This window comes from Klebsiella sp. P1927 (genome assembly GCF_018204675.1).
GTDB classification, from domain to species: Bacteria; Pseudomonadota; Gammaproteobacteria; order Enterobacterales; family Enterobacteriaceae; genus Klebsiella; species Klebsiella pneumoniae.
Window position 1 is genome coordinate 172,212 of the sequence record NZ_CP073378.1, and the last position, 57,671, is coordinate 229,882.

The following is a 57,671-nucleotide window of genomic DNA, read 5'->3' on the forward strand; positions in this document are numbered from 1 at the left end:
CTCTATCCCGATATTGCTGAGGCGGACTGCAGGCTGGTGGTTATGCACTCAGCGCAGCGGGATGGCATCGCCACCCGCACCGGTCACCTTCGACCCGAAGACGCGCTCGACGAGATTGTGCGGTTCTTCGAGGCGCGGGTTTCCGCCTTGCGACGGAGCGGGGTCGCTGCCGACCGGCTCATCCTCGATCCGGGGATGGGATTTTTCTTGAGCCCCGCACCGGAAACATCGCTGCACGTGCTGTCGAACCTTCAAAAGCTGAAGTCGGCGTTGGGGCTTCCGCTATTGGTCTCGGTGTCGCGGAAATCCTTCTTGGGCGCCACCGTTGGCCTTCCTGTAAAGGATCTGGGTCCAGCGAGCCTTGCGGCGGAACTTCACGCGATCGGCAATGGCGCTGACTACGTCCGCACCCACGCGCCTGGAGATCTGCGAAGCGCAATCACCTTCTCGGAAACCCTCGCGAAATTTCGCAGTCGCGACGCCAGAGACCGAGGGTTAGATCATGCCTAGCATTCACCTTCCGGCCGCCCGCTAAATATCTCCTTTTGGGTTGTTAATAAAACATCCAATAAGTTGACTGTGCGTGAAAAAGAAAGTTTTGTGTGATGGCGTTGAAGATCGCACCGTTAAGCTCTTATGTGGGATGGTGCAGAGCTCGACGACTACCGATAAAACGCAACCGCCGCAAACAGACAAGAAAAAGCCCCAACTGATAACAGTTGGGGCTTCAGTATTGTGATTGGTGGAGCAATAGCACCCTGAACCCAAAACCTTCTCGCTCAACCGGTAGTGGCTGATAACAACTCGTGAGGGCTATTGCGGGTTAAGCATTTAGCGATGTCTAGGGCCAGACTGGACGTCTGAACGCAAGCCGCTGATACTGTACATAACCACAGTATCAGCGGAGGATACCCATGTCGCTGGCAAGGAACGCCACGGCGAGTCAATCGCCCACTCAAACAAACGGTTACGAACGCCACCAACCCGACCAGACGCTGCTCTACCAGCTGGTTGAGCAGCACTACCCAGCCTTCAAAGCCTCACTCGAAGCCCAAGGTCAACACCTGCCTCGCTACATCCAACAAGAATTCAACGACCTCCTCCAATGTGGCCGTCTGGAGTATGGTTTCATGCGGGTTCGCTGCGAGGATTGTCATCACGAGCGTCTGGTCGCCTTCAGCTGTAAACGACGCGGCTTTTGCCCTAGCTGCGGTGCCCGCCGGATGGCCGAGAGTGCGGCGCTGCTGATAGACGAAGTCTTCCCCAAGGAGCCCATTCGCCAGTGGGTGCTCAGCTTTCCTTTCCAGCTACGCTTTTTGCTGGCTCGCCATCCCCAGCTGATGGGCCAGGTCTTGAGTATCGTCTATCGTACACTCTCAACTCATCTGATCAAAAAAGCCGGTTACACCAAAGCCTCTGCACAAACTGGCTCAGTGACTCTTATCCAACGCTTTGGCTCCGCGCTAAATCTCAATGTCCACTACCACATGCTGTTTCTCGATGGTGTCTATGCCGAAGATGACTATGGCAAGCAACGCTTCCATCGTGTCAAGGCACCCACTTACGATGAGCTGAATACGCTCGCTCACACCCTCAGCCATCGCATCGCTCGCTGCATGGAAAAGCGTGGGATTTTGGAGCGTGATGCCGAGAATACGTGGTTGACACTGGAAGAGGGCGAAGACGATACGCTGACTCAATTACATGGTGCTTCGGTTACGTATCGCATTGCCGTCGGCCCCCAGCAAGGGCGCAAAGTCTTCACCCTGCAAACCTTGCCAGGGCGTGAGGATAAAGCCGACTCAAGCAGTCGAGTAGCCAACCATGCTGGTTTCTCGCTACACGCCGGTGTGATGGCCGAAGCGCATCAGCGGGATAAGCTTGAGCGCTTGTGTCGCTACATTAGTCGGCCAGCGGTTTCAGAAAAACGTCTGGCATTAACCGCCAATGGGCAGGTGCGTTACGAGCTCAAAACTCCGTACCGCAATGGCACCACCCATGTGATCTTCGAGCCGCTGGACTTCATCGCCAAACTCGCTGCGTTGGTACCTAAGCCGCGAGTCAACCTCACACGCTTCCACGGCGTCTTTGCACCGAACAGCAAACACCGAGTTCAAGTAACACCCGCCAAGCGGGGCAAGAAGCCCGACAAATCGGAAGGTCTCGATACTAACTGGCGTGACAAGAGTCCTGCAGAGCGCCACCGCGCCATGACCTGGATGCAACGCCTCAAGCGAGTCTTCAATATTGATATTGAAGTCTGCGAACACTGCGGCGGTCACGTCAAAGTGATTGCCAGCATCGAAGATCCGAAGGTCATTGAGCAGATTCTCAAGCATCTGAAACAGAAAACAGCCAAGGCGAATGCCGCCAAGCAGCGTGAGCTGCCACCAGAACGAGCGCCGCCACTGACTCCCAGCCTGTTCGATCCATCACAGAGTCGTCTCTTTGACTGACGACCCCAAATCCAACACTGCTCAACACTGCCAACTTTTAAACGGGGCGGTGGGGCAGTTTGTATCTCTCGAGCTATCAGGCTAGAGATTTTACCGCCAAATCGAACCTTATTAGAGCGGTTTAGGCTGGACCGGCAGTTAAAATTGGGGCTTGAGCGGTAAACGAGTGAGGGAATTTCAGGTAAGATACTTCGGATGAGGAGCAAAAAGGTGGTTTATACTTCCTATACCCCTGGATGGACGAACAAGCCATTAAGCAGTGGCATTGCCTGGTCCACCATGGCCGCCGAGGGAGAGGTTTCCACTACAGTGACACCGCCATTGAGACGGCCCTGATGCTAAAAGGCTTGTTCAAGTTGCCGCTGCGGGCGCTAGAAGGCTTCATTAACTCGTTGTTCCAACTGATGGCGGTGCCTTTGCAGTCGCCGGACTATAGCTGTATCAGCAAGCGCGCCAAGACCGTCGACATCAAGTACCGCCTCCCCAGCCAAGGCCCGGTGGCTCACTTGGTCATTGATGCCACCGGCCTCAAGGTCTATGGCGAAGGCGAATGGAAAATTCGCAAACACGGCAAGGAGAAGCGACGAGTGTGGCGCAAGCTCCACTTGGCGGTGGATGCCACAACCCATGCGGTCATCGCTGCCGAAGTCAGCCTGGAGACGGTGGCGGATAACGAGGTGTTACCGACGTTGCTCAACCCCTTACGACGCAAGATAAAACAGGTCAGCGCCGATGGTGCGTATGACACCAAGGCCTGTCATGCGCTACTGAAGAAAAAGGGGGCGAAAGCCACCATACCGCCGAGAAAAAATGCGGCACCGTGGGAGGAAGGCCATCCCCGCAACGAGGCGGTGACGGCGCTCAAGGCCGGTGAACTGAAGCAATGGAAGAAAGACTCCGGCTATCACCAGCGCTCGATAGCCGAGACCGCCATGTACCGGTTCAAGCAACTCATCGGGCCAACGCTGAGCCTGCGGAACTACAACGCCCAGGTGGGCGAAATCCTGGCTGGCGTGAAGGTGATGAACAAGCTGATAGGGCTTGGTATGCCTGTTCGCCAGCCAGTGAATTGAGTGGTATCAACGGGTTGGGGAACGGCCATCCAGCGACGGATTTGGTCAACAACGCCGATAACACCTCGAAATCGGAGTTTATATGGCTTCGTGGGGGAGTTATGTGTTTGAGCTTTGTCGCATTAACGCGAATCAGGGGTTGACGGCAGAAATGGACTGGAATTACACTTCTTAGAGTCGGCGTTGCCGGAAAATTCTGATTGGATTAGTTGTTCGGGGTGCGAAAACAGTCGTAGTTCGGGGGAAAAACCGAATTTTGACCCGAAACCGCAAAAAACCCGAAATGACAGTTCCTATCAAATACTTAACTTGTAGGTTCTTTCAAATGGATAAGAATGATGTTGTTAAGAAGATACTTGAATCAAAAAAGTACGAAAACCTTGATTCAGATATTGTTGAAAAGGTTGTTTCCATTTCTGAGAAGAAATATAAATTAAAGGAAGTTGAGAATTATTCTAAAAAGAAATTGCATCAAATATGGGGGTCTTACTATTCTGCCTATCCTAATTGGGATAAATTATTAAAAAAGTACAATCAGGGGCAGTTATCAATAGAAGATTTACTAAAGATTCATTCTTCGACGAATGAAAGAGTCGCAACATTAAATGACTTTTACACTTATGTATTTGGAAATATCAAACATGTCTCATCTATTTTAGATTTTGGTTGTGGCTTCAATCCATTAGCTTTATACCAATGGAATGAAAATGAAAAAATAATATATCATGCATACGATATTGATAGAGCTGAGATAGCTTTTTTGAGTAGCATTATTGGGAAGTTAAAGACGACGATAAAGTATAGGTTTTTGAATAAAGAGAGTGATGTCTACAAAGGTACTTATGATGTAGTATTCCTTTTAAAGATGCTTCCTGTGCTAAAACAGCAAGATGTAAATATCTTGGATTTCCTACAGCTTTTTCATACTCAAAACTTTGTAATATCTTTTCCAATAAAGTCTTTATCTGGAAAGGAGAAGGGAATGGAAGAGAATTACCAGCTATGGTTTGAATCTTTTACAAAAGGTTGGATAAAAATCCTTGATTCGAAGGTTATAGGGAATGAGTTAGTATATATTACTAGTGGATTTCAGAAATAACTCCGCCTCCAAGGCACTCATTTTCTTGGAAAAGTACTAAACTCTGTCCAACGGCTGGAGCCCATTGTGGTGCAGAAAATTCAAATATATATCCATTTTCATTCTGGGTTACTTTTACTGGTGTATCCTGACTTCTATAACGGATAGATGCTGTATAGTTATTATTAAGTAATGAAGTTTCGTTTATCAAGTGCAATTCTGAAACACTTACTATGTTTTTCCAAAGTTTTGGATTATCTTTTCCTTGGACAACATAGAGGATATTTTGAGGAAAAGATAGGTTTCAACTACAGTTTAGAAGGTTAAAAACAAATGCATGCATGGCTCAAAAGCAATCTAGGGAAGGTGCGAATAAGCGGGGAAATTCTTCTCGGCTGACTCAGTCATTTCATTTTTTCCTGTTTGAGCCGTTTTTTCTCCCGTAAATGCACTGTATACCGATATGGGCAGGGCGAAGCGCTAAAGTACAACAATCTTATTGTTAGCTATTGTCTTGGCGTTCCAGAAAATCTTTAAACTCAATAGTATAAAGCCGTAACAGCACCATGGTTAACGCAAAAATAATTGGCCCATAAATCAAACCAATTAAACCAAAGAGTTGCAAACCACCTGAGGTATCCCCAGAAATTCTGTAGTTAAAATAAAATGTTAGTTGATTGGGGAACATTCATGGCGGTTCCTGATCTGATCATTCGCCAAAACTCCCACACCGCGGATGCTCACCATGAATGTAAAAGCTATGCTCGCTGATTTCCTCACCTTTGTCACGCCAAAATCAATGCATAAAGCCCGATTTTCGGTTTTGCTAGATGCGGTAACCGCCCTGGCAAAGGATGCGTGTTGCACCGTTACTGCGATTGGCCGGGCGATGCCTGGCTCTTCAGATAAGGTCAGTATCAAACGGGCAGATCGTCTACTCAATAATCCTAACCTGCAACGAGAGCTGCCATTGATTTATGCTGCGCTGACGGCTTCTATTGTTGGCCATAAAACTAAGCCGATGATTTTGGTTGACTGGAGCAATGCCGATACTGCCAAGCGACACTTTATCCTGCGTGCCAGCATTGCCGCTGACGGTAGAGCGTTGACTCTGCTACAGAAGATTGCCGCCGCAGAAGATTATACCTGCCCACACCTACACGGGGCGTTTTTAAAGCAGCTTAAAGCCATGCTACCCAAGGACTGTAAGCCCGTAATTGTCACTGACGCGGGGTTTAAAGTTCCATGGCTGAAACAAGTGCGTAAGCTGGGATGGCATTATGTAGCTAGAGTTCGAGGCAATGTGAAGCTTAAATTGGCAGAGCAGGACAAGTTTATCAGTGTTAATCAGCTTTATCGGCAAGCGAAGAAGGATCCAAAAAGTGTAGGAAAAATCATGCTTGCCCAAACACAACACTATGAAACGCAGGCCGTCCTGGTTGGCAAAGGTTATAAGCTATTGAAACGCGATAAAAATAAGACGTATAAGGAACCATGGTTGTTGGTGTCATCCTTAGCTGACTGCCATGGGTATGCGGATAAAATTGCTAAGTGCTACAGTAGCCGAATGCAAATTGAAGAAAGCTTCCGTGATCAGAAAAGTCACCGCTATGGCCTGGGTAGCGATTTGCATGGTACCAAGAAGAAATCTCGCTTAGAGATACTGCTACTACTGGCCGCATTGGTTAATTGGTTTCATTACCTGCTAGGTAGCGCAGCGGAGAAAGCGGGTTTGCACCTGCGTTATCAAGCTAACACCGTTAAAAATAGGCGGGTATTGGCCCTGAATTTCCTTGGGATATTACTTTGCAAAGAACCCAAACAGCGAATACGCAGGCAATATTATCAGCAGGGACTTAAACAAATACTACAGTGGGTGGTTCAGTGGGACTGGGCAGTAATCAAACAGGCTGATAGCTGATTGTATGAATGGAAATTTTGTGGGGATCCCTCAGGTTGTCTAGACTTCTTTTAACAGTAAAGTTATCATAAAACTGAATTTTATTTTTTAGGTAAGTTTATGCATTCTATCCGCATTCGTTAAGACACAACTATTTGCATAGTGACACTATTTTATAATGGTGGGCTTTTGTTGTGTCTTTAAGAATATATGCGGATATATAAAGTAAAAGTATGCTTAATTTATAAGTATGCTTTTAGTGCATAGTTTCCAGTTATAACTTAATTGACTAGCTATTTGTCCACCCTGTGGATGAATAGCTTTTTTTTTGGGAGGACACTGTGATGCTAGCTTTTGTTTTCACCTAAATCCTGTTTGCTGCATAAAAAATTTCAAGAGCTAAACAGGAGTAAATAAAAATGAGTTTAATTATTAAAGCGAGAAACATACGCTTGGATTATGCTGGGCGTGATGTTTTGGATATTGATGAATTGGAAATTCACTCTTATGACCGTATTGGTCTTGTGGGTGATAACGGAGCAGGAAAGAGTAGTTTACTCAAAGTACTTAATGGCGAAATTGTTTTAGCCGAAGCGACATTACAGCGTTTTGGTGATTTTGCACATATCAGCCAACTGGGCGGAATCGAAATAGAAACGGTCGAAGACCGGGCAATGTTATCTCGCCTTGGTGTTTCCAATGTACAAAACGACACAATGAGTGGCGGAGAGGAAACTCGTGCAAAAATTGCTGCCGCATTTTCCCAACAAGTACATGGCATTCTAGCGGATGAACCAACCAGCCACCTTGATCTCAATGGAATAGATCTACTTATTGGTCAACTTAAAGCATTTGATGGAGCATTACTTGTTATCAGTCATGACCGATATTTTCTTGATATGGTTGTAGACAAGATATGGGAGTTAAAAGACGGTAAAATTACGGAATATTGGGGTGGTTACTCGGATTACTTGCGTCAAAAAGAAGAAGAGCGACAACACCAAGCCGTAGAATATGAGCTGATGATGAAGGAACGGGAGCGATTAGAATCTGCTGTGCAAGAAAAACGCCAGCAAGCTAATCGATTAGACAATAAGAAAAAAGGAGAAAAATCCAAAAACTCTACCGAAAGTGCTGGACGACTTGGGCATGCAAAAATGACTGGCACCAAGCAAAGAAAACTGTATCAGGCAGCTAAGAGTATGGAAAAGCGTTTGGCTGCATTAGAAGATATTCAAGCACCAGAGCATTTGCGTTCTATTCGTTTTCGTCAAAGTTCAGCCCTAGAACTGCACAATAAGTTCCCGATTACGGCAGATGGTCTGAGCTTAAAATTTGGTAGCCGTACTATCTTTGATGACGCTAACTTTATAATACCGCTTGGCGCTAAAGTCGCTATAACTGGATCGAATGGAACAGGGAAAACGTCCTTGTTAAAAATGATATCAGAACGTGCTGATGGATTAACCATATCTCCAAAAGCTGAAATTGGCTACTTTACACAAACAGGATATAAATTTAACACGCATAAATCTGTGCTCTCCTTTATGCAGGAAGAGTGCGAGTACACAGTTGCGGAAATTCGTGCAGTATTGGCTTCAATGGGGATCGGAGCGAATGATATTCAAAAAAACTTATCCGACTTATCGGGAGGTGAAATCATCAAACTGCTTTTATCCAAAATGCTTTTAGGAAAATATAATATTTTGCTTATGGATGAACCAGGAAACTATCTTGACCTAAAAAGTATTGCCGCATTAGAAACAATGATGAAGTCCTATGCAGGAACTATTATCTTCGTATCTCATGACAAGCAATTGGTCGATAATATTGCTGACATTATCTACGAGATCAAAGACCACAAAATCATCAAGACTTTTGAGAGAGATTGTTAATGATAGCCAATCTAATCCGAACATTAATTATTGAACTCTTTAAAGGAAATTAAAAATGACAATTCAAGATATTCAATCACTTGCTGAAGCACACGGCTTGTTGCTTACGGACAAAATGAATTTCAATGAAATGGGCATTGATTTTAAGGTCGTTTTTGCTCTTGATACAAAGGGGCAACAATGGTTGCTGCGTATTCCTCGTCGTGATGGCATGAGGGAACAAATCAAGAAAGAAAAACGCATTTTAGAATTGGTAAAAAAACATCTTTCTGTAGAGGTTCCTGATTGGAGAATTTCATCTACAGAATTAGTGGCTTATCCCATACTTAAAGATAATCCTGTTTTAAATTTGGATGCTGAAACCTATGAAATAATTTGGAATATGGACAAAGATAGCCCGAAATACATAACATCTTTGGCAAAAACCTTATTTGAAATCCATAGTATTCCTGAAAAAGAAGTTCGGGAAAATGATTTGAAAATTATGAAACCTTCAGATTTAAGACCTGAAATAGCAAACAATTTGCAGTTAGTAAAATCTGAAATTGGTATAAGTGAGCAATTGGAAACCCGCTACAGAAAATGGTTGGATAATGATGTTCTATGGGCAGATTTCACCCAATTTATACATGGCGATTTATATGCTGGGCATGTACTAGCTTCAAAGGATGGAGCTGTTTCAGGCGTTATTGATTGGTCAACAGCCCATATAGATGACCCAGCGATTGATTTTGCTGGGCATGTAACTTTGTTTGGAGAAGAAAGCCTCAAAACTCTAATCATCGAGTATGAAAAACTAGGGGGTAAAGTTTGGAATAAACTATATGAACAGACTTTAGAAAGAGCAGCGGCCTCTCCTTTGATGTATGGTTTATTTGCCTTAGAAACTCAAAATGAAAGCCTTATCGTTGGAGCAAAAGCTCAGTTGGGAGTTATATAATTTAAAAATATGATTGCTGAGAACTGCCTTGTTTTGAAACTTGGTTGGCTTTAATTAGTTTTTAGTATTCTTTATAGAAAATGCCTCGATCAAGGGGCATTTCTAACAATCATTTAACATAAAATTTCTTATACGAAATGCTTGTGTAATGGCTCAATAGTAATGTCCGCCTGTGGCTCAATTCAGATGTCCGCGCTATGGTAAGCTTCACTGGTCCGTTTAAACTACCGGGAGGCATATCATGAGCGCAGAAAGCTCAGGAGTGTTTACTTTGAAAGAGATCAACCGGATCAAGATTATACAGGACGTCATTGAACGTCGCATCACAACGCGCCGTGCGGCCGAGCACCTCGGTATCAGCGACAGGCAATGCCGCAGACTTCTTGCCCGTTACCGTGAAGGCGGACCGCTTGGTATGGCCAGCAGACGATGTGGCATGCGTGGTAACCGCCAGTTGCCACCCGGGCTCGCAGATCAGGCTCTGGAACTGATCAAGACGCGTTATGCTGATTTCGGTCCGACTCTGGCGCGTGAAAAGCTCGAAGAACTCCACGGACTGTTTCTTGGCAAAGAAACTGTCCGGCGCATCATGGTGCGGGCTGGCTTATGGGTTCCCCGTAAACAACGTGCCGCAAGGATCCCTCAACCACGGTACCGGCGTCCGTGTACTGGTGAGCTGATACAAATAGATGGCTGTGATCACGACTGGTTTGAAGGCCGTGGCCCGGCCTGCACCGCGCTGGTCTATGTTGATGATGCAACCAGCAAACTGATGGAACTGTTGTTTGTTAAATCGGAGTCCACGTTTTCTTACTTCGAAGCCACGCGGCGCTATATCGATAAGCATGGTAAACCGCTGGCACTGTACAGCGATAAAGCCGGTGTTTTTCGTGTTAACAATAAACACGCCACAGGCGGAGACGGGCATACTCAGTTTGGGCGAGCCATGCATGAACTGAACATCCAGACTATCTGTGCAGAAACCAGTCCCGCCAAAGGGCGTGTAGAACGAGCTCACCTCACTTTACAGGATCGTCTGGTCAAAGAGCTGCGGTTACAGGGCATTTGTTCAATGGAGGCTGCAAATGACTTCGCTGAGGCCTATATGGCTGACTATAACCGCCGTTTTGGCAAAGTACCGCGACATGATTTTGACGTACACCGTGCTGTAGAACATGATGAGGACCTGGGGCTTATTTTCACTGTTCGTGAAAAACGTAAAGTCTCAAAATCGTTGACGATACAATATGATAAAATGTTGTACCTGATTGAAGACAGCGAACTGAGTCGCCGTGCAATAGGTAAATATATCGATGTGTATCACTATCCTGATGGCAGAAAAGAGCTGCGCCTGAACGGTACGCTACTTCCCTACTCTACCTACGACCGACTGTCAGAAATCGACCAGGGCGCGATTGTCGATAACAAGCGTCTTGGCCGAACCCTGGAGTTTATCAGTCTGGTGCAGAGCAAGCGGGATAACACGCGCTCTCAGTCAATTCCCGCTGGAGATGGCCCTTCCCGACGACGGCCAAAGCAGGAAGGGAAGAAATCCCAGCGCTCACTGGATAATGATGACATGCTCGAAGCACTCAAACAGCTTCAGTCACGTTCAGAGGACATTTTTGGTAAAAGAGCCCGCTGATGGTACTCACTGGCCGGACAGTGGTTGCTCACCAGTTGATATTGTCCGGCCAGACCCATGATGTATTATTCATTTCGTTCAGCATCTTTATGTCCTGCTTTTCACGGGCATACTTACCCCATAATGAATGAAAAGAACGAACAATACTGATTAACTGCTTTTTTCTTTGCTCCGGAGATAGGCTGATAAAATAGCAGCACCTGCTGTCAATATTATCCTCAATGAAATTAAAATCAGAGTCTGATGCATATTTTACTGTTAGCATAATATCATTCGACGTTGTTCTCTCAGACTCTGTTAATGCTGATTCTATCAGGTATTCAAAGGCATACATGACAGACAGCTGGTTTTTGTCTGTCTGAATATAACCCATTGAGTTTCTGAGTATTGAGGACTGTACCAGGACCAGAGGCCATAAAAGCTCAACACCATAAAGCTTATATGTATCATGTTGATCATACTGATGTTGCTCAACACGACGATTACCTTCCCGTGCTTTACGAATATCATAGGCAAGGGATAACATAAATCCGTCTTTAACTTTAATCAGTGGGCTTTCATCCACGATGTAATGAATGAGTTCATGTAATTCATTCAGGGCTTCTGAATCTCCCCACAGTATAAAACCTGCATTGTTCGGCGTTAACTCGTATCGAAGCATGGGCTCAATCATCCTGTTGTTTCAGTCGGAGGAAAGTCTATCAGTAAAGAGAATGAGAGATCAAAGTGGTCATTTTAATTGAGCTGGATAACGGACATTTCAATTGAGCCTTGACAGCTTGATATTTCTCTTTAAATATCATTATATTAACGTAAGCCGTTCTGGAGTATAGGGCACCAGAACGGCTTTTTATTGATTATTCATGTTCCACGATCACTAATTGAGCGATGTTCCACGGTTTTATTCAGTTTTAATAAACATCATCCGGTTTTTTGAGGAGTCATTATTTCAAGTGCTTGCACTGAAATTGGCTCTTCAAAAAACTGGAGTCTTGGCTAACCATATGGAAGGAAAAAGCGGCTTAGGAAGCCTCTCTTCTTCTGTTCTGGTTCAACATGCTCCGGGATAGGAATACGCTTATTGTCTTGCTGAGGAGTAGTCAATTCGTCATAGTTCGTTGCTAGTTCCGACCGAGGATCCGTTGCTATATCCTGTTTAAAGCTCTGATCGGTAAAGGTAGTCATATTGGCTTTTGGTGCTTCTAGTAAGCGCTGCATAGCTTCAATCTGTTCTTGATAAAACGATTCACGTTCTAAAGATTGATTTTCTCTCTGTATTGCCTGATTTAATTGTTTTTCCAGTATGTCAACTTGACGTTTTAGTAAGTCAACTTCTGTCAAGTTTTGACTGTTAATTGATTGACTTTGATTGACTGTATCCTCTTTTTTTTGTGGTTCCCCAAAAACTCTTAGGGCCTCTGAAAAGTCAATTAATCCATCAGATCCTTTAGATAAATTTCCTTTGTTTATATGTGCATATATGGCTTGTCTTGAATATCCATAAAGCTTAGCTAACTCTGAAACTGACAGTTTTTTCATTATGTAAACCAGTTTTCAACTTGTGTTAATACCTGACTGTTAACTTAACAATTTCAATTAACAATGTCATTGAAATCCTAATTTTCTGAGTAAAGGAAGTAATTCCTTAAATTTCTCTGCATCTTGCAGCATGGCAGCTATACGTACAGCAAACTGCTGATAGCTTTCTGTGCCTTGTGAATATTTACTCATCTCAGGAAGCTCTGAGAGCTTGTTGGCGAATAGATGGCGTTGTTTATCTGTTATTTTTGAAAAGAGGTCTAATGTATTCGGATCTCTTTTAGATTCGACTGAATGCGTGGCTGATTTTTTCTGTTTAAAGCTAAATGAAAAACCAGTAATAGATCTACCTGTTTTATGCTGTTCAACTTTGACAATAATATCGGTATGTTCATTTACTTGTTTTAATGCAATGTCTAAAACATATTTTTTAAAATCATACATTCGTTTGTATTCAGTCTCGAGTACACCTATTTTTTGTCTAAAATCATACATAGTTATGAGAGGCGTTTTTCCAGTACTACGCCATGCAATCAATATTTCATATAAACGAACAGCATAAGCACTTGTTAAATTACTTATTTGTTGTATTTCATACTTTGTAAATTGTTCTTCTAACCTAGTAATTAAAGGCACAATAGCAGGGGCAAAAATAAGTCTAACGACAGCTTCATTATCAATATAAGCCACCTCGCTCACCCATCTTGATTTGTGATTAATAGTGTTACCTTTTTCACTAAGACTCTGATAACTGAATTGTCTTGCAAACAAGTCATCGCAAGCATCTTTTAACGCCTGATAAGCCGTATTTCGATGTACACGGCACTGTTGCAAATAGTCGGTGGTGATAAACTTATCATCCCCTTTTGCTGATGGAGCTGCACATGAACCCATTCAAAGGCCGGCATTTTCAGCGTGACATCATTCTGTGGGCCGTACGCTGGTACTGCAAATACGGCATCAGTTACCGTGAGCTGCAGGAGATGCTGGCTGAACGCGGAGTGAATGTCGATCACTCCACGATTTACCGCTGGGTTCAGCGTTATGCGCCTGAAATGGAAAAACGGCTGCGCTGGTACTGGCGTAACCCTTCCGATCTTTGCCCGTGGCACATGGATGAAACCTACGTGAAGGTCAATGGCCGCTGGGCGTATCTGTACCGGGCCGTCGACAGCCGGGGCCGCACTGTCGATTTTTATCTCTCCTCCCGTCGTAACAGCAAAGCTGCATACCGGTTTCTGGGTAAAATCCTCAACAACGTGAAGAAGTGGCAGATCCCGCGATTCATCAACACGGATAAAGCGCCCGCCTATGGTCGCGCGCTTGCTCTGCTCAAACGCGAAGGCCGGTGCCCGTCTGACGTTGAACACCGACAGATTAAGTACCGGAACAACGTGATTGAATGCGATCATGGCAAACTGAAACGGATAATCAACGCCACGCTGGGATTTAAATCCATGAAGACGGCTTACGCCACCATCAAAGGTATTGAGGTGATGCGTGCACTACGCAAAGGCCAGGCCTCAGCATTTTATTATGGTGATCCCCTGGGCGAAATGCGCCTGGTAAGCAGAGTTTTTGAAATGTAAGGCCTTTGAATAAGACAAAAGGCTGCCTCATCGCTAACTTTGCAACAGTGCCCAAGGTATTGCGCGCCAGGGCCGTGACCTTGCTGCCCAGCCGGGCAAAGGCTTGCGCCAGCTCCAGCGCCACCACCGACGAGCCGATTACGGCAAGGCGTTCGGGAATGGTGTCGCTCGCCAGGGCCTCGGTGGAAGTCCAGTAGGGTGACTCTTTCAAGCCCGGAATCGGCGGGACCGCCGGGCTGGCACCCGTGGCGACCAGGCAGCGGTCGAACATCACGACGCGCTCGCCACCCTCGTTCAAACTAACGATAAGGCTCTGGTCGTCCTTGAAACGCGCTTCACCGTGCAGAACGGTGATGGCTGAATTGCCGTCCAGGATGCCTTCGTACTTGGCATGACGGAGTTCTTCGACACGGGCCTGCTGCTGGGCCAGCAGCCGCTCGCGCAAGATCGTCGGCGGTGTGGGTGGCATGCCGCCGTCGAATGGGCTTTCCCGGCGCAGATGGGCGATGTGGGCGGCGCGGATCATGATCTTGGACGGCACACAACCGACGTTGACGCAGGTGCCGCCGATGGTGCCGCGCTCAATCAGCGTGACCTGCGCGCCTTGCTCGACGGCCTTCAGTGCTGCCGCCATCGCGGCTCCACCGCTACCAATGACGACGACCTGCAACGGGCGTTCGTTGCCACTGGGCTTATCAGCGGCCCCTATCCAGCCGCGCATCTTGTCGAGCAGGCCGGCGCGGTTGTCCGTCGGTGGCGCATCGGCAAGCGTTGCCTCGTAGCCCAGTCCGGCCACGGCGGTAGTCAGCGCATCCGATGACGTGCCCGCCTCAATGGCGAGTTGCGCTGTGCCCTTCGGATAGGACACCAGCGCCGATTGCACGCCGGGCACTTTCTCCAAGGCTTCCTTGACGTGAGCCGCGCACGAGTCGCAGGTCATCCCGGTGATTTTCAGGGTGGTCATGTATTTTTCCTTTTCTGTGGTGGCTACGGCTGTTGCCGTCAGCCACGTTGTTCTGGCAATTCACAGCTGTCCGGCCCGCAGCGGCGATGTGCTGGCGAGATGAAATCCCAGACCGACACCCCAACCATCAAGGCCAGGCCGACATAGAGCAGTCCACCGCTCTGCCAGCCGTAAGCCCGCATTAAAAACACCGCTGCCAGCACCAAGATCGGGCCTATCGTGCCGAGCGCCGTGCGTCGCCACTGTCGATGATTGAGCCAAGCGATAGCATTGGCGAGTAACGCGATGCCGGCGAACATCGGCAGCAGGATGCCAATGAATAGCCCCTCGTACTGGCTCAAGAAGCCCAGTCCGATGGCCGCGCCAAAGCTGGCGATGGCAGGAAAACAGGCGGCGCAGCCCATCGCGGAAACGACGCTGCCGAGCGCGCCGGTTTTGCCAGCGATGCGCGTGATGAGTCCCATGTGTCGCTCCCGAGTTCGGTTAACGGATCAGCGTTTGAGGCTGGACGGATAGCCCGCGTCCTCGGTCGCCTTGGTCAACTTCTGGACGTTGGTCTTGGCATCGTCGAAGGTGACGACGGCCTGGCGCTTGTCGAAACTTACGTCGGTCTTGCTCACGCCCTCAACCTTGGAAAGCGCGTGCTTGACAGTGATCGGGCAAGAGGCGCAGGTCATGCCAGGCACGGACAGCGTGACGGTCTGGGTGGCGGCCCACACGGGGGCAACAACGGCAGCGAGGGCGAGGGCGGCAAACAGTTTTTTCATGATGAACTCCTGTGATTAATAGAAAAATGGCATGACGTAGGGAAATCCGAGCGAGACCAGGACCAGCGCGGCCACGATCCAGAAAATGAGCTTGTAAGTAGCTCGCACTTGGGGAATCGCGCAGACCTCACCCGGTTTGCAGGCTTGCGCCGGGCGGTAGATGCGCCGCCAGGCGAAAAACAGCGCGACCAGCGCTGCGCCGATGAAGATCGGGCGATAGGGTTCCAGCACCGTCAGGTTGCCGATCCATGCCCCGCTGAACCCCAAGGCGATCAAAACCAGCGGCCCCAGGCAGCAGGCCGACGCAAGAATGGCGGCCAGCCCACCGGCGAAGAGCGCGCCGCGCCCGTTTTGTGGTTCAGACTTTTGTGGTTCAGACATACGCTTGTCCTTTCAAATTTGGTTTGGATAGCTTAAGCTTACTTCCGTAGTTATGTACGGAGTCAAGCGATATGCAAATTAATTTTGAGAATCTGACCATTGGCGTTTTTGCCAAGGCGGCCGGGGTCAATGTGGAGACCATCCGGTTCTACCAGCGCAAGGGCCTGCTGCCGGAGCCAGACAAGCCCTATGGCAGCATTCGCCGCTATGGCGAGGCGGATGTAACACGAGTGCGGTTCGTGAAATCGGCCCAGCGGCTGGGCTTTAGCCTGGACGAAATCGCCGAGCTACTGCGGCTGGAGGATGGCACCCATTGCGAGGAAGCCAGCGGCCTGGCCGAGCACAAGCTCAAGGATGTGCGCGAGAAGATGGCCGACTTGGCACGCATGGAGGCCGTGCTGTCTGAACTGGTGTGCGCCTGCCATGCGCGGAAAGGGAACGTTTCCTGCCCGCTGATTGCGTCACTGCAAGACGGAACGAAGCTCGCTGCATCGGCGCGGGGGAGTCACGGGGTGACTACGCCTTAGCGTGCTTTATTTTCCGAATTCTGAGACGACCCCCTCTTCAGGCAGGCACAATTTTCCGGAATGCCCGGATTAATATGTGGTAATTATGATTTTCGGGCATCAAATGTAACGACAGAGTTACCTGACAGACAGGTATTCCCCTGACGGCCAAAGGCATCATCAATAACCGCAACCGTCGTCTCCGACACAGTCAAAACAGACGGAAAGGTGAGGACTGACATCCTTCCATACCGTGTCTACTGGATGCTCTGCCATGATCCGGGAACGGGTCAGTATTGGATGCACCAGTGTCGATACCGGGAATGTCTACTGCAGGCGACAACGATCTACATTTTGCATCGAGCGTTATTCTGGCTGCGTTGTGTCTACTGTATGCGATGCCCTCTGCTTCGTGATTAAAACTCAAACAATATTATCAGGACATACCGAGGTTCCTGTCTTTTGTGTCGACTACAGTAGACCAGCGGGAAAAGAGGGGGGAGGGGTTACCTCTATACCAGAACGCAAAAGTGATAATTCAAAAGAGACAGCCACATACACAAAATCAGATAGGTTTTCCAGATTGTTGTGTAATCTGTAACCTAAGGCTAATGTATGTGTACATTAGCATTAGCTGGGGAAAAGATACGTGAGAGCTGAAACGCAAGAAGCTATGCGGATGTTTTTGGGGGGACGTTGCTACACGGCTAAACAGCTCGAAAAGGACTATCTCTCTGAAGTGGCAGGTTACAGCGACGACCGCTGGGAAGCGCCGCAAAGAGCTGCCCGGCTGGCGGCAGCGGTAAAACGCTACAAAACCTCCGAGATGCTGCGTTTTATTTTTGCCACCATCGCGTATGATCCCGACCCGGATCTGACCCCGCTTGCCGTGAAGCGGCTGTGTCAGGCCTTGTTCGGCAGAACCGGTAGCCAGTGGCTTATTGTGGAAATTTTCGGGGTGAAGGGACGGCAGCACCGCAGCGTTGACAGTACGCCGGAGGCCGTTGAAAAAATGGCAACCAGGTATCGTCATGCAGCAGAGCTGCACTGGGCTGCAACTCTGGCGGAAATTGAACGGGTAAAGCGCAACTATCAGACCCTGGTTAAGGCACCCGGGAAGAGAGAAGGGTGAATACCATAAACTTAAAGCTAATGTACGCGTACATTAACTTTAAGATAAAGTGGATCTACAACCTATTTTTCTGTATCACAACGGCTTCCAGACTTGTCGATTTGCACGGTAATTCCGGCCGGAAGCGACAGGGGATACCCGGACATTTCGGCTGGAAAAACCGATCGCATTTGGCAAAAAGCGCATCGGCATTGAAGACGTGGCCGCGACCATTGAGGGATGCAATGAAGTATTTCATGCAGGACTTTCGGCAGGCATCCTGGACCTGAACATATCAGTAATGCTGTCTTTTCTCATCTTTGACTCACGCCTGAATGAAATTATTCATCATCACCGGCATGGGCTGCAGTGCTGGTATGCACTTTATAGCAGTCCACCCGGCGGGACAATTCATGAAAGCTGGTGGGATCGGACCATCACACTCAAAACGTAAGACAACATGCCTTATAGCCCTGCAAAGCTTTTGCCCCGGAGCGCCACGCTCTGCGTGGGTCGCGACTGTGCACATTTTCGGCATATTCTTTTTTTCTTTTTTTTTATTTTTTCTCTTTTTTTCGTCCGCGCGGGGGCGGTGGGCCTGGCACGGTGAAGGTCAGAATCCTTAAGGGTATGTTGTCTTACGCAGGCTCTTTTGCTGCCTGCAGCACTTGCCGGCGATCAGAATCAGGAAAATGTCCATCGCCAGTTTTCCCTCATTTATGGCATACAGTAGACATCAATCCGGTGTAAGGTACCGGTTCTGACCGGACTATTTCCCCTGGGGCTGCTGTTCGTTACAGCTCTGAGCTGATACCGTGGATACGCGGCTTGTTCTTACGCTTATCACCGAAAGTGGCGAACGGTCCTTACGGGCTAACGCTTTAACAGAATTAACGCCAACTTTGTTAGGGAGATAATAAGTGAACATCGAAGCGAAGCAGTTTCTTACCGGCAGCGGCAGAAGAGTACTGACAAATGAGGGCAGACAGGGTATGGGTGGAGTTGCTGGTGTAGGCTCTTCAACCGAGAAAATGCTGGGCTACGTCGCTGAAGCTGTTTTTGAAAACTGCGGCCAACTGGATAACCAACAGCTCGATGACATTATCAGCTGGATACAACTTTATAAGTCCTGAATGATGCATGAGTGTACAATGCAGCTCGTGTTTCTAACCGACGAAGCGTGCCAGATTTGAATTGTATATAAATCTGCTACACATGGGGTATCTATGAAACCTGAAGTTCGTGAAGCTCCGATTAGTATCCGAGCCAAAAAATCACAGCGTGACCTGATCGACATGGCCGCAAGCCTGGTCTCAAAATCACTGACTGATTTTATGCTTGAGGTCGCCTGCAGGGAAGCACAGGACATTCTGCTTGATCAACGCCTGTTTCTCCTCAATCACAACCAGTTTAAGGCGTTTATAGAGGAGCTTGACGCCCCAATAACGCCGGAGCGCAAGACGCGAATCGATAACCTGATGAACCGCAAATCACAATGGGAATGAGAGCGCCTGAATCCCTGACGGCTGAACATAACATCGCTGATGTTCTGTTGCCAGGTGCCTGCCCTTAATAAGTGGTTAAAGACAAAGGCTCTCAGAAACCACAGTACCGGCATTTCCCGTGTCTATGCCGTTTGCGCAGAAAACACGAACCGGATCATCGGTTATTATTGTTTATCTTCGGGTAGCTTCCGCCATAAGACAGTGCCTGGGACATACCGACGCAACGCACCTGATGTCATTCCGATCATTGTCCTGGGACGGCTTGCCATCGACCACTCCTGCTCCTGTGCTTATCCTCCCGGGTAGATCGGGCTTTTATGAAAACAGTGACATGTATAGGGAAGAGGGATGCCGGAAAGCGGGTTGGACGTCCTTCAGTACTGAATGAAGAACAGAAACTACGGTGATTGCACAGATTAAGCGGGAGTCGTTTTTCAACAAAATGCCTGCAGGTCAGGGGAGAATTCATCGCAGGGATGTTATGGTAGATTGCTTGCCAGTTTGAAAGTAGCCTTATCAGACATTCAGGGAAAGGAGAGTCATCGGTATGACAATTTTAGTGACGCTACAGGCTCAGCTCATTGTGGGAGAAGAGCAGGTGATAAAAAGCCTGGCTCCTGAGGGGATGCTGGCGGCCGTATTTGAAGACGACGGCCGGACCGGGTATTTCTATGCGCTCGATGAGTCCCTTGAAGGAAACCCGATTCTTGATGCAGTGCATATCTACAATGTCGAGGATATATCAGACGCCCACATTCCTTCTGACGTTAAAATCGGCTGGTCTGAAGACAGTCAGAAGTGCGTGCTCCTTATCAACGGATATCCGCATGCAGCGTTCGATTTCGTGGGGAAAAATGGGTACTGCAGAAGCGGATACCCACCCCCGATTAACAAGGTTTGGTCTGTGTCTGGCCATGAATGGAGCGATTCGGTGGATGACTTTTTCCGGTGAGTTACGGTGGGCTTAACGCCTGCCGCTTTTCTTTATCCAAAGTGAAAATGTCGCCCTGAAGAGACCGGACGATTTCATGGACTTTCAAATGATAAACCAGGTATCCAAATGCCCGCTTCTCTTTCATGCCTTAAATGACGAAGTCGTGGCGTTTTACACAAAGTTTGGATTCGAGACCTCTGCAGTCAATGCACTGACATTATTGTTCCCGGTCAAAGTATGAAAACGGCTCGGCGCTGATGGAAGGCTCGTCCGGGGCAGGATAGCAGGTGATGTTACTCATACTTCCCTGGGACTGGCTCCCCCATATAGGTGTGGGTACAGCAACGGCAAGTTACCTTAACGTCCTTTCCCATAATCGAAGGGTTTACCTGTTGTAAGATTCCATTTCCATCAACAAACAGGCCCGGATAAAAGCTGCTGTCACCGATACGTACCAAATCTCTTTTCTGATGCTCATGCAGCGCGACCAACCAGAAAACAGGCTCTGTTGTATCAAGACGACCACATACTTCGCTGAATACCTTATCCCAGGGTTGGCCAATCTGTTTGACGAGAAAGTAAAACAATGGGGTATAGTCACGGCCTCTCTTTTGCCTGCCATGCATTGTCTCGCGCTTTGCCAGCAGCTCGTCTTCGGCTTTTTTACGGTTTCGCCCCCAGCGATACTCCCCCCCCGGATTAATTGAATAATGCCGCGTAGTTGTATTATCACTGCGATATAGTTTACGTGACTTGTTCAGTTTATGAGTACGCATAGCCTGGTCTTCTATATGCTTCTTTCTTATGTGAGCCAGAGCGCTCACCGGATCCGGGTTCAGTAGCCTGTGATGGCTAAAATTAAGGTCATGTTTAAAGGTGCTTGTCTCATTCTGCTGAGGTATCTTTCGCCAGACAACTACCAAAATTCCGTTTCTGGCCCAGAGTGGCCTGTCAGGTGAAGTTGAGCTCTGCGCTGCAACAATGTCAGGTCAGGGTTAATGTAAAGCTAAATTTCATACCAACAAAGACATCCATTACCCCACAAATACCCCTGGAATAAGCCCGGCTCGTGCAGCAGGGCTTATCTGATTTACATACCAAAACGCCTGATAACGTTTTACCTCACTCCACCTTTTGCTGGTGATGAATATCAGTTAATTCACCACGAGTTGTACCACTACCAGCCGTCCACCATCCTCTGAAGAAAGGATGAACTGGGTGTTGTCCTCCAGCAGCAACTTTTCACCAATGCCGACCGTTTTCCGATCGGGAAGTGATATGAGCCCGCTAAGCCCCTCGTTAACCAGCCACCACTGGTCATTATGGAAGACGAAATAACCAACCCTTTTCTTCTGCTCATCGGTGGTTCGTTCGTTAGGAGCAATCAGTCGGTTGACGTGCCATGCATATAATGACTGACCGCTCCACACCATAAGCCGGTGATCATCTGGCCTGAAAGTTCCAGCCTTTCTCGACGAATACAGATTCAGGATGGGGAGTTTGCCTTTGTACGGTGTACCGCAATAGGGACAAACGGGTTTGGTCTTGCCATTGAAAACGTACCATTTCTGGTCACAATCATTGTTCTGGCATGGCTGGATGAGATCAACGGTTTTTACCAGGGCGCTCTCCCATTCATCGGCTGTCGGGCGCTTCGACGGATCATGCAACCCGTCAATAAAAGCCCGGTCGAAGAGAGGTTTCAGGTAGGGCCCCATAATGGTGTACGGGATTTTCTGAGGATCTGCCCACGGGAGCGAAAACGATGAGACCTGATTAACCTTAACTGCATTGCTTCTGTCAGTCGGGTGTTCGATAAAAAGTGCCCGCTCTCCCATGGAAAGCGCCTCATCCCTGACCTCATCATCGATATCGTGAATTTTCCCTCCCCGTAACGGGTGCCGGAAAAGAAGATACATGTAAATGAGTACCGAAAGTGCATGCCGGTCAGTAGCGATACTCGGCAATACGCGGCGGGGATCGTCTTTGGGGAGATGGCTTGTCTTCACCACTTCCGGGGCAATAAAATCAGGTGTACCAACCACGTCTGGAGGATATTTTCCCGGAACCACCAGCCCATCAACATCAATAATGCATGCGTGGCCTAGTTCCGGATCTATCAGCACATTTTTATAACTCAGGTCACTATGACACAGGCCCGCAGCATGCATTCGTCTGACTGCACGCGTTAGAAGGATGCAGACCTTCAGATAGTTAAGCGTATTGCCACGTTCACGCGGATCCAGAAATTTATTCTGATTGTTCGCGCTGGCAAACCATTTCCCTTCCTTTTCTCGTCCTTTGATCCCGAGGAAATCATTGTTTTTGGAACCATATCGGAAGAAGAAATGCTGCTGGTAAGCAGGTACAACAATACCCACCTTATCAGCGTGCTCAACCACATCAGTGGGCCAGCAGAAGAGACCTTTCCAGTAATCTCCACCCGTCTGCTCAAAAATATTCTGCCGGTACCTCCCGGTGATCATGTTGATACGTTCCCGGGCCTGTTCATTCTGCGGTTTATGGTAGAAGGCTACGACATATGATTTATCCGGAGAAAAATAAACGTCTTTCATTGAGCCAGAGCCGATGACTTCATCGACATACTGAATGGTTTTCCCATCCTTAGTTTTGCATGTAATTATATTTGCCATGAATAGCCACCTGCTATCGCATTAATTTCACCAGAGCACAATGATTGTGCGATCATCGTGATTTCCCGGAGAGAAATAGTTAAGCCACTCCACCAGTTGTGCCGAGGCATGTTCAGGGTCTGTGAGTAGGGGAGAGAGCTCGGCCATCAGCCTGTCCCATTTTTGTGGATTCTGAAGCCCGTTATCCGTCTCAAACCAGGGATCGGAAACACCATCAGTCATCAGAACCAGATGCGATATGTCGTTCCACTTACCGATACTGATACGTTTACTGAATCCGGCATCACTGACGGCATCGGCATCCAGAAACCGCGTCTGACCTGCATACTCTCCGCTATCCGGTGTCCCCAGCACTCTGACTTTGCCAGCAGGTCCATATGCAGCTATCGCACCGTCACCTAACCAGAAAGACGCGGCAAACAGATCGGCACCGTCGCGAAAAGTGACGGTCGCGAGTAAAGTTGTTGAGAATGACTTTACTTTATCTTCAGCCAAAATTGCGGCACTGCTGATATTGTTTACGGCCAGTACCGCTGCCTGTCTGAAGTGGTGGTTCATAAACTCCCATACTGCTCGCTGATCTTCACTGTTCCAGCGAAGGACCCTGTTTTTGATCTCAAGCCCTTTTTCAGTCTTGAACTGGTTGAAGAGATAGTTACCAACGGTTTCAGAAACGATACGGGAGCCTTCCCGGGAATATTTAGCGCTCCCCGCGCCATCAGCTACCAGTAATACACTCCATCCGGATACATCACTGAAGTTGAGGTAATAATCGTCGTCACGAAAAGAGCCTACATGTTCATGGGAGCGTCCACGACGGCTTGCTCCGGCAATATGAATACCTGACCGACAGACACTCTGGTGGTCGATACTCTTCTTGTAGAATGGTGCATCAGAAGGCGGGTCAATCACTTTCCAGAGACTTTTCGGATCAGGGTTCACGACAAAAAGTAACTTTTTTTCATTATCACGATGTGAGCTGCATGACCATTTCACAGTCAGTTCAAAGTCTCCGCTCTGCCCTGGTGTCCCCTGGAGGCGTCGCTCATTGATATCAAATATCAGCCCTATGTCCTGAGAGAAGTTAACCTCCGTGATCTCTGCCTCAACACCTGTATCGGTCGCTATTTCCAGTCGAACATCGTAGGGTTCACCTGCCCGTGCATTTGGCAGCATGATAAACACCTCCGGCACTTTTCCGGGGGCAGGGGATGTTTTATTCTCCACTCTCTGAGGTACTTCCCCGGGCCGTAAAGCACTGACTGCGGAGTCAGCTGAAAGGTTGTCAGAAACAACCGGACTGGTTTTATCCATGTCTTCTGGTTGCGCCGTGACGGAAGCCTCAGTCTGTAAGACCCCGGTTGCATCAGGAACTTCTTCAGTGTGTCCCTGAACGCCTTCTGACGCTGTATCATCCACCATTTCACTATGCGCTTCCTGCTTATCATTTCCCTGAAGTGCAGTAGCGGCATGGACGGGTTCAATCTCAGGTCGATCAGCTTCGCTTTCACCAGAGTTTTGAGGTGGGAGGATATTGTCAGAAAAAGGCTGGGTAAGACATTCTGAAACTGTTTGAGTGTTCTCCGCCGGTATGGCTTCGCTTGCACAGTGTTGAATGACCGTTTCTCTCAGCTGCCGCACAGCAAGGGCAACATCAGGTATGTTACCAAGACAGCATACTTTATCAGCATCAGTCGGTTCCCCTGATGCCTCCAGAATGAGAGCAATAATTTTATGTTCAGGTGTAATGAACTCGCTCATTAGCCGCGTCCTCTGCTAACGTTAAAATCTGAATTTCCACCCTCGCTCTGAAAGGACAAACCTTTCCCACACCATGGGCAGTTCACATCATCAGGCCCATCAATACAGAGAAGTTTTCCGCAGGTACACATCGCAAAAGCACTACTGTTTCCGCAGTGTGGGCACCCTGGTACGCCATGGAGTTCACTGGTGTTTATCTGCGCCCCGGCTACGGACATATCCGTCCATGAGAAGTAATCTTCATCCACAGGATAACAACCAGCAATGTTGAAGCTGTTAAGGTTTAGATCGAAAGCGAGGCCCGATACCCTGGCTGGCGGACGCTCATACTTAATCAGATAGGGTCGACGGGTTTTACTGCAACGCCCGGTTAATACCACACAGTTTTCATCGTATGCACGGGCTGTGTCATCTTTGGCAAGCTTGACGATATAGTCAGTTTGTTTCAGGGGCGGCTGAGAATCCTCGCCAACACTACGACTGTGAGCTGTGACTGAAGCTGTGATCCACTGGATAAACCGCGAAAAATCGCCTTCCTGATTTTCGGTAAACGATAAGACGTTTTCAGTCAGTTGCCTGAGTACACTGAGATCAACTGATGGTCCGATCCCCACAGCAATCATATTCACTTTTTTTGCGTAAAATTCGTTCCAGCGCTTAACCTCAGCTGAAATGTCATCTGTCGGTCGGCCGTCAGTAAGTAAGTAGACAACTGGCTTCCAGTCACCTTTTTCTTCCAGCGTCGTTTTTCGGACCTGAGAATCTATTTGTGTTGTCAGTTCCCGTAAGGCAGTCGCGAGGTTAGTTCCTCCACCAACAGGAAGGCGAGGGGGATAAAAAGACACAATGTCATGTAACGGGACAATCGTTCTGGCAATACCGGCAAAGGCAATTACTGACACCCAGACAGTCTCCAGAGCATGAGGGTCCTTACGCAGATCGCTCACAATCTTCTGCAAGCCATCATTCATCCTTTTCAGGTTTTCACCAATCATGGACTCAGAACAGTCCAGAACAAAAAAAACGGGAAGTCGTCTCACAGGAAACTCCCTCATAGCAAAATGTGACGTCCATAGCAGAGATGGACTTTATCGGTATAAGGCAGGGTTATTCCCTGCCATACCGGCGTAAGTTACAGAACAAGCTGGATTTCGGGCGGTGGCGGTGGAAGTGTGTCCGAATCAGTAGTGATTCCGGCACTGGAGCTTCCTGAAGCCACGCTGGCACTGACCCATTTGAAAAAGCCTGAAAATGCGGTCGAATCCAGTGTTTCAAGAGCCACAACTTTGTCAGTCAGTAGTTTCAGATGTTCGTGTCCCGCTTTAGGGCCAACAGCACAGGCTATAATGGAACCAAACGAACGCCGCTGAACCTCTTTAACAGCTTCCCCATAAGCCCAGGCATCTGACGGAGTACCATCTGTCATCAGAAACACCAGCGGTCTCCAGTCGCCTTTCTGTTCACCATCAGAGCGGCGAATATCCCGGTCGACACACTGGATCAGACATTCAAGCGCCGCGCCGGTAAAGGTGCCGCCCGCACTTGGTACTTCTATATCAGAAAACTGAAAGTCAGCCAGGGCAGTGAGGGGAACATACTCCCGGGCTTCATTATCGTATGTAATTATTGAGATATGGACGCTTTCAAGCGCATAAGGGTCCTGTCTCAGGGCACTCAGCATAGCCTGCACACCCACATTCACTGAATGTATCGATTCTCCTCTCATTGAGCCGGAAGTATCGATGAGCAGATATACGGGTAGTCTTCGCATTTAGATATAGTTCCTCAGATGGCTTACGAACGAATCGGAGGTGGAAGGCTCGCCTATCGCATTCAGTTTCCAGCCACTGGATTCCCGGACAAGCTCAGCAAAGACCATCGATCGCTGACCATTAAAGGCTACACCGCCGGAGAGGTCAAAGCGTGCCATTTCCACATTTTTTCCGTCTACCGCCCGGATAAATGCATTTTGCACTTTTCCAAAGTGCTGCTGTAATTTTTCGCCGTTGTAGATCTGAACAATAAAGACAATTTTTTCGTACTTCGGATCGATGCTGTTTAGTTTTACGATAATTTGCTCATCGTCTCCGTCACCGGCACCTGTCCGGTTATCGCCGGTCAACCAGATCTGCCCTGATTTATGGCGAAGACTGTTGAAGAAGACGATATCGCCGTTAACCAGTGTCGGCTTACCATTTTCAACATTGCCAAGGTCAGTCACTTTACCGGCTGCGTTGCAGAGAAAGGCAATAACATCGAGGTCATACTCTTCCTCTTTTTTGCCAAAAATTCCACCCAGGAACCCCTTTTTCTCTTCATTGATGTCCCAGCCAAGACCTATCGTGACTGAGGAAAGATCGAACTCATTTTTACGCAGGCTGACGCCTTGCCCTTTCCGTAAGCTGACAGTCATAGGATCCTCTCTTAAGTTGATTGTTTATAAAACCACGTTTACTTCTGGCGGCGGTGGAGGCAAATCATCAAGACCGATAACTTCTTTTTTACCGGCATCGACTTTCTGGCTACCTACGGAAACACTGGCAGACACCCATTTGAAAAAAGCTTTGATGGAAGAGCTGTCGGCAGTGTCCAGCTGGAGAACAATCTCTGTAATCTCCTTAAGTACCGCTGTGTCGGCATCGTGACCGGCAGCACAGGCTACAACAACACCTTTTTTGGCTGCTTTGAATTCATTCACTCCTTTACGCCAGTCATCAGTAGGGCCACCATCCGTCATCAGGAAAACGAGTGGACGCCAGTCGCCTTTTGTCTCCGCTGTCGTTTTCTGAACTTCTGCATCAATTCGGTTTGCAGTCAGGGATAAGGCTTCGCCCAGAGCGGTAGTTCCGCTTGCCGAAAAAGAGGGGAGATTGAAACTGAGGAGATCTGTAAGAGGTACGGCCTGACGAGCAGTAGAGTCGAAAGTAATGACAGAGACATATGCAGTTTCCAGTGCATAAGGATCCTGCTTCAGGGTGGTCAGTAGTGTCTGGACACCATTTTTAACTGCCTCTATAGGCTCTCCGTGCATTGAACCTGATGTATCGAGAAGCAGATAGACGGGAAGTCTTCTCATCTTAAACTTTCCTTAATGGTTGATGGGGGAGCTCATTTCCTGAACATGGTTTTATAAACACTTCATATCATATTACTAAAAACAAAGGCATATAGTTAGTTCAGCAATCACAAAGTGAGATTTTCACGTTGTTTCAAACGCGCGAGTTGGTTGAGCAACAATACAAATTTGCAATATCTCAACAATACGATCCCCGCCATTATTAGTAGGCATTCGCCATATTGATAACCCGTCGCCGGAAAACTGGACAGGTCATAATCTATATAAAATATGGTTTAACGTTTTTGCATTTAATAATACGGCGACGATGGTCAGTTAAAAGAAAACCAATAAAATAAAACACAGGGATTATTTATGAATTAAGAATCTTTATTTTATTAATTTGCTTTTTATCTGTAGTTATACAATAAACACCTGTTGGGAAAATGGTAAGGATTGCCGATTAGTGGAGTGAGAACAACCACCCCACTAATATTCTGCTATTTCTTCATTTCATTGATAATTTCATCAATTTTTAACTCTACTAATTTTTCTACTGCCTCGCTTCTTGATGTACCGCTTAGCGCAGCCAGTTTGTCAATTTTGCGAAGAACACGGCGTCTAATCGACAGGGAAACGGAAGTTTTTATATCCTTATCCAGTACTACCCGTGCCCCCTGGTCATGTGTTTTTAAATCAGAATTAAGGTCCAGCGCCTCACTCATTCTCTTTAGTGTTTTCTTATCCAGTAATCCGGAATTTACCATCTGATAAGAGTGGCCAGCCTTACTGTATTTAATTTCAGCCGCGTAAGTTTCCCTCAGCTCTTTGAGCGCCCGGCTTAGTGTCGGCTCAGAACAGGCCAGCGTCGCGGTGATGGATTGCGCCGATACAGGCTTCCCTGAGCCAAGTATGTTAGCCAGGGTGTAAACTCTTTCCTGTCTGGTGTTTAATTGCATATTCAGTCGGTACCTGCCATATGGGTCAGTGGTTCTATAGGCTGAAAAATGTAAGTCGCACTCATTTTCCTGATCAGACCTCGATCACCTAATGCTTCAATGGGGTCAAGGCCACGCAGATTCCCGAAGTTGATTAGCTCGATTTCAGAGCGGCATACCCGCCAGGAAATAATGTACTCGTCTTCAAGATATCCAGTGCGTTTACTTACCCGCTGAGTGAAGCCTGAAATGACGACCTGTTCAAACGGAAGCGTCTGAAAAACGATTGCTGCCAATCTCAGCAGGCATCCGTGAACGTGTTTAGCGTAACTTTCCCGGACCGCTTTCTGTGTCATGGCTTTTTCATTGATATCAGTTCCCCGGGCATTCACGCTATACACTTTATCAGGCATATCCTCAATCTCAGGTAAATCAACATCAAGCCAGACTGTTGATTCTTCAGGCCGTACCTCAAACGACACCAGTGTTTCTCGCGGCCATTCTGTTTGCGAGAAAACTTCCTCAAGACAATGTTCAAAGAAGCGGGCGTCAGAGCGGAATTGCTCTTTCGCTAAGGCTACAGACTGCGTGTAATTTTTTTCATGCTCCTGGTACTGATGCTGCCATTCTGCGTACTGCTCAGCCCAGGCTATACGCTGTTTCTCATAACGCTGCTTCAGCAACGCATTTTCACGTTCAATATCAGCGACGGACGTCTGCCACCGCCGAAGATTTTCGTTCTGTCGCTCCTGTCGGGCTGCATCAGATTCAAACCATCCCCCAAGGAACCCGCGACCGGCATGCTCATCAGGTTCTGGAGGAAGTGGAATATATTCAGGTTTGTTTGGTCGTACCGGCGCAGGAAGAGAGAAACTGCCCTGACGGAGCGCCAGGTTCTGTGTCTCGAGCGTGGCCCAGGTATTCCCTCCCTTTGGGGAAGGGGAGAGTTCATTGATATTGGTTATCGCTGTTACGGTGGACATCAGTTTTTCCACCACCAGCTCCAGTTCAGACCTCAGACCGGGATCTGCCTGATGCCTGGTATTCACTCTTTCCCGTGCTGTTCTGTCAATCCGGGTGCGGTAACTCAGTCCCGTTCCGGGAAGACCCAGGTTGGCAAACGTTCCATTCTTTCCCACTGACAGCGAAGCTCCACGGGGGCCAATACTCAGGCTGGGGGCCCCGTTACTCAGGTTAACTCTGACCCCCGGGATAATGCTGATCGATTTACGAAATCTGAATCCCATATATGCTTCCTTAGTGCTGCTTAGAAACTGGAATAAGCCTGATTCCTTCCGGATTTTGCCCCGTAGTCAGACCGTATACCTGTCCCCGTCCCAGGATCCCCTGAGCCCACCGGCGATGGGTGGCCGGTTCACACATCGCTCCCTGAGATTTGAAGACTGCCTGGGTGGAATTCAGAATTCGTAACGCATCTGAATGCTCACCAGGAGACACTTTAAGCGCCTCCTCTATCACACTAATCTGATCAGGATGAATGGCCGTTTTCCCCACCAGCCCATGGGCGATATCCATAGAGAGTTCTCGTCCCAAAACGCCGTGATCGTCGATGTGTTCGCATACTGGTGCGGTAAGCGCAAAATCACGAGGAGCGAATACTGACACAAGCATTTTTATGACATAACCCATAGGAGTGTCATAAAGGGTCAGATCCCGTGGCCGTCGCAGAGACACGACGTTCATGAGATCGTTTCCGCCGATCCGCAAAGCGATTATGCGGTCACGGCAGTCATGACTCGAAAGTTCATTTGCCAGCGCCTGCATTTTAATAACATCATAGACTTCTTCGGTTTCAAGCGTTGGCATCATCATCAATGATGTTCCTGCCATGATGTCCCACCAAACCGGGAGCGTGGAAAGGGTGAATTTGGGCAGTACAAAACCATCAACTGCACTCAGGTCCAAATTAGTCGTTAACCATCTCCCCATATCAGGGTGACGTGGGCGGATAAATACCAGTGGGTACTTCTCATCATCGTTGACGGCTCTTGCGTGTCTCAATTGCTTCAAAAACAGTGAAAGATTCTGAATCGCAAGAGGGATGTCATGCTCGCTGACCGCATCTTCCAGGCAGACAACCAGAGAGCGCAGCCCCGGTATTTTCCCTTCCAGAACGACCTCAGCGATATCCTTGCGTGTGGCAGGCATATATAGCGTGGCACCGAGTTCCCATGGGGTGGGTTGTTTTTTCATCAGCGTACCTTTTTGATAATGGTAACCGCACGATACTGACCGAGCGTATCCCCGGCTTCCGTCACCTGGATACCTTTCTCTTTTGCCAGCCCAACCAGAAGAGAAACATCCGGGTCATCCATCTGGCGAACAAAAACATGATCAGGTACACGACGCAGAACCGCCCGCGTCGCTTCAGCGATACCCGGCTTAATGCGGTTAATGCTGTCCACCTCATAACGCTCAGCAAGGCTCTGGATAACTTTTCTGCTCAGCTGCCAGCGTGCGGCATTTTTCCCTGCGTCCCAGCCAGAAGCGGGAAGGGGTTTACCGTCAAGCTGTTCACGGAAATGTGCTACCGTATCCACCAGCATCTGGCTGCATTCAAAAGACTGAAGGTGATCGCAAACCACACAGCCATGCAGGCCTTCTTCGGCCCAGACAGAGCGCGAAATCAGACCCGAGACAGGCGCGCCCATGATACCGAACGGGATAAGCCAGTCATCGTCACTGGCAGCAAGCCAGGCACATCCGCAGGGGTCAGCCAGCACAACCAGTCGAGGCTGCTCCGGATAACCGGGACGGTCCTTCAGTGTGCGGGATAATTCGCCGGTAATAGCTCCTTTTCCCGTCCAGCCGTCGACAAACACTATGCCACCAGTACCATGGCGTGATTCGATAAAATCAAGCGCCGCAGCATCAATACCCCTGTCGCGGATAATGCTGATCCCGTAGTGGAAAGACTGTTTACCCATCGCACGCAGAGCCTGGTGCAGCATTACCCCCAGTGGAACACCAGCTCTGACCAGGCTGACCAGGACAATGGGTTCATCGCCAGCACGACGGGCCAGTTCACGAGCAAGATAAGATACCTCCCGTGCCAGACGTGCAGCTCCCGAATCAAGCGCACGGGTGAAAAGATCCAGGTGCCAGCGGGTAGGCTCTGGTTCCTGGCTTAACATGTCGGAATAATGCATTTTTCCTGACTGAATCAGTTCTTCCTTCAGGTCAACCGGTGTCATCTCCATGACAATGGGTTTCAGCAAAAAGTGAACATCGTCAGGTTTATAGGAACCAGAAAACGGGGCAAAATGCGACATCTTATTGCTCTCCAAAAATACGCTGTGATATGGCCTCGGCAAACTGACTCTGGCGTGGAAGACCAAACCAGCTGCAGAGTTTCATGAACCGATGGTCGCTCAGGCTGTCACCCAGCCCCATCACCGGGAAAACCCCACGCTCCTGACGCAGTTTCTCCAGCAACCATGAAACGGCCAGCCCTTTTTCTACCGGGCAGGGTAACCAGGCAATGTTGTTGCTGTTACGGTGGATGTAAAACCCTTCGGTCGAAAAAACGCGCTCAATCTCATCCCCGACAGCGTTCAGTTCATCAAGCTTCGTGCTGTCGCGATGCTTCATGACCAGATACACCGGAGTACCCTCATATTCGTAGTTGAGGCGTGCCCAGGCATTAATGCCTCGCGCATCCATGAGCTCGGTGATGATATGTTGCATTGATGTTAAGCGGTCGGCGTAGGAGGACAGGCACTCCAGCATATGGGCTTTCCAGTCGCTGTCTGGCGTACCATCTGGACGAAGGATCACCGCGCCATGAGTGGTCACTGCCCAGGAACGGAAGGGGATCTGTACCCGACTGATTTCTTCCGTACCTCTGGCCGTCACCGGAATGAGGTCCGCATGTTCCAGCAACCAGTCCACCAGCATGGCCTGCTCTTCGGTCATAAAGCTGCGAGGCGTGAGGCTGCGATCCAGTGCGCCGGTGCGGAACGGTTCAAGGGCAAGTTCATCAACCATTTTTCGGCGGGTCTGGAACAGGGTGTCATCGAGGTCGCTGAAGACGACGGGCTTATTCATAGGTAATCACCTCTACGGTGGGAGCGACAGCGGAAAGCGCCTCAAGCAGCCGGGGGTCCACGCTGGAAGCTGGCGTTTCGCAACAAATCAGGATCCGGTCAAACTGCTGATGAGCAACGTTATAGACATAATTTGGAATACCCAGTCCGTAGTTATCGCTGAAAGCAATGGCGGACTGGATAGCATAACCAGTGGAAATCGGTGAGCGGGTCGTCGAACTGAACACGACCTGAGCACCTGCCGCTTCAAGTCGCTCAGCCAGCAGGAACGGCTCCCAGACAAATTCACCGGTGCCCAGTACCAGAATGTTTTCACCGTGCGAAACCTGAACCTGGAGACCCAGGTCACTCGCCGGTATCTGCATCCCGAGTCGCCCCCAGGATTGTTTGCCTGTGATCGGGACGTTCCCTCTGGAGGTCACATTTACCTGGGGCATGACAGGAACCGGGGCATCCGGTTCGGGTGTCCAGCGCCAGTTGCCGGAGATGAGCGATACTGTATGTAGGGGCAGGGGGCTGTTCTGACTGAGTGCTTCTCCGCTCCAGTCAGTCAGCGTGACAGCAATAACCCGTCGTACCTTCCGGAGTGCACCCGATGCACGTAATGAGGCGAGAAGATTGAGGAACGTTTTCCCCGTCGTGGCTTCATCATCCACGAGCACTAATGTTTGTGCCTCCGCTACGGTTTGCCGCATGGCCGCAGAAACAGGATAGTAGATCAGGTGGTCTGTGGCATGGCTGTGCTCTTCTTTAAACTCGCACAACAGTTCAGCATCGACCGGATGGCGGGTTGATGTCAGATAAACACAGTCAGGGTGATGCTTACGCACCTCATCAAACACTCCCGCCCCGAGGCCGACAGCCGTCTCAGCCATCCCGATAAATACCACCGGCCCGTCCAGAGTCCCGGGAAACTTCTCCGCCAGCTGTGTATAAACATTGCGCATGACCAGAGGAGAGACAGGAATATGTCGACCCAGCACTTTACTGACAAACAGAAATGCGCGTTTTGGATTCCGCCGTTCGGCGATATCAAAGAGATCAGTAAGAGGATAATCGGTTTCCTCGCTGCTTACCTCAATTCGCCCACAGGATAATGTCTTTTGATAACCGAAATTACCATCAATTGCTGACATATCTGTCTCCATTAATAAATTCTGTTGGTCAATGATGCCGGATAGAGTATGACATCAGTGACAGAGCGGACGACTGCAGGTGAAAAATCAGTTTTCGCTGACTGCCTGACCTGATCATCATCCATCAGCCCAAGTGTATGGAAGGCATACAGACCCGGAAGATTCACGCCACTGTGCTGCGTATAACCGATACCACCTGATGGCCGCATGTTAATTTCCAGCAATAGTGGTTTGCCTTCGGCATTATGGCGAGTCTGTACATTGACCATGCCGTCTGCGTTCATTAGGCGGGCGCAGTTGATGGCAAGTTCAATCGCTTCCCCTTCATTTTCCAGATACTGAAGCACACCTTCTTTACGCCGCCCGATAGCGGCCAGGACCGTGCCTTGACTTACCACCATATCCACAGAGTATTCTGGTCCGGGTAAATAGGGCATCAGTACTTGTGGAGTAAAGCAGTCCATACGGGCATGAGCAGCCAGGTATTGTGATGGGTGGATAACACGGCTATCAGGATTGTTGAGAAAAGCTACCGGGGAAACATTGTCATCAAAACGCCAGAATCCCATGCCATAAATGCCTGTAACAGGTTTAATGCAGAGGCAATCAGAAGGGAAAGGGGGATGATTCAGCAGAGTACGAAGCTCGTCTACATTTTTTACCCGAACCGACGGGACAACCGGAAGTCCATTTTTTTCCATAAACTCGGAAAAAGTAACTTTTTCATCGGCTAATTCAAACCAGTGAGTACCCGTTGACCCGGTAGTCAGGTGTACACCAGAACGTTGAATGTTTTCCCGGTGGCTTTCAAACCATTTACAGTTGCGACCAGTATGTATCGCATTAATACCATGAGCGTCAGTAATGGAATGAATAAAAGAAAGACGTTCTTCTTCGTTGTTAGGTTCGATCATTGAAAAATCGGAAACAGACAAGATCTCTTTCCTCTCGTTGCGATGAGAAGAAAAGATTTCAATATCCTGATTTTCCTTTTCCGCAAATGATTTCACTCCAAGGACAATGTCTCGCTGGGAAGATAGCCCTTCCATAAACCAAATTTTCTTTTTCATTTTTTATAATTGTCGCCTGAAAAGGGGATGAGATTTTTGTAATACATGAGTCTAAGAACCGACCTGCGCCATGTCAATCATAATATGATAATCACTCGCTGTTTTTGATTTTCCGGTTAGACCACAAAACCACTTAATAACAATAACATATATCAAACCATCACCTACCCACCCAATGTAATTAAACGTAAATTCCAGAAACCCACCAGTTTTTACCTTGCGGGTGAACTTTGTCATGATATGATTTAGATGCACTCTGTTTGAAAATGAATTTTATAAAAACCCGGTCAATACCTTTTAAGGAATGAATATGGTTTCTTTAAGTAAAAACCAGACAGTATCACTCAGCAAACAATCCACTGCTCTCAGCCAGCTTCAGTTCGGACTGGGTTGGGATCCTGTTAAGAAAAAGGGATTATTTGGCAGCATTTTTGGTGGCAATGATTCCATAGACCTGGATGCAGGTTGCGTTCTTCTGGATGCCGCAGGTAATAAAATTGACACCATCTGGTTTCGTAAACTGAAATCCAGCTGTGGTTCTGTCGTCCACTCCGGCGATAACCTGACGGGTGAGGGGGATGGCGATGATGAAATCATTCACGTCAACCTCTTAAAATTGCCGGCAAATGTCGAATACCTCGCTTTTACTGTGAACAGCTTCCGTGGACAGTCCTTCAACGACGTGGATAACGCCTTCTGCCGCGTCGTGGATCAGACCAATAAGGAACTTGCCCGCTATCAGCTGACAGAACAAGGCCCACATACCGGCATCATTATCGCTTCACTGAGGCGCAACAACGGCCACTGGGACTTTACCGCCCACGGTAAAGCAAGCGGTGGCCGCACAATCGACGATATGCAATTCGATATCGTCAGTACGGTGGTAAAAGCATGAATCTGACACCGGGGGGCAATGCCCCCGTACCTGCTCAGGAACTCCGCGTTAGAGTCATTGCTGGTGGTCCTGTTGATGCCTCGGCGTTTAGATTATTCGCTGACGGGAAAGTTCGGGGTGACAGCGATATGGTCTTTTACGGGCAACCCCGTAATGAAGATGGTTCCATTAGCTTCAGTACTGAAGGGACCAATAGCGTTTTCACCGTTGATCTGTCCCGCCTCAAGCCCGACGTGCAGAAAGTCGCGTTCACCGTTACCTGTGACGGCAGTCATACAGTTTCCTCCCTGAATCATCTGTCCATACAAATTGAAAGTGGCAATACCTCGCTGATCAGTGGTCAGGTAGAACTGAACGGCCGTCAGGAAGCTGCTCTGATCCTCGGTGAAATCTATCGCAGGAATGGTGACTGGAAATTTCGTTTTATCGCCCAGGGCTTCAATGGTGGCCTGAAACCTCTCGCTGAGTACTATGGCGTCAACGTCGCGGATGATCCAGCTCCAGTCACTCCGCCACCAGCGCCTCCGGCTCCGCCTAAAGTTAGCCTGAGTAAAGTTTCTCTGACCAAAGAGAAGCCTGCCATCAGCCTTGCCAAAAAAGACAATTTTGGTGAAATCCGCATCAATCTGAACTGGCATCGTGGCTCGGGTTCAGGCGGGTTACTGGGCGGTATGTTTGGTTCGAACAAAGCGATAGACCTGGATCTTGGCGCATTCGTTGAACTCGCAGATGGCTATAAGTCAGTTGTTCAGGCACTCGGTAATGCTTTTGGTAACTATCACTCTGAGCCATATGTTCAACTGCAGGGTGATGATCGTACCGGCGAGGCTCTGGATGGGGAATGGCTACACATCAATGGCCGCGAATGGAAAGAAATTCGCCAGGTACTGATTTATGCCTTTATCTATCAGGGCGTGCCCAGCTGGGACAAAACCGATGGCGTGGTGACATTACATGTTCCGGAGCAACCACCGATTGAAACGCGTCTGACTGAAGGGGATAACAAACGCACGCTTTGTGCGATTGCCCGCCTGGTCAACGAGAACGGTTCCATTCGTGTGGAACGTATTAACCAGTACTTCAGAGGCCAGGATGAAATGGACCGCGCTTTTGGCTGGGGGTTTCGCTGGTCCAGAGGTTCCAAATAAACGCAATGATGAGGGTATGAGAATGAGTTTTTTCGACAAAGTAAAAGGGGCTTTGACCTCGGGTCGTGAGGAATTGACCCGCCAGGTAGGCCGTTACAAAAACAAGAAATTTATGCAGGGTACCGTCGCGGTATGCGCCCGTATCGCTGTTGCCAGTGACGGCGTTAGCTCCGAAGAAAAACAGAAGATGATTGGATTTCTGCGATCCTCAGAAGAGCTGAAAGTCTTCGATACAGCAGAAGTTATCGAGTTTTTTAACAAGCTGGTGACCAGTTTCGACTTTGATCTGGAAATCGGAAAAGGCGAAACGATGAAATATATCCTCGCCCTGAAAGACCAGCCAGAGGCAGCTCAACTGGCTCTTCGTGTCGGTATTGCTGTCGCTAAAAGTGATGGCAACTTCGATGATGATGAGAAGAGTGCTGTCCGTGAAATTGCCCGTTCGCTGGGTTTCGACCCGGCTGAATTTGGCCTCTGATAAACAACGGATAAAGGTACGATATGGTTTCCACTCACATCGGTTTTCCGGCTGAAACAGTGACGGTCTTTGTTGCTCTGTCGGTCGGCGCCATCTTTATTGACCTGTTCATGCACCGACATGACAAGCCAATTTCCCTCAAAAGCGCAGCCTTATGGTCCGTTTTCTGGGTTGTTGTCGCGATGGCATTTGCCGGTTTCCTTTTTGTGCATCACGGAGCCGAGGTTGCCAGCCTGTTTGTCACGGGTTATGCCCTTGAGAAGGTGCTGTCAGTTGATAACCTGTTTGTCATGATGGCGATTTTCTCATGGTTCTCAGTTCCGGACCGTTACCGTCACCGGGTTCTGTACTGGGGGATCATTGGCGCTATCGTATTCCGGGGGATTTTCGTTGCGATCGGTACCGGTCTGCTTAGCCTTGGCCCTTATGTCGAGCTGATCTTTGCCGTTGTTGTTGCCTGGACTGCGGTCATGATGCTCAAAGGCGGTGGGGATGATGACGAAATTGAGGATTATTCTCAGCACCTTGCTTATCGTCTGGTTAAACGTTTCTTCCCGATTTGGCCGAAACTGTCCGGACATGCATTCCTGCTGACCCAAAAAGAAGTGGATGCCGAACTGGCTAAACCAGAAAACAAAGACGTATCTGTAGGGCGACTGAAAAAGGCAGCGCTATACGCCACCCCATTGATGTTATGTGTGGCTGTAGTGGAACTCTCTGACGTGATGTTTGCCTTCGACTCTGTCCCGGCAATTATTGCAGTCAGTCGTGAGCCACTGATTGTGTATAGCGCCATGATGTTCGCAATACTGGGCCTGCGTACTCTGTATTTCGTACTGGAAGCCCTGAAACAGTATCTGTCCCAGCTGGAGAAAGCTGTTATCGTCCTGCTGTTCTTCATTGCGTTTAAGCTGGGTCTGAACGCTACCGATCACATCTGGCACCATGGTTACAGCCTGTCTGCGACCACCAGCCTGTATGTCGTACTGGGTGTACTGGCTCTTGGTATTCTGGCCAGTGTCATCTTTCCGGAAAAGCCGGAAGCTGAAAATAAAGAAAGCTGATCTCAGCTGATTAATGATTAACGAAAGAGGATAAATAGATGAGCGTTTCACTATCTAAAGGCGGCAACGTTTCCCTGAGCAAAACCGCGCCAAGCATGAAAAACGTCCTGGTTGGCCTTGGCTGGGATGCACGTTCTACGGACGGTCAGGACTTTGACCTCGATGCTTCCGCATTTCTGCTGGCAGCCAATGGCAAGGTTCGTGGCGATGCAGATTTCATTTTCTATAACAACCTGAAATCTGCTGATGGTTCCGTTACTCATACCGGTGATAACCGTACCGGTGAAGGTGATGGCGACGATGAATCCCTCAAAATCAAACTGGACGCGGTACCTGGGGATGTCGACAAAATTATTTTCGTTGTCACTATCCATGATGCTCAGGCTCGTCGCCAGAGCTTCGGTCAGGTTTCCGGCGCATTTATCCGTCTGGTGAATGATGACAATCAGACTGAAGTTGCTCGCTACGATCTGACAGAAGACGCTTCTACTGAAACTGCCATGCTGTTTGGGGAGCTGTATCGTCACAACGGAGAATGGAAATTCCGTGCGGTTGGCCAGGGTTATGCTGGTGGACTGGCTTCCGTGTGCGCTCAGTACGGCATCAACGCGTCCTGATAAAAAGTAACTTTCTTACCCAAATCATTCGGGGGTGATGCCCCCGATATCCACGACCCGATATCTACGATTAGCAGGAGCAAAAAATGGCTGTTTCTCTCGTTAAAGGCGGTAATGTTTCTCTGACTAAAGAAGCCCCGAGCATGAATGTTGCTCTGGTTGGCCTGGGCTGGGATGCACGCGTTACTGATGGTCAGGCATTTGATCTGGATGCATCAGTATTCCTTGTTGGCGAAAACGGTAAAGTGCTGTCCGATTCGCATTTCGTATTTTATAACAACACCACCAGCCCGGATGGCGCAGTACAGCATCAGGGTGACAACCGTACCGGTGAAGGCGACGGTGACGATGAGCAGGTCAAAATTGATCTGACAAAAGTGGCCGCAGACGTTAAGAAGCTCGTATTCGCAGTCACCATTCATGAAGCAGACAGCCGTAAGCAAAATTTCGGCATGGTCAGTAACAGCTTTATGCGTGTGGTGAACAACGATAATGGCGCCGAAATTGCACGCTTTGACCTGTCAGAAGATGCCTCTACTGAAACCGCAATGATTTTCGGTGAACTGTATCGCCATGGCGCGGAATGGAAGTTTAAGGCTGTAGGACAGGGCTTTGCTGGTGGCCTGGCTGCGCTGGCAACCCAGCACGGCATCAACATCTGATAAACCAGTAAAACCAAACCCCGGCCTGTCCGGGGTTTTTTCTACCCGCTGAGAGATCCCTTTACCCGGCAACAAGGAGCCTAAATGCAATTACAATCAGGGCAGAACATTCCGCTTCACACAGCTACACTGACTCTCCGGCTTGATTATCCCCCCAGTCCTGGATTTCACAGTCCCCCTGAGACTTGCCTGTTTATGCTGAATGCTGAGGGAAAAGTGACAGGCGATGCCGATTTTATCTTTTACAACAATCTCAGTGCTGCCGGTGGCAGTGTGAAACTCAACCCCGGTCACCAGCACGCAGTCGTTCATTTTGCGCTTGAGCAGATCCCGGATACGATTCAGAAGATTGCAATCACTATGGTGATAGATGGCAGTGATACGATAAGCGGCCTCGCGCAACTGAAACTTTCTGCTGAAAGTCAGGCCACCTTTTTTGTCGATCTCAATGGCCGCACAGAAAAGGCTGTAATTATGGGGGAAGTTTACCGATACCAGGGCAACTGGAAGCTCAGGGCGCTTGGGCAGGGATTTAATGGCGGGCTTGAGCCACTGGCAGTCAGCTATGGTGTGGACGTGGAACCTGCAGCAGAAGTTGTACCGCAACCAGCCCGGATCAGCCTTGAAAAGAAACTCGAAGGTAAAGCGCCTGCGCTTATCAGCCTGGCTAAGAAAGCCAGTATTTCACTGGCAAAACACAAACTGGATACCGTTGAAGCACGAGTCGCTTTTGTTCTCGATGCCTCAGGCTCTATGACCGGCCAGTTTAAAAAAGGACATGTACAGGCCGTTCTTGACCGTATAGCTGTCCTGTCTGTCCAGTTCGACGATGACGGCACGATGGATGTATGGGGCTTTGCTGAGCGTCACAAGAAATATCCTGACGTCACACTGGACAATCTTGACGGATACATTGCTGCCATTCAGAACACGGGTAAACGATCGGCCTGGGAAATCCTTCCCGGCCTTGGCGGGACGAACAATGAGCCGCCAGTCATGAATGAGGTTATCGATTATTTCAAGGAAAGCACCTTACCCGTTTTTGTCGTGTGCATTACAGATGGCGGGATCTGCAAAACACGAGAAATTAAAGAGGCCATCCGCCGCTCAGCCAACTATCCTGTCTTCTGGAAGTTCGTGGGACTGGGCGGATCAAATTATGGGATTCTGGAGAGGCTGGACACCTTTAGCGACCGTCGCGTAGACAACAGCAACTTTTTTGCGATCGATAATTTTGCCCACATTAAGGACGAAGAGTTGTATGAAAAACTTCTCGAAGAGTTCAAAGACTGGCTTGGACTGGCAAAAAAGGAAGGCATTATCTGACTCATCGCCCCGGTAAGGGGCGATAGGCCTGCTGCCATGACGACACCTTTTCAAAGTACGCAGAGCTAAACAGGGCTATACGCAGATGTGATCGCTGAAACCCAATTTCACCCAGTAATTTAGACCCAGGAACACATCGGCAGGGATGAAAAAAACCCGCTCGGAAAAGCGGGCTGAAAGTAGGTATTCCAATGGTAACAGGTTGAAGCATACCTAATAGTCCGAGCTACCGATTTACCAGGATGCACTCTTTTTTTCACCAGTTACAGTGGTTAAATGTAGAATATATGTTACTTTTATGTAAAGAAGAAATTACATAACGATAAAGGGCAATTTTTATCTGATGATTAGCTTACGACGGAAACCTTGATGGAAGTGACGCCAGTGAGGCTCAGTCGCTGCGGAAAGGAGTTCATAATCTCCCCGCGTATCACCCCATGCTCGAAGATGATAGTCAGTCAGAGGTCCATATTCTTTTTCAAGCCGGACAATTTTCTGTGAGCACCTGCAATTATGACCACTGATTCTGCCGGTCAGAATGCCGTCTTTTGTCTCTAATTGTGTACCAATCAGTTTGATCCTAAGTTTTTCGGCAAAGGGTCTGAGTACAATTTCCGGCGAGGCAGAACATAAGGTGACGATCGCGCCGGAAGTGACTTCATTCGCCACAGCAATCAAACCTGCCGGGCGCATGAGGCGATGCCAGTAGAGCTGACAGAATTCCTCTGCTTTAGAAGACACCCACTTTTCCTCAACACCAGTAAGAAAAGTTGTAATGAGCGTTTCTTTAAGCTCATCACGCGTCATCTGCTTACGCATACAGCGTAACGTGGGTAGAGCCATGCTGACGATACGTCGCGAAAACGCCCGATTGCCAAAGGCAAACCGCAGAAAAGGGATAAAGCTATCATGCCGCGTTAACGTACCGTCAAAATCAAATACAGAGAGCATGCGGGGCTGAATGACGTTCATCGTGATCTTATTCCGTTGGATAGTAGGTTACTTCTGCCAGCCGCTGCACTATACCACCAGGACGCGAATAACAGTAACCGCACGTAAGGTGCTGACATCCTGCTCGCGTCAAAATGAAGGGCAGGGGTCCAGGCACCTCCTGAGAAAAAAGTAACTTTTTCGTGATTGTTTGTTCTGTCAGATCTGATGCGACAACCCCAGACTCTGGATTGATGGAGGGCAGTATATTACTGTTCCTTCACAAGTAATGAGTTCTGATCTCTGTAAGCATACCTGTCGCATCCAGCACGCTGAAACAGTACCCCGGAACTGTCTGGTGTCAGGACAAGTCCACCTTGTGCAGCATGTACGTGGAGAAGCGTATCCCCACCCGACACATTCAGATGTAGTGCAGGCACGCCATGATTGATTTCCAGTAATAGACGGCTTTGTTGAATAAATCGAAATTTTGGTGAGTTGAAGGATCAGATCACGCATTATCCTGACTATACTGGCAGTTCCGTGGCAAAGCAAAAGTTCAAAATCACCAACTGGCGCAACTACAACAAGGCCCTGATTAATCGTGGCTCCATCACTTTCTGGCTTGATGATGAGGCGATTCAGGCCTGGTATGAGTCAGCAACGCCTGCATCGCGGGGACGACCTCAGCGCTATTCAGATCTTGCCATCACAACCATCCTGGTGATTAAACGCGTATTCCGGCTGACCCTGCGAGCCGCTCAGGGCTTTATTGATTCCATTTTCGCCCTGATGGATGTCCCGCTGCGCTGTCCGGATTACACCAGTGTCAGCAAGCGGGCAAAGTCGGTTAACGTCAGTTTCAAAACGCCCACCCGGGGTGAAATTTCGCATCTGGTGATTGATTCCACAGGGCTTAAAGTCTTCGGTGAAGGTGAGTGGAAAGTCAAAAAGCACGGCAAAGATCGCAGTCGTATCTGGCGGAAACTGCATCTGACTGTTGACGCGAGTAGGCATGAAATCATCTGCGCGGACCTGTCACTGAACAACGTCACGGATGCTGAAGCATCCCCGGGGCTTATCCGGCAGACCCACCGAAAAATCAGGTCAGTTGCTGCGGACGGCGCTTACGATACGCAGCGATGTCATGACGAACTGCCTCGCAAGAAAATCAGCGCGCTCATTCCTCCCCGAAAGGGAGCGGGATTCTTGCCTGGTGAGTATGCAGAGCGCAATCGTGCTGTTGCGAATCAGCGACTGAGCGGGAGCAATGCACGGTGGAAATGGACAACAGATTACAACCGTCAGTCGATAGCTGAAACGCCGATGTACAGGGTAAAGCAGTTGTTCGATGGTTCGCTGGCGTAGCGTGATTACGATGGTCAGGCTGCAGAGGCTTTGGCCATGGTGCGTGCGCTGAATAAAATGACAAATACAGGCATGCCAGATCTTCGGACCGGATTTACCTCGATAAAGGGCTGACCGGCTCAAACCGGCAACGGCCCGGACTTGATCAGGCGCTGGCCGCTGTGCGCAGCGGTGATACGCTGGTTGTTCTGTTCCCAAGCTTGACCGGCTGGCGCGGTCAGTTCCTGACGCACGAGAGATAGCGGATGCACTACAGTCCAGAGGCGTGAAGCTGGCGCTGGGAGCCAGCCTCTACGATCCGGCAGATCCTATGGGGCCCAGCGGAAGCGAAGCTACAAAATGCGACATTTGACGTCTATCATAACGGCGGGCTCTGTTGAACCCACCGTAAGTCGTTATCTAAAATTACAGGTGCGTTTTAAACCATTCTGTCTGAATGCTGATAACCTGCTTAAAGTGCTCTCCTGCATAAATGTCGTAATGGCGGGCACTGCTTTCCTCATATAGCCTTTTTTCTTTGGCCCCCACCGCGTCAAATAAGGCCCGTCCCTGCTCCGGTGGATTAACCGTATCCTGACCAGCAATAACGATCAGGGTCGGGCACATCACCTGTGAGGCATTCAATGCGGGTTTGTACAGAAGAGTTTCGCGCACCGTAAGAAACGGTATTTTAATGTCCATCTTTGGGTACTGCGTTCTGTTTTCTTCGAAAAATGATTTTGATTCTGCATCGCTCAGTACCCGGTTGACACCCACGAACATTTCTTTACCTGTGTTCTTCTGCTTTTCAGCCATCTTGTCCAGGGTTGAAAGAAAAGCTTCTTTCTCTTCATTATTCATATTCCCGGTGACTATCTCTTCACCGTCTGCAAAAGCCAGCTGGCTGACAATACATTTGATTCCCGGGTCTCTGACCGCCGCACCAAATACGTGGCATCCCCCAAATGATGTTCCCCACAGGCCAATACGCTGCGCATCAAGGGAGGGCTGTTCTCTTGCCCAGTTAACAACAGAGATAATATCGTCAATTTGCATAGCAGGAACCAAGCGGCCGCGTTCGCCGTCACTGTCCCCGAAACCACGATAATCAAACGTGATGGTGGAAAATCCGGCGCGGGTAAATGCTTCAGCAAAATCAGGTAGCAGAATTTCTCTGATACCACAGAAGCCATGGCACAAAATGATCACCGGGCTTTTTGTACTGTCGGAGGGAGAGCGAAGCGTCAGAACGATGCCGTCAGACAGTTTTTGTGTTGAAATTTCCATCAATATATATGTCCTTTTATCAAGTTAGTCATTAAAAGCAAAATTAATCCTCTGGAATCTTTTCTTCCTGCAATGCATGGTTAAGGTTTCGATAGCAGACGCTGTTTCACGATATTTTTTCACCAGAAAGGTTCCCGGCATCCGCGTTTCCGGCTGCTTTCCTTACGCGAAGAATGGTCTGCCGTGTAGTGCTAAACTCACGGGCAATAGACCAATACTTACTCCAGCGTTAAGACGTTCCAGCACCACCTGCTGCTGTACCCCATTGAGTGACGAAGGACGCCCGAAGCGTTTTCCCGAAGCCCTGGCTCTTGCAATCCCTGAATGTGTACGCTCAATCAGCAGGTCTTTCTCAAACTCAGCGACGGCCGAAATCACCTGCATGGTCATCCTGCCGGCCGCGCTGGTGAGGTCCACGCCGCCCAGCGCGAGACAGTGTACGCGAATACCGGACGCTGCTAGTTGTTCCACCGTTTTCCTAACGTCCATAGCATTTCGTCCAAGACGATCCAGTTTAGTGACAATCAGCACGTCACCATTTTCCATTCTGTCGAGCAGACGGGTAAATCCAGGCCGCTCACTGGCAGCAACCGAACCACTGATGTGCTCCTCAATCAGTCTCTGGGATTTGACGGTAAAACCAGCAGCTTCTATTTCCCTGCGCTGGTTTTCCGTGTTCTGCTCCAGTGTAGAAACACGGCAGTAGGCAAAAACGCGTGACATGATGAAAATTTCCGTCCGAAAAGGATGTACGAATCATAATGCATATCCGAAAGTAATTTCACTTACTTTCGGACAGTATTAAGACCCTGTGTACGAAACCGAACGGTTCTGGGCACCATCAGGCTGCCAGCGCCAGCCGTTGATCCATGTTCAGCTCGATACGTCCATACGGATTAACATGGTGGTATATCAATGGGGTCAGACCACGCCAGTCTTCTTCTGTCATTCTCTGCTGCCAGGCCGGCTCTGTCAGCACATTTTGAATCAACAGGGTATTGATATAGACCAGGCTGATTTGCAACAGGTGCAAAGAGAGCATCGACAGTTCCTGATCCGCAGGCCGGTTGCTGGTAAATTCTCCGTGTTCGCCATAAAAAATAAAATTATTGGCGCTGTTCCAGTTTTCCACGACGTTGAGACCCGCATTAATTTCGCAACGCAGTGACTCATCGTGTAAATAACGGCAGAGGAAGATGGTCTTAATCGCTTTGCCCAGCTCCGCGAGTGCCTTATAGGTTGGATGCTGAATGTTATTGCGGGTGAATCGTCGTAATATGGCCTCGGGTTCTGCCGTTCCGGTTTTAAGTGCCGCTGTATATTTGATTATCTCGTCATACTGTTGTGCAATAAGCTCCCAGTCGATCCCCCGGGTTAAAATCGGCGTAAGATGCGGGTACAACGATGTATCTTCCTTTTCACACACATACAGTTTCTGTCGGGCGATCGCTTTCAGGCGCGGCAATAGATCGAACCCCAGCACATCACTGAACGCAAAGGCCACCTCACTTTGTCCGTGGCTGTCCACATACTGGTGGTTAATTTCCATGTCGGTACAGTGACGCAGAACACCTTCCATCATGGCGGCCACCTCCGATGAGGAACAGCGGCGCAATTGTGAATAAATACAGGTGGAATGCGTATCCACATGCCAGTAAATCATCACGCCGCGCCCGCCATAGCGAGCATGCCATTCTGTCATCAGATTCTGATCATAAGCACCAAACTTTCGGGAGTCCGCCGCACAGGATGTCGTCGCATTCCCCCAGATAGCGGGCTGACGAATTCTGAAAATACCATTCACAATATGTGAAATCGCTGAGCGCAAAGCATCTTTCTGAATAAACCGCCGTTTAACGTAACGCAATTCATCATAACTGACGCGGGGTTGCTGGCTGGCGATACGTTTCAGCCCTACATTCGTTCCGAGGCCAAACAGACATAACAACAGGCGGCGTTGTAATACCTCAGGCTCCAGCACTTCCCGACTGGCCGATGTGCGAAATAACCACGAGAAATGTTCCCGTAAATCCACCTCCTTGAGTATGTCTATCAACTCCAGATCGGCCCAGCGCTGGCCAATCTCCTGCTTCAGCGCTGCGGTGTTGGGCGGCTCCGTTTGTTTATCCAGCGGCGTCAGGTGGATACGATTTTTCCCCTGTTCCCTGATGCGAAGTCTGGGATTATCCGGCAGGCCATTATCCAGCGTACCGAGCCACTGGCGCATCCTGTCTTTGATTTGATTAATAAAGGTTGTCGCATCAGTGGGTGCCTGCAACAGGGAATAATAATATGCGCGGTTAGTGGCAAAATCGGCAGGGAGATCTTCTGCCGGATCACGATAGCGATCCGCGCCGGTGACCCAGATTTCTTTGTTGCGCAGACTTTTGCGTAAAGCCCGTAATACACAAATTTCATAGTTGGTACGATTAATACGCTCTTCACCGGACTGGCTCTGTACGATGACAACATCCCGCCATTTTTTCTGAATAATACCGTCAACAGGCACATCACCCACCGCATAGAAATGCTGATTGCTGGTCCTGTTTTCCTTAATAATCTGGATAGCATCAATCACGGGCCGATAGAGGGCATTGCCGGACTGAAACTCAAGCCGGTCCAGTACCGGCATCAACATCCTGCGATAGTGGTTACCGTAAGAAGAACGCATGGATTCATGTACTTCCTGCTCAGTATTCACCCCTAGAGTTTTGAATTCATCGACCAGATTTTGCAGCATTTTCTGTGAGACAACAGGATAGACAACTTCCTTTATGACACCGTCTGGCTGGTCAACGGTAGCCTCGGCCATGCGGAATAGCAGACGCGCCTTGCCCCTGACCTTTTTAAACGCCGCAAACTGCTTTTTATCGACCTTTTTTTCAGCACGGGTACCGAGATTATGGATCAGCACCATCAACATCTCAATCAACGCATCGGTCAGTTGCTGGCGGCGACGCCAGCAAAACATAGCTACCATGCTGTAACGGATCGCTGAAGGGTGGCGACGAAGCTCCCTGATCGATTCACTGGCACACCGTTGTTGAAACTGGACGATGAATTTAGGAGATATGCCCTGAAAAATATTCGGCAGTAGCGCAACACCATCAAGGCATTTTAGTTGGGCGATGACGGAAAGGACATTCTCCAGACTGGGCCTTCCCGGGTCAGCTTTGAGGCCGCTGAATGTGACTTCGTTTACCTGGGCAGCGCCCGGTTCTTCGGCAGACAGTAGATGATTGATGGCAACCTTACTGTCGAGTGAAAGTCGGGTAAATATGGTGTTTTGTTGCTTTGTTTCGAACTGGTGTACAGCTGAACGTATAATCCGCTCCAGGTGCTCGGTGGCTGGCCGTTCAATCAGCTGTTCCTGACACCAGTCAGTAACAAGTTCACTGCCATGTACGGCCTGCGGATTTAACGGGAGGATAAATTCGGTTAACCAGGCGCTGAGTCGTGCGATATCAGCTTTACTGGGGAGTCTGACACCCAGATAGCGACGAATATGTTGTCGGTGTCGGTGTCGGTGTCGCTGAGCCTGCCGTCCCTGAAACGGATAGTTTTCAGGGGATACGGAAGCGCATCCGACCTGCTCAGCGATGGTGTGCACAATGCCGGAAGGGAAATCGTGTACAGAGTCGGGATAATGGCCCTGAACCTGTCGGAATTTTAGTTGAAGGGCAAATCCCAGACGCCCCGTATCGGTCATCCCCGGTAGCAGGGAAAGCTCGTCAGCAAGCAAATGCCACTCGTCCCTGTCATCAAAAGCCTTCTCCTGTAACAACATCCCAACTCCCTGAATCATCAATGGGTAACCGCTATGGTAACCATTTCACAGGTGAGTAATTTTTATTCAGATCCAGTTCAAAAAAGTCAGATGCCGCATTTTGCAGCTTCGCTCCCACTAGGCCCAAAAGTGGTGAACGGGCAGCGTCAGAGGGGATGACCACGACTGAGGGCAGCAGTGAAAGCAACGGTTCTGCTCCCGTAGTATCGAAGGAGAAATAGCCACAGAGAATATTGGCCACTTCGCCATCACCTCCAAAACTGAGACTATTACCTGAACATTCAGCAAAGATATCTTCGCACCATTGTGTTGGAGTAGAAGGGTTATCTACCAGAGAAAAAAGGGTCTCAGGCTTCACCAGGAACCCATCTCCTTGCTGCAGTTCAATGGAGTTTTCAACGCCTTCCACTATAAGCATTCCATGTCCAGAAACCATGAATCCAAAGCGAATTGAAGCACTTCTTACAAAGCTTATCCCCCACGGGGCATGCGGTAAAAGGCGTGAATAAAGTGCGCTTTTGAGACGCATAGCAGCAAATACATCATCGAGAGGATCCATTTTTTCCCTCTTTCATGGACGGTTAGTCAGTAATAATGTCTTTTCAGACATTCTACATCCAGTAAAAAAATTTTAAGGTAGCGACGTACTCAACAAAACCAAAGAGAGCAATATGCATAGCTATCGACTTGAGAGTTTCGGAAGTTTACAAGGACTGAAGTTAATTGAGGAACAGCAGCCAGTCCCCGGGCGTAATCAGGTTCTGATAAAGGTCCGCGCCTGTAGTCTTAATTATCGTGATCTGGCCATTCTGTACGGAACAGGCACATTAACCCCTAAAGCCGGGCTGATCCCTTTATCGGACGGGGCTGGTGAGGTCGTGGCTACAGGCGATTCTGTGGGCCTGTTTAAAAAGGGGGATCGGGTTGTGGGAACCTTCTTTCCTCACTGGTTTGGTGGAGCACGGGATGCCGCTGCAGGGAGAGGAACTTATGGCACTCAGGCCGATGGATGGTTAACCTCATACAAAGTGGTTGATGAAGAGTCTCTGGTTTCTGTACCTGATTACCTGAGCTGGGAACAGGCTGCCACTCTCCCTTGCGCAGCAGTTACAGCATGGAACAGCCTTCAACAGTCGCGGTCTGTATTACCGGGAGAGACTGTGCTTACCCAGGGCACAGGTGGAGTCTCACTGTTTGCGGTGCAGTTCGCCAAAATCATGGGGGCACGCGTTATTGCGTTAACGTCAAATGATGTAAAAGCACAGCTATTGTCGGCGCTTGGTGCCGATCATGTCATCAATTACCGACATTATCCTGAATGGTCAGTAAAAGTCCGGGAACTGACACAAGGCAGGGGGGTTGACCGTATTGTGGAAATTGGCGGGCCGGGAACCTTAAATCAGTCTTTACTCTCCGCAGCGCCGGGAGGGGAAATTGCTCTGCTGGGCTTTGTTGCACAGGGAAGTGCATCAGTCGATTTTATGACTTTGTTCAAAAGTGGCGCAACTGTAAGACCTTTCAGTGTTGGCAGCCGCGAGGATTTTGTCGCTATGAATCGGGCGCTGGTAAAAAGTCAGCTTCAGCCGGTTATAGACAGGGTATTCGAGTTTGAACATGCTGTTGAAGCATGGCGATATTTTGAAAGCCAGCAACATACTGGCAAAGTGGTCATCACGATGAATTGAAGCAGAAAGAGCCCTGATGCCCACTAAAGGCCGGGGCTTATGCCATAAGAGCAGACAGGTTTGTTCGTCGATGATGATTTCCTGCAGTTAAACGCCTCACCTCGATATTGTCTGCGTTTTACGAACTTCCGTTTTTCACTCATAGCGGACTGCGCTCACTTACTGCTGTGAGCGTTACCTTGAGTTTAATGCCAGCCAGGTATAGTCAGGTTGACAGTACTTGTTTCAGACCTTCGTCATTAAAAACGGTTCCGGTCTTCAGGACGCCATAACACCAGTGCACCAGTTTCCGCATCAGCGCGCCAATGGCTACCATTTTAGGTTTACCCCGCAGGCACATCTCATCGTAAATATTACGCATTCGCTTATTGTAGATTTTTCCGCACAGGGCGGACATGTAAAGCCTCGCTCTCAACTGAGGGGGGCCGATTTTCGACATCCGCGGTCGGCTCCGGACCGATGTGCCTGAGCGTTTCTCGATCGGCACCACGCCCAGAAAGGCGGCAGCCTGCTCAGCTGATGCAAAGTTATGGCTGCGAAGCTCGACCAGCATATGCATCCCCAACTGGGGACCAACCGATTTAATTGAGTTCAGCAGTGTATAATCACGCCTCAGTGCAGGGCTGGCTTTGATATGTGCTTTAATCTGCCGCTCGATATTACTTACCTCCTCGCGCAGAAGCTGCGCCATACGCCTGCAGGAACTGATAATATCTGCAGGTGTGTCTGTCGACAGGTATTTTTCCAGCCTGTTCTCCTCACGCAGGGCATCACCCAGCAGAACATCACGCCGTCGCAGGAGTGCAGCGAGATATCTGATTTCGGGGGACGGCGGCTCCCAGTGGTGTGGCTTCTTAAGGAATGCGTAACAGGCAAGCATATACGCATCCACCTTATCCGTCTTTGTCATTATTCCCATGCCGCGTGCAAACTCCCGACTGCGGTGAGGGTTGGCCAGAGAAACCCGGAAACCGGCATCATGTAACTCAGTGGCCAGCCGTTCGTGATAAACACCGGTAGCTTCCATCACAACATGAACATCCTCAGGACCGCAGTGCTGGAGCCTGAGCCAGCGAAGAATATTTTCAACTGAATGTCTGTTATTTTGGATGTTACGGGTTTTTATGCGTCCTTTGATACCGTCATACAGTATGCAAAGATCAAGGGTGTTTTTACTTACGTCAATGCCGACTGGAAACATGGTCAAACTCCTCTCACATAAACCGTCACGCCTGTTCGCCTTGTACATACGGAGTCGAGCTCCCGGTAACCGTTCAACCTGATGTGCTGGCGTGAAAGGTGAAGCGGAGGGCCATATGCTGCAAATCAAGGTTCAGCGGTGCTGGCTTTTCTGACCTTAAGTGAAGGGGGCGGCTCACTCAGCTTCAGTGGTGGTAGCTAATCACCACAAACTGTTAGATACAAGGGTGAAGGGATAGGTAGGTGATCCCTTTCTATCCCTCACTGGTATCGGCAGCTAACCCTCATTTCAACCGACCCACATTAACTGAAAACGAAAGCCTTTTCTTTAAATCCTCAGGAAGTCTCAGTATGCTCATGAATACCATTATTTGTTTGTGGTGAGCAATCCCGATGTTTGTTGGTTGCAGACACTCGCCGTGAGAAAAGAGTAAGAAATATCCCGGCAACTAACGGTATAATAAAGAGCATTGATTGAGTTGAAATTGCATATCCATATACATAGCTTTCCAGGCTTACCGCAATCAGAGGAAAAATAAGGAATACAAGTGAAGCCTGAAAGGCACTGGCCTTTTGCTGAAGTGCAAAGTAGCACAATATCCCAAAAACCCCGGCAAAAGCACCGAGATACAGGGTAGCTAATATTGAGTGTGCTGAGAAGGCTGACACCAGTGGTCTTTCGAAGAACCATCCTGCCGCAGAAAGTAACAATCCTGCCAGAAAGCACGGGAGCGCATTAAACGTTATAACAGAGACAGCACAGCTTCTTTTCTTGCATTGAGTATATATTATGGCATGGATGATTACGGCTGAAACAAGCGCAATGATTCCCTGCCATTGGGTCTCTGTGCTTGTTTTCGTTTCTTCGAGAAGAATGCCCGCCAGTGCCACTATTGCGATAGTTAAACCCGCAATCTGCATTGAGTTTGTTTTTTCATTCAAAAACAAAACTGATGCAATCAAAACAGCCACAGGCATGTTTGAAAATATAATGGAGGCAAGCCCGGAGCTGACATATGTTTCACCATAAATCATTAATGAGAAAGGAATGGCAAAATAAAAAATACAAATTACAAGCTGGAACAAGCGTTGTCCGCGTGGAAATAAAAGCGGTGTTTTTCTTAACCATGCAATGCCGATTAAGAATGGAGCTGCAAACATAAACCTCATCCCGGTTGCAAACACCGGAGGGATAGTTTCAGCGGCTATCCGCATAGCCAGCCATGTGGTCCCCCAGGTCAGTGAAACCAGCAGGAATAATACCAATATCGTCACTCTGCGCATAAGATACTCCCAGTAAAAGAAATTAATTTAACTTTTTAACGGGAGAAAAATATTGTTTTCTTCACTTTTATTTTATACTTTTAGAGAAAAATATTCTCCATCAGAAGGGGCGGTTATGCTGGATAAGAAAGATAAGGAGCTGCTCAGGCTGTTACAACATGACTGTACACTGTGTCTACAGGACCTGGCAGCGGCTGTCGATTTAACGCCGAATCCTTGCTGGAAGCGCATAAAACGTCTTGAAGATGAGGGGATCATCACTGGTCGGGTTGCTCTGTTGAGTAAGGATAAGCTTAACTTGTCGCTTACAGCCTTCGTGATGATAAAAACACAAAACCACAGCCATGACTGGTATAAACATTTCGTTTCGCAGGTCAATAGTATGCCAGAAGTGATGACTTTTTTCCGTACCACGGGAGAATATGATTATCTTCTTCAGGTAGTGGTTTCAGATATGAAGGGTTACGATAGTTTTTACAAAAAGCTGGTCAGCTCAGTAAGCGGATTGAGTGATGTAACATCCAGTTTTTCCATGGAGGAAATAAAATACACCACTCAACTTCCATTACCTAGTTAATGGTTTCGCAATTAATTGTCAGTCTCCATAAAACGACCGTTTTATGGACTCACTGTAGTGCTGATCATCAATCAAACGCTGTGTCTGACATTCGGTCAAAGCAAGCTGATGAGCAGCATCGCGACGACGCATGCGCTTTTCAATAACTGACTGAATGATGTTGATCCGACTGAGTTCTTTGTCTGTCATAGTCACCAACATAAGATCGCGGTCCTGTGCTGAGCAAAATGAAGGCTTAGCGTACACGACGCGTGTGAATTGTGCTGAGACGACAATAACGCTTTGTGTACCGGCATATCATTCTCGGCCAGACCTTCGGCACGTCAGTGCTCTCCCGCGACGAGCTGCGCTTTATGCTGGTTCATACCAGGGAGGCCTTCCTGCGCGGGCATAACAGGCTGGCAACCCTGCCGGCCCTGGGCACGCTGCTCGACATCACCCGTGACCTGCTGGCCTGGCAGGTGGAGCATGACCGTCCGGTGGATGACCACTACCTGAAGGGGATCTTCCGCCTGGCCGGCGAAAACTGGATGGAAGAGTTTGACCGGTTCCGGGCAGCGCTGCGCCCGGTCGTGGATCAGATGTATGCCGAGCATCTTTTGCGTCCGCTGGAGAGCGACTGTTTTGAGCTGGCTGACATTCCCGACGCTAACCTGTCTGAAATTTTCACCCTGCCGCGGCTGAAGACCATATTCCCTCTGGTCCTGCGCGGGCTGGGCTGGACAGAACAGAAGGCCACCGCTCTGGCGCAGGAGCTGCGCCCGGTTATTTCTGCCGTAACGGAAACCATCGGGGCCGGCACCCTGCGCCTTGATATCCGCATTGACGGCCAGCCCCCCGGAGAACGCCCGGGGGCCTGGTACACCACGCCCCGTCTGCACCTGCTGATCACCGGCCAGGACTTCGTGGTGCCGTACGGCTGGGAGGCGTTCTACGAACTGCTGGGCCTGTTCACGCTGTATTCCCGCCATCCGGAAGCCCTGGCGCACGGTCACCAAGGGGCGCGTGTGATGTTCTCCCCGCCCGGGCATGTATCAAAAGAGGGATTTTTCGGTATCGACGGCCTGCGGATTTTTTTACCGGCGGAGGCCTTTGAGACGCTGGTCCGGGAGCTTACCACGCGATGTGCGGAAGGTACGCTGGCGGAGGCCCTGACCGGGCTGCGCGGCCTTTACGGAGATCTGTAATATGAAAATACTGAGGCAACTGTGGAACCAGAAAGGGCTTGATGCGGCAGTTGAGAATGTACCTGAGGATCGATATGGCTTCAGAAATATTGCAGAAAATATCTCCCGATCCATTCTTTCCCTTCCACAGGAAGCTTCAAATGTGATCGGAATTGAAGGAGCATGGGGCTCAGGTAAAACAAGCCTTCTGAATCTGATACTGAAAAGTCTTTTTCAGCACAAGGATGGACACACGCATGTACTGCATGTTTCCCCATGGCTGAGTGGCAGTGATCCGGTTGAAGCGCTCTTTCTTCCTGTTGCCACGGTTATTCAGCAGGAAATGGAAAAACGCTATCCTCCGAAGGGCTTCAAAAAGTTCTGGCGTAAATATCTGTTGTCACCAGAAGCTCAGAAAGTGATTGAGTATGCTCAGGATACTTCATCGCGCGTTCTTCCGCTGGTTCAGTATATCGGGCAGTTTTCCAGCATCATTAACTGGATAGCAGGCGGGATAAAAGTATTTACCGAGAGTCGTCTCGCAGTTGATCAAAAAACGACAACAAAACTGCGGGCTGAAATTGCGAAACAACTGGTTACTCTGGATCTGAAATTCATCGTCGTTATGGATGACCTTGATCGACTTGAACCTTCCCAGATTGCTGAAGTGTTCAGACTGGTGAGGGCTGTAGCCGATCTGCCCCGCTTTACCCATATTCTCTGTTATGACAGGCAGATTATCACTCATGCCGTTGAGTATGCGCTGAATATAGAAGATGGCAGCCGTTACCTGCAGAAAATCATTCAGCTCAGTTTTAAATTACCCCGGCCTGAAGCCTTTGATTTACGCAATGAATTTCGCCAGCGGGCTGAGGCGCTGTATCAGCAAATTAATAATCAACCGCCAGACTCTGGAATGTCAGGGGATCTCGCCGCGGTGACGGATACGTATGGTGGCGCACTTTCGACGCCACGGGAGATCCATCAGGCGATTAATTCCCTGATTTTTCTGTATCCGGGGATGCGGGATTTTGTGTATTTCCCTGATTTGTGCCTACTCCAGCTTATCCGGGTGACAAACCCGGCCCTGTATGACTGGACAGAGCATTACCTGACAGAACGGTCCGTGATTGAAACCGGCCAGGGCATGCTTTCTGACCGAGAAAAGGCAGACTTCCGGGAGGAGCTTATAAGGTCTATGAAGACGTTCAGGGCATCCAATGCAGACTCGTTTCTGACGCTTGCAGACTGGCTCCCCGGTATCAGCGGACATGATGATGCACATCTGAATCTCTTTGAGCCCGTCAGTGAGGATTTTCGTCATATCCAGACGACCGGTAAACGACTCAGCAGTCTGACGCACTGGCGATATTATTATGCCTTCTCCTCACCCCAGAATGTTCTGCCCACTGATTTCTTTAATGAGCTTTTTAAGCAGGCAGGCGTACCGGAAAACCAGCAGCAGCTCTCTGAAAAGCTCCTTTCAAAAATCAACAGTGTGGGTAGTCTGTCCGGAACCTGGTTCGAACATATACTAAGCAGGCTGACACCGGGGCTGATTAAGGAACGTAATTTCGAAGAGTGTGCTGGGTTGATTCAGTTTTTCTTCGATCACACGGATGAGGTCAGCACTCGCTTCCGGATCCGTAACACATGGTTTTCCCTGCGTGAAACTGGCATTAATCAGGTTGTACGGCATCTGCTGAAGCATATGCAGAATATTGATGAGACCAGAACAGTCACGCAGATGGAAAAGCTGATTGTTACTGGCGCTTCGCCGTTCTGGATAGCCGATTTTATGCGGGATCTTATCTGGGAACACGGTCTTGCTCAAAATGCAGTACCTTCCCCTTCAGACGCTCTTTTCAGTCGCGATATTACGGAACGGTTGCGTGACAGATTTGCTGAACGCATGAGTCAGCCAGAACTTAAGCAACAACTTCTCCTGCGCCAGTCAATTCTCGGGTATCTCTACGCCTGGAGAGACATGAGTTCAGATGAAGCCGTGAAGCAATGGGTCAGAGAAGTAACTGCCACTGATGAAGGCCTCGTTAACCTGTTGATACGATTACAGACCAGTGTCTTCAGCTCTCACAGAGGGGCATATCGCCGGATTGCGCGTGACCAGGTCAGTCCGTTCTTTGATGACTGGTCAGCAGTCGAAGAGAAGCTGAAGGTTATGCTGTCCGGCAACGAGCTGACGCCGGAGCAGGAAGAACTCAAAAGTGCACTGGGAAATGACGACTGATCTGATAAAAAGGCCGCCTGGCGGCCTTTTTATTACTCAATAAGTGGATCAGGCGCTTAACGCTTTTTCCTTGTCAAAAGGAACACCGGCATACGTCAGCTCACTCAGCAGCTTGCGTTTCCATCCACCATGCTCATCAAGCTCGGTATAGAGTACGCCCGCGAGATCGGAAGGTATTTCGATATCTCCCTTCCTTAGTACCAGCACTTTCCCGCGCCCAAGCTTACCCGCGAAATATCCCAGTTCATACAGGACATTCTGGCGTGCACGCAGTCGTGTGTTTTCAGATGCCAGGGCATTTCCACTGTCGTCGGGTGTCATCAGCACTATGGCAAAGCTGACATCTCCTGACTCCGCTTCAAATTTCTCGATTACAGTCCTTGAGCCATCAGGACGTTCAGAGAGAATGATTTCCTCCAGCCCTATCCGGGATATAAAGCGGGCAACAGACTGAAGGGCATCATTATCATGGCCGTGAACAATAAAAATTTTGCGCGAGACCTGACGTATTACTACCGGATCAGGATCGGATTCATTCTCAACATACAGCTGGTAGTCGCGAACAAAAGTTACCAGTAACGAGGATGTGAACTTACGGACAGATTCAATAATTTTTCGGTCATAGAAAAACGTGTGGCAAAAATTGAATGCGAAATTATCGTTAACGGACATTTTCCTGATTAACAAAAGCTTCAGGCCTAAAATTTCACGCGGTTCTTCAGGCCACTGCAGGATGGCGGAGCCGGCCATACTGGATTCGGTTTCATGACTTTTCGCCAGAAAGGCGTCAAGATCGACATCACATGTCAGGCGTTCGTTAACAGCCTGTAGATTACCGTCGTTCAGGAGCCGGGCCAGTTGTTTCAGTGGTTGCTGATAGTTCTGTGCATCAGCACGCTGCAAATCATACACACAATTTTTGAGTGACTGAAAAATGTCAATTGCCATCCTGCCCGTTCTCCTGTCTTTGCTGTTCGGCACTATCCAGAATTTGCTGACGCAAATC

The 57,671-nt window shown here is 48.9% G+C and carries 53 protein-coding genes and 7 pseudogenes (2 of these 60 cut by a window edge); 27 read left to right on the top strand and 33 right to left on the bottom strand.

Features of this window, described 5'->3' with window-relative positions; all coding sequences use genetic code 11:
• The 4 genes and pseudogenes from sul1 to armA all read left to right on the top strand — a co-directional run.
• Positions 1-510, top strand: the 3' portion of a protein-coding gene (gene sul1, locus KB892_RS28130) for a sulfonamide-resistant dihydropteroate synthase Sul1 (protein ID WP_000259031.1). The gene continues 330 nt to the left of window position 1, outside the view; 510 of the gene's 840 nt are visible here — the last part of the coding sequence; its start codon lies off the left edge, out of view; its stop codon occupies positions 508-510.
• Positions 511-914: 404 nt separating this feature from the next.
• A complete protein-coding gene (locus KB892_RS28135; protein ID WP_000050481.1) occupies positions 915-2,456 on the top strand; it encodes an IS91-like element ISCR1 family transposase in 1,542 nt (513 codons plus the stop codon).
• A gap of 233 nt (positions 2,457-2,689) precedes the next feature.
• A pseudogene (locus tag KB892_RS28140) lies at positions 2,690-3,529 on the top strand (IS5 family transposase); the annotation flags it as partial.
• Positions 3,530-3,854: 325 nt separating this feature from the next.
• A complete protein-coding gene (gene armA, locus KB892_RS28145) occupies positions 3,855-4,628 on the top strand; it encodes a 16S rRNA (guanine(1405)-N(7))-methyltransferase ArmA (RefSeq protein ID WP_000359986.1) in 774 nt (257 codons plus the stop codon).
• On the opposite strand, the gene KB892_RS31730 is transcribed toward armA, so the two are convergent.
• The gene (locus tag KB892_RS31730) at positions 4,609-4,824 is read right to left on the bottom strand and encodes an aminomethyltransferase beta-barrel domain-containing protein (RefSeq protein WP_071547994.1); all 216 of its coding nucleotides are present in this window, start codon (positions 4,822-4,824) and stop codon (positions 4,609-4,611) included. The genes armA and KB892_RS31730 overlap by 20 nt on opposite strands.
• 285 nt (positions 4,825-5,109) lie before the next feature.
• Complete coding sequence (locus KB892_RS28155) at positions 5,110-5,295, bottom strand: hypothetical protein (RefSeq protein WP_002026779.1); 186 nt, start codon at positions 5,293-5,295, stop codon at positions 5,110-5,112.
• A 48-nt stretch (positions 5,296-5,343) separates the two neighbouring features.
• Between KB892_RS28155 and KB892_RS28160 the strand changes: the two genes are divergently transcribed.
• From KB892_RS28160 to KB892_RS28175, 4 genes are all read left to right on the top strand, one after another.
• Positions 5,344-6,528, top strand: a complete 1,185-nt coding sequence (locus KB892_RS28160; RefSeq protein ID WP_002001451.1) for an IS4-like element ISEc29 family transposase — start codon at positions 5,344-5,346, stop codon at positions 6,526-6,528.
• 398 nt (positions 6,529-6,926) lie between these two features.
• Positions 6,927-8,402, top strand: a complete 1,476-nt coding sequence (msr(E), locus tag KB892_RS28165) for an ABC-F type ribosomal protection protein Msr(E) (protein ID WP_000052512.1) — start codon at positions 6,927-6,929, stop codon at positions 8,400-8,402.
• A 55-nt stretch (positions 8,403-8,457) separates the two neighbouring features.
• A complete protein-coding gene (locus tag KB892_RS28170; RefSeq protein ID WP_000155092.1) occupies positions 8,458-9,342 on the top strand; it encodes an Mph(E) family macrolide 2'-phosphotransferase in 885 nt (294 codons plus the stop codon).
• A gap of 241 nt (positions 9,343-9,583) precedes the next feature.
• Positions 9,584-10,987, top strand: coding sequence for an ISNCY-like element ISKpn21 family transposase (locus KB892_RS28175; protein WP_001567368.1), 1,404 nt, complete (start codon positions 9,584-9,586; stop codon positions 10,985-10,987).
• A 28-nt stretch (positions 10,988-11,015) separates the two neighbouring features.
• On the opposite strand, the gene KB892_RS28180 is transcribed toward KB892_RS28175, so the two are convergent.
• From KB892_RS28180 to repM, 3 genes and pseudogenes are all read right to left on the bottom strand, one after another.
• The gene (locus tag KB892_RS28180) at positions 11,016-11,648 is read right to left on the bottom strand and encodes a DUF6904 family protein (protein WP_001567369.1); all 633 of its coding nucleotides are present in this window, start codon (positions 11,646-11,648) and stop codon (positions 11,016-11,018) included.
• A 335-nt stretch (positions 11,649-11,983) separates the two neighbouring features.
• Positions 11,984-12,526 (bottom strand): plasmid replication DNA-binding protein, encoded by a 543-nt coding sequence (locus tag KB892_RS28185; protein WP_004896925.1) that lies wholly within the window; start codon positions 12,524-12,526, stop codon positions 11,984-11,986.
• A 66-nt stretch (positions 12,527-12,592) separates the two neighbouring features.
• A pseudogene (gene repM, locus KB892_RS28190) lies at positions 12,593-13,363 on the bottom strand (replication initiation protein RepM); the annotation flags it as partial.
• A 47-nt stretch (positions 13,364-13,410) separates the two neighbouring features.
• Between repM and KB892_RS28195 the strand changes: the two are divergent.
• A complete protein-coding gene (locus KB892_RS28195; protein WP_001067858.1) occupies positions 13,411-14,115 on the top strand; it encodes an IS6-like element IS26 family transposase in 705 nt (234 codons plus the stop codon).
• Positions 14,116-14,167: 52 nt separating this feature from the next.
• On the opposite strand, the pseudogene KB892_RS28200 reads toward KB892_RS28195, so the two are convergent.
• The 4 genes and pseudogenes from KB892_RS28200 to merT form a co-directional block, all read right to left on the bottom strand.
• Positions 14,168-15,079: pseudogene (locus KB892_RS28200) on the bottom strand (FAD-dependent oxidoreductase); the annotation flags it as partial.
• A 38-nt stretch (positions 15,080-15,117) separates the two neighbouring features.
• Entirely contained in the window at positions 15,118-15,543 is a 426-nt protein-coding gene (gene merC / locus KB892_RS28205) for an organomercurial transporter MerC (protein WP_000522996.1), read from the bottom strand.
• Positions 15,544-15,570: 27 nt separating this feature from the next.
• Positions 15,571-15,846: a mercury resistance system periplasmic binding protein MerP gene (gene merP, locus KB892_RS28210; protein WP_000732275.1), complete on the bottom strand. Its 276-nt coding sequence runs from the start codon at positions 15,844-15,846 to the stop codon at positions 15,571-15,573.
• Between the two features lie 15 nt (positions 15,847-15,861).
• Positions 15,862-16,227 (bottom strand): mercuric ion transporter MerT, encoded by a 366-nt coding sequence (gene merT, locus KB892_RS28215; protein WP_001294656.1) that lies wholly within the window; start codon positions 16,225-16,227, stop codon positions 15,862-15,864.
• Between the two features lie 71 nt (positions 16,228-16,298).
• Between merT and merR the strand changes: the two genes are divergently transcribed.
• The 5 genes from merR (at position 16,299) to KB892_RS28240 (ending at position 20,301) form a co-directional block, all read left to right on the top strand.
• On the top strand, positions 16,299-16,754 hold the full coding sequence (merR, locus tag KB892_RS28220; RefSeq protein ID WP_001166628.1) for an Hg(II)-responsive transcriptional regulator: 456 nt from the start codon (positions 16,299-16,301) through the stop codon (positions 16,752-16,754).
• A 628-nt stretch (positions 16,755-17,382) separates the two neighbouring features.
• The gene (locus KB892_RS28225) at positions 17,383-17,865 is read left to right on the top strand and encodes a hypothetical protein (protein ID WP_004196892.1); all 483 of its coding nucleotides are present in this window, start codon (positions 17,383-17,385) and stop codon (positions 17,863-17,865) included.
• 899 nt (positions 17,866-18,764) lie between these two features.
• Positions 18,765-18,977, top strand: a complete 213-nt coding sequence (locus KB892_RS28230) for a hypothetical protein (protein WP_004181742.1) — start codon at positions 18,765-18,767, stop codon at positions 18,975-18,977.
• Positions 18,978-19,070: 93 nt separating this feature from the next.
• Positions 19,071-19,349 carry a type II toxin-antitoxin system TacA family antitoxin gene (locus KB892_RS28235; protein WP_004118062.1) on the top strand — a complete coding sequence of 93 codons (279 nt, stop codon included), beginning with the start codon at positions 19,071-19,073 and terminating at the stop codon, positions 19,347-19,349.
• Between the two features lie 547 nt (positions 19,350-19,896).
• Positions 19,897-20,301, top strand: a complete 405-nt coding sequence (locus KB892_RS28240; protein WP_004118061.1) for a DUF2251 domain-containing protein — start codon at positions 19,897-19,899, stop codon at positions 20,299-20,301.
• 275 nt (positions 20,302-20,576) lie between these two features.
• Here KB892_RS28240 and KB892_RS28245 read toward each other — a convergent pair whose 3' ends face one another.
• The 14 genes from KB892_RS28245 to KB892_RS28310 all read right to left on the bottom strand — a co-directional run bounded on the left by KB892_RS28245 (position 20,577) and on the right by KB892_RS28310 (position 34,964).
• On the bottom strand, positions 20,577-21,059 hold the full coding sequence (locus tag KB892_RS28245) for a hypothetical protein (protein ID WP_032720951.1): 483 nt from the start codon (positions 21,057-21,059) through the stop codon (positions 20,577-20,579).
• Between the two features lie 378 nt (positions 21,060-21,437).
• Positions 21,438-22,937, bottom strand: coding sequence for a helix-hairpin-helix domain-containing protein (locus tag KB892_RS28250; protein WP_004196935.1), 1,500 nt, complete (start codon positions 22,935-22,937; stop codon positions 21,438-21,440).
• Positions 22,938-22,964: 27 nt separating this feature from the next.
• Positions 22,965-24,698, bottom strand: a complete 1,734-nt coding sequence (locus tag KB892_RS28255; RefSeq protein ID WP_011251311.1) for a PP2C family serine/threonine-protein phosphatase — start codon at positions 24,696-24,698, stop codon at positions 22,965-22,967.
• Entirely contained in the window at positions 24,698-25,738 is a 1,041-nt protein-coding gene (locus tag KB892_RS28260) for a TerY-C metal binding domain-containing protein (RefSeq protein ID WP_004026583.1), read from the bottom strand. Before KB892_RS28260 ends, KB892_RS28255 begins: the two co-directional genes overlap by 1 nt.
• Before the next feature lie 92 nt (positions 25,739-25,830).
• The gene (locus KB892_RS28265) at positions 25,831-26,469 is read right to left on the bottom strand and encodes a vWA domain-containing protein (RefSeq protein WP_004210266.1); all 639 of its coding nucleotides are present in this window, start codon (positions 26,467-26,469) and stop codon (positions 25,831-25,833) included.
• Entirely contained in the window at positions 26,470-27,111 is a 642-nt protein-coding gene (locus KB892_RS28270; RefSeq protein ID WP_004026586.1) for a TerD family protein, read from the bottom strand.
• Positions 27,112-27,135: 24 nt separating this feature from the next.
• Positions 27,136-27,774, bottom strand: coding sequence for a vWA domain-containing protein (locus KB892_RS28275; protein WP_011251313.1), 639 nt, complete (start codon positions 27,772-27,774; stop codon positions 27,136-27,138).
• 479 nt (positions 27,775-28,253) lie between these two features.
• Positions 28,254-28,712, bottom strand: a complete 459-nt coding sequence (locus KB892_RS28280; protein WP_004196888.1) for a ribbon-helix-helix protein, CopG family — start codon at positions 28,710-28,712, stop codon at positions 28,254-28,256.
• Positions 28,713-28,714: 2 nt separating this feature from the next.
• Positions 28,715-29,938 carry a DUF4236 domain-containing protein gene (locus KB892_RS28285; protein ID WP_011251314.1) on the bottom strand — a complete coding sequence of 408 codons (1,224 nt, stop codon included), beginning with the start codon at positions 29,936-29,938 and terminating at the stop codon, positions 28,715-28,717.
• Positions 29,939-29,948: 10 nt separating this feature from the next.
• Positions 29,949-30,905: an HpcH/HpaI aldolase/citrate lyase family protein gene (locus KB892_RS28290; RefSeq protein ID WP_011251315.1), complete on the bottom strand. Its 957-nt coding sequence runs from the start codon at positions 30,903-30,905 to the stop codon at positions 29,949-29,951.
• Complete coding sequence (locus KB892_RS28295) at positions 30,905-31,984, bottom strand: cysteine protease StiP family protein (RefSeq protein WP_004026596.1); 1,080 nt, start codon at positions 31,982-31,984, stop codon at positions 30,905-30,907. The genes KB892_RS28290 and KB892_RS28295 overlap by 1 nt, the downstream gene beginning before the upstream one ends.
• Before the next feature lies 1 nt (position 31,985).
• Entirely contained in the window at positions 31,986-32,759 is a 774-nt protein-coding gene (locus KB892_RS28300; RefSeq protein WP_004181732.1) for an HAD family hydrolase, read from the bottom strand.
• Positions 32,752-33,894, bottom strand: coding sequence for a phosphoribosyltransferase domain-containing protein (locus tag KB892_RS28305; protein WP_004181731.1), 1,143 nt, complete (start codon positions 33,892-33,894; stop codon positions 32,752-32,754). The genes KB892_RS28300 and KB892_RS28305 overlap by 8 nt, the downstream gene beginning before the upstream one ends.
• 11 nt (positions 33,895-33,905) lie before the next feature.
• Positions 33,906-34,964: an ATP-grasp domain-containing protein gene (locus tag KB892_RS28310; RefSeq protein ID WP_011251317.1), complete on the bottom strand. Its 1,059-nt coding sequence runs from the start codon at positions 34,962-34,964 to the stop codon at positions 33,906-33,908.
• Between the two features lie 310 nt (positions 34,965-35,274).
• On the opposite strand from KB892_RS28310, the gene KB892_RS28315 reads away from it, so the two are divergent.
• From KB892_RS28315 to KB892_RS28345, 7 genes are all read left to right on the top strand, one after another.
• Entirely contained in the window at positions 35,275-35,859 is a 585-nt protein-coding gene (locus KB892_RS28315) for a TerD family protein (RefSeq protein WP_004196925.1), read from the top strand.
• Complete coding sequence (gene terA / locus KB892_RS28320; RefSeq protein ID WP_011251319.1) at positions 35,856-37,007, top strand: tellurium resistance system protein TerA; 1,152 nt, start codon at positions 35,856-35,858, stop codon at positions 37,005-37,007. Before KB892_RS28315 ends, terA begins: the two co-directional genes overlap by 4 nt.
• 22 nt (positions 37,008-37,029) lie before the next feature.
• Positions 37,030-37,485, top strand: a complete 456-nt coding sequence (terB, locus tag KB892_RS28325) for a tellurium resistance membrane protein TerB (protein WP_004026604.1) — start codon at positions 37,030-37,032, stop codon at positions 37,483-37,485.
• A gap of 23 nt (positions 37,486-37,508) precedes the next feature.
• Positions 37,509-38,549, top strand: coding sequence for a tellurium resistance membrane protein TerC (gene terC, locus KB892_RS28330; RefSeq protein WP_004026607.1), 1,041 nt, complete (start codon positions 37,509-37,511; stop codon positions 38,547-38,549).
• A 38-nt stretch (positions 38,550-38,587) separates the two neighbouring features.
• A complete protein-coding gene (terD, locus tag KB892_RS28335) occupies positions 38,588-39,166 on the top strand; it encodes a tellurium resistance membrane protein TerD (RefSeq protein ID WP_004026609.1) in 579 nt (192 codons plus the stop codon).
• Positions 39,167-39,252: 86 nt separating this feature from the next.
• Entirely contained in the window at positions 39,253-39,828 is a 576-nt protein-coding gene (gene terE / locus KB892_RS28340; protein WP_000301240.1) for a tellurium resistance cAMP binding protein TerE, read from the top strand.
• Between the two features lie 84 nt (positions 39,829-39,912).
• Complete coding sequence (locus KB892_RS28345; protein WP_011251320.1) at positions 39,913-41,154, top strand: VWA domain-containing protein; 1,242 nt, start codon at positions 39,913-39,915, stop codon at positions 41,152-41,154.
• Between the two features lie 336 nt (positions 41,155-41,490).
• On the opposite strand, the gene KB892_RS28350 is transcribed toward KB892_RS28345, so the two are convergent.
• A complete protein-coding gene (locus KB892_RS28350; RefSeq protein WP_011251321.1) occupies positions 41,491-42,126 on the bottom strand; it encodes an HAD family hydrolase in 636 nt (211 codons plus the stop codon).
• A gap of 456 nt (positions 42,127-42,582) precedes the next feature.
• On the opposite strand from KB892_RS28350, the pseudogene KB892_RS28355 reads away from it, so the two are divergent.
• Positions 42,583-43,566: pseudogene (locus KB892_RS28355) on the top strand (IS5 family transposase).
• Positions 43,545-43,768: pseudogene (locus KB892_RS28360) on the top strand (recombinase family protein); the annotation flags it as partial. The pseudogenes KB892_RS28355 and KB892_RS28360, both read left to right, overlap by 22 nt.
• 89 nt (positions 43,769-43,857) lie before the next feature.
• Here KB892_RS28360 and uilS read toward each other — a convergent pair.
• The 4 genes and pseudogenes from uilS to KB892_RS28380 all read right to left on the bottom strand — a co-directional run bounded on the left by uilS (position 43,858) and on the right by KB892_RS28380 (position 49,064).
• Positions 43,858-44,718, bottom strand: a complete 861-nt coding sequence (gene uilS / locus KB892_RS28365; RefSeq protein ID WP_004144375.1) for a UilS family quorum-quenching N-acyl-homoserine lactonase — start codon at positions 44,716-44,718, stop codon at positions 43,858-43,860.
• Between the two features lie 106 nt (positions 44,719-44,824).
• Positions 44,825-45,441 (bottom strand): annotated as a pseudogene (locus tag KB892_RS28370) (recombinase family protein).
• Between the two features lie 118 nt (positions 45,442-45,559).
• Positions 45,560-48,523 (bottom strand): Tn3 family transposase, encoded by a 2,964-nt coding sequence (locus KB892_RS28375; protein ID WP_077274495.1) that lies wholly within the window; start codon positions 48,521-48,523, stop codon positions 45,560-45,562.
• A gap of 13 nt (positions 48,524-48,536) precedes the next feature.
• Positions 48,537-49,064 (bottom strand): cupin domain-containing protein, encoded by a 528-nt coding sequence (locus KB892_RS28380; protein ID WP_004210220.1) that lies wholly within the window; start codon positions 49,062-49,064, stop codon positions 48,537-48,539.
• 112 nt (positions 49,065-49,176) lie between these two features.
• Here KB892_RS28380 and KB892_RS28385 point away from each other — a divergent pair, with 112 nt between their 5' ends.
• Complete coding sequence (locus KB892_RS28385; RefSeq protein WP_004210218.1) at positions 49,177-50,190, top strand: zinc-dependent alcohol dehydrogenase family protein; 1,014 nt, start codon at positions 49,177-49,179, stop codon at positions 50,188-50,190.
• 205 nt (positions 50,191-50,395) lie between these two features.
• Here the strand turns inward: KB892_RS28385 and KB892_RS28390 are convergent, their stop codons facing one another.
• On the bottom strand, positions 50,396-51,391 hold the full coding sequence (locus tag KB892_RS28390; protein WP_004225018.1) for an IS110 family RNA-guided transposase: 996 nt from the start codon (positions 51,389-51,391) through the stop codon (positions 50,396-50,398).
• 335 nt (positions 51,392-51,726) lie between these two features.
• Positions 51,727-52,674 carry a DMT family transporter gene (locus KB892_RS28395; protein ID WP_004215186.1) on the bottom strand — a complete coding sequence of 316 codons (948 nt, stop codon included), beginning with the start codon at positions 52,672-52,674 and terminating at the stop codon, positions 51,727-51,729.
• 115 nt (positions 52,675-52,789) lie between these two features.
• Here KB892_RS28395 and KB892_RS28400 point away from each other — a divergent pair, with 115 nt between their 5' ends.
• On the top strand, positions 52,790-53,251 hold the full coding sequence (locus tag KB892_RS28400) for an Lrp/AsnC family transcriptional regulator (RefSeq protein WP_004215188.1): 462 nt from the start codon (positions 52,790-52,792) through the stop codon (positions 53,249-53,251).
• 18 nt (positions 53,252-53,269) lie between these two features.
• Here the strand turns inward: KB892_RS28400 and KB892_RS28405 are convergent, their stop codons facing one another.
• Positions 53,270-53,452 (bottom strand): hypothetical protein, encoded by a 183-nt coding sequence (locus KB892_RS28405; protein WP_004225020.1) that lies wholly within the window; start codon positions 53,450-53,452, stop codon positions 53,270-53,272.
• 77 nt (positions 53,453-53,529) lie between these two features.
• On the opposite strand from KB892_RS28405, the pseudogene pifC reads away from it, so the two are divergent.
• Both pifC and KB892_RS28415 read left to right on the top strand, forming a co-directional pair.
• Positions 53,530-54,438, top strand: a pseudogene (gene pifC, locus KB892_RS28410) (transcriptional repressor PifC); the annotation flags it as partial.
• Position 54,439: 1 nt separating this feature from the next.
• Positions 54,440-56,665 carry a KAP family P-loop NTPase fold protein gene (locus KB892_RS28415; RefSeq protein WP_004215174.1) on the top strand — a complete coding sequence of 742 codons (2,226 nt, stop codon included), beginning with the start codon at positions 54,440-54,442 and terminating at the stop codon, positions 56,663-56,665.
• A 48-nt stretch (positions 56,666-56,713) separates the two neighbouring features.
• On the opposite strand, the gene KB892_RS28420 is transcribed toward KB892_RS28415, so the two are convergent.
• Positions 56,714-57,613, bottom strand: a complete 900-nt coding sequence (locus tag KB892_RS28420) for a TIR domain-containing protein (protein ID WP_004225022.1) — start codon at positions 57,611-57,613, stop codon at positions 56,714-56,716.
• Positions 57,603-57,671, bottom strand: the final stretch of a protein-coding gene (locus KB892_RS28425) for a hypothetical protein (protein WP_004213078.1). 222 nt of this gene lie beyond the right edge of the window; only the last 69 of its 291 coding nucleotides appear in the window; its start codon lies beyond the right edge, outside the window; its stop codon occupies positions 57,603-57,605. Before KB892_RS28425 ends, KB892_RS28420 begins: the two co-directional genes overlap by 11 nt.

Excerpts from the sequence above, each read along its gene's own strand:
- terB (WP_004026604.1), top strand. The coding sequence starts at position 37,030 with ATGAGTTTTTTCGACAAAGTAAAAGGGGCTTTGACCTCGGGTCGTGAG.
- KB892_RS28305 (WP_004181731.1), bottom strand. The coding sequence starts at position 33,894 with ATGTCAGCAATTGATGGTAATTTCGGTTATCAAAAGACATTATCCTGT.
- KB892_RS28280 (WP_004196888.1), bottom strand. The coding sequence starts at position 28,712 with ATGCAATTAAACACCAGACAGGAAAGAGTTTACACCCTGGCTAACATA.
- merR (WP_001166628.1), top strand. The coding sequence starts at position 16,299 with ATGCAAATTAATTTTGAGAATCTGACCATTGGCGTTTTTGCCAAGGCG.
- KB892_RS28170 (WP_000155092.1), top strand. The coding sequence starts at position 8,458 with ATGACAATTCAAGATATTCAATCACTTGCTGAAGCACACGGCTTGTTG.
- KB892_RS28255 (WP_011251311.1), bottom strand. The coding sequence starts at position 24,698 with ATGAGCGAGTTCATTACACCTGAACATAAAATTATTGCTCTCATTCTG.
- KB892_RS28290 (WP_011251315.1), bottom strand. The coding sequence starts at position 30,905 with ATGAAAAAACAACCCACCCCATGGGAACTCGGTGCCACGCTATATATG.
- merC (WP_000522996.1), bottom strand. The coding sequence starts at position 15,543 with ATGGGACTCATCACGCGCATCGCTGGCAAAACCGGCGCGCTCGGCAGC.
- KB892_RS28265 (WP_004210266.1), bottom strand. The coding sequence starts at position 26,469 with ATGCGAAGACTACCCGTATATCTGCTCATCGATACTTCCGGCTCAATG.
- KB892_RS28385 (WP_004210218.1), top strand. The coding sequence starts at position 49,177 with ATGCATAGCTATCGACTTGAGAGTTTCGGAAGTTTACAAGGACTGAAG.
- KB892_RS28185 (WP_004896925.1), bottom strand. The coding sequence starts at position 12,526 with ATGAAAAAACTGTCAGTTTCAGAGTTAGCTAAGCTTTATGGATATTCA.
- KB892_RS28270 (WP_004026586.1), bottom strand. The coding sequence starts at position 27,111 with ATGACTGTCAGCTTACGGAAAGGGCAAGGCGTCAGCCTGCGTAAAAAT.
- KB892_RS28180 (WP_001567369.1), bottom strand. The coding sequence starts at position 11,648 with ATGCTTCGATACGAGTTAACGCCGAACAATGCAGGTTTTATACTGTGG.
- uilS (WP_004144375.1), bottom strand. The coding sequence starts at position 44,718 with ATGGAAATTTCAACACAAAAACTGTCTGACGGCATCGTTCTGACGCTT.
- KB892_RS28175 (WP_001567368.1), top strand. The coding sequence starts at position 9,584 with ATGAGCGCAGAAAGCTCAGGAGTGTTTACTTTGAAAGAGATCAACCGG.
- KB892_RS28405 (WP_004225020.1), bottom strand. The coding sequence starts at position 53,452 with ATGTTGGTGACTATGACAGACAAAGAACTCAGTCGGATCAACATCATT.
- KB892_RS28415 (WP_004215174.1), top strand. The coding sequence starts at position 54,440 with ATGAAAATACTGAGGCAACTGTGGAACCAGAAAGGGCTTGATGCGGCA.
- KB892_RS28275 (WP_011251313.1), bottom strand. The coding sequence starts at position 27,774 with ATGAGAAGACTTCCCGTCTATCTGCTTCTCGATACATCAGGTTCAATG.
- armA (WP_000359986.1), top strand. The coding sequence starts at position 3,855 with ATGGATAAGAATGATGTTGTTAAGAAGATACTTGAATCAAAAAAGTAC.
- KB892_RS28245 (WP_032720951.1), bottom strand. The coding sequence starts at position 21,059 with ATGCGTACTCATAAACTGAACAAGTCACGTAAACTATATCGCAGTGAT.
- KB892_RS28250 (WP_004196935.1), bottom strand. The coding sequence starts at position 22,937 with ATGGCAAATATAATTACATGCAAAACTAAGGATGGGAAAACCATTCAG.
- terD (WP_004026609.1), top strand. The coding sequence starts at position 38,588 with ATGAGCGTTTCACTATCTAAAGGCGGCAACGTTTCCCTGAGCAAAACC.
- KB892_RS28400 (WP_004215188.1), top strand. The coding sequence starts at position 52,790 with ATGCTGGATAAGAAAGATAAGGAGCTGCTCAGGCTGTTACAACATGAC.
- terC (WP_004026607.1), top strand. The coding sequence starts at position 37,509 with ATGGTTTCCACTCACATCGGTTTTCCGGCTGAAACAGTGACGGTCTTT.
- KB892_RS28195 (WP_001067858.1), top strand. The coding sequence starts at position 13,411 with ATGAACCCATTCAAAGGCCGGCATTTTCAGCGTGACATCATTCTGTGG.
- KB892_RS28240 (WP_004118061.1), top strand. The coding sequence starts at position 19,897 with ATGACAATTTTAGTGACGCTACAGGCTCAGCTCATTGTGGGAGAAGAG.
- merT (WP_001294656.1), bottom strand. The coding sequence starts at position 16,227 with ATGTCTGAACCACAAAAGTCTGAACCACAAAACGGGCGCGGCGCGCTC.
- KB892_RS28345 (WP_011251320.1), top strand. The coding sequence starts at position 39,913 with ATGCAATTACAATCAGGGCAGAACATTCCGCTTCACACAGCTACACTG.
- KB892_RS28350 (WP_011251321.1), bottom strand. The coding sequence starts at position 42,126 with ATGAACGTCATTCAGCCCCGCATGCTCTCTGTATTTGATTTTGACGGT.
- KB892_RS28235 (WP_004118062.1), top strand. The coding sequence starts at position 19,071 with ATGAAACCTGAAGTTCGTGAAGCTCCGATTAGTATCCGAGCCAAAAAA.
- KB892_RS28420 (WP_004225022.1), bottom strand. The coding sequence starts at position 57,613 with ATGGCAATTGACATTTTTCAGTCACTCAAAAATTGTGTGTATGATTTG.
- KB892_RS28380 (WP_004210220.1), bottom strand. The coding sequence starts at position 49,064 with ATGGATCCTCTCGATGATGTATTTGCTGCTATGCGTCTCAAAAGCGCA.
- terE (WP_000301240.1), top strand. The coding sequence starts at position 39,253 with ATGGCTGTTTCTCTCGTTAAAGGCGGTAATGTTTCTCTGACTAAAGAA.
- KB892_RS28160 (WP_002001451.1), top strand. The coding sequence starts at position 5,344 with ATGCTCACCATGAATGTAAAAGCTATGCTCGCTGATTTCCTCACCTTT.
- merP (WP_000732275.1), bottom strand. The coding sequence starts at position 15,846 with ATGAAAAAACTGTTTGCCGCCCTCGCCCTCGCTGCCGTTGTTGCCCCC.
- KB892_RS28300 (WP_004181732.1), bottom strand. The coding sequence starts at position 32,759 with ATGAATAAGCCCGTCGTCTTCAGCGACCTCGATGACACCCTGTTCCAG.
- KB892_RS28390 (WP_004225018.1), bottom strand. The coding sequence starts at position 51,391 with ATGTTTCCAGTCGGCATTGACGTAAGTAAAAACACCCTTGATCTTTGC.
- KB892_RS28155 (WP_002026779.1), bottom strand. The coding sequence starts at position 5,295 with ATGTTCCCCAATCAACTAACATTTTATTTTAACTACAGAATTTCTGGG.
- KB892_RS28295 (WP_004026596.1), bottom strand. The coding sequence starts at position 31,984 with ATGTCGCATTTTGCCCCGTTTTCTGGTTCCTATAAACCTGACGATGTT.
- KB892_RS28310 (WP_011251317.1), bottom strand. The coding sequence starts at position 34,964 with ATGAAAAAGAAAATTTGGTTTATGGAAGGGCTATCTTCCCAGCGAGAC.
- KB892_RS28375 (WP_077274495.1), bottom strand. The coding sequence starts at position 48,523 with ATGATTCAGGGAGTTGGGATGTTGTTACAGGAGAAGGCTTTTGATGAC.
- KB892_RS28135 (WP_000050481.1), top strand. The coding sequence starts at position 915 with ATGTCGCTGGCAAGGAACGCCACGGCGAGTCAATCGCCCACTCAAACA.
- terA (WP_011251319.1), top strand. The coding sequence starts at position 35,856 with ATGAATCTGACACCGGGGGGCAATGCCCCCGTACCTGCTCAGGAACTC.
- KB892_RS28315 (WP_004196925.1), top strand. The coding sequence starts at position 35,275 with ATGGTTTCTTTAAGTAAAAACCAGACAGTATCACTCAGCAAACAATCC.
- KB892_RS28395 (WP_004215186.1), bottom strand. The coding sequence starts at position 52,674 with ATGCGCAGAGTGACGATATTGGTATTATTCCTGCTGGTTTCACTGACC.
- KB892_RS28285 (WP_011251314.1), bottom strand. The coding sequence starts at position 29,938 with ATGGGATTCAGATTTCGTAAATCGATCAGCATTATCCCGGGGGTCAGA.